Raw genomic sequence first — 46,627 nt, 5'->3', positions numbered from 1 at the left:
GCTTCATCAGCTGCAGGCCGGGCTGGAAGAGTTCGGCCCGCACCGCCAGGATCATCGCGCCGCCGACGAAGAACATCAGCAGCGAGAAGGTCAGGTACATCGTGCCGATGTCCTTGTGGTTGGTGGTGGTGAGCCAGCGCATGAGCCCGGTGGGCTGATGACCGTGGCCGTCGTGGTGATCGAGGGCGTGGGTGGCGGTGTTCATCGTGCGGACTCCTTACCGAAGGGCCTTGATCTGGGCGGGCTGGATCATGTCGCCCCTGGCGTTGCCGAAGGCGTTGCGCTCATAGGTGACGATGGCGGCGATGTCGGTGTCCGACAGGGTCGTCTTGAACGCCTGCATCGCGGTGCCGGCCTTGCCGTTCATCACCCGGTCCACGTGGCTGTCGGGGATCAGCTTGCCCTCCGGCGAGAGCAGCGGGCCATTGACGATCTTGCTGCCGGCCAGCGCCGGGAAGGCCGGCGGCACGCCCTTGCCGTCGGGCTGGTGGCAGGCGGCGCATTGCTTCTCGTAGGCGTCCTTGCCGTGGGCGATGAGCTCGTCCTTGGTCCAGGTCTTGTCGCTGCCGGCGGCTGCGGCGGCGAGCTCGCCTTTCTTCTTGTCGACCCACGCGGCGTATTCGGCTTCGGGCACGGCGTGCACCACCACCGGCATGAAGCCGTGGTCCTTGCCGCACAGCTCGGCGCACTGGCCGCGGTAGATGCCGGGCTCCTCGATGCGCACCCAGGTCTCGCGCAGGAAGCCGGGGATGGCGTCGCGCTTGACGCCGAACTGCGGCACCCACCAGGTGTGGATCACGTCGGTGGAGGTGAGCAGGATGCGTACCTTCTTGCCCACCGGCAGCACCATCGGGTTATCCACTTCGAGCAGGTAGTGCTCGCCCTTGGCTTCCTTGCCCTCGATCTGCTCCCGCGGGGTGGACATGGTGCTTATGAAGCGGATGCCCGAATCCGGGTATTCGTACTGCCATTTCCACTGCATCCCGGTTACCTTCACCACCATGTCGGCCTTGGTGCGGGTGTCTTCCATCTCGATCACCGCGTGGAAGGCCGGGATGCCCATCAGCACGAAGTCGATGAACAGCAGGATGCCGAAGGGCACCAGCACCCAGAACCACTGCAGCGCGCCGGTGGGGCCGGTGAAGCGGGCGGGCTCGGCGCCGACGCTCTTGCGGTGCCTGACCATCGAATAGACCATGATCGCAAACACCACCACGAAGAGCACCGTGATGATCACCATGAACTCGTTGTGGATGTTCAGGGTGTCCCGGGCGATGGGGGTGACCGGGGTGGGGAAGTTCCAGCTGAAGTCGGCGCGGGCAGGGCCGGTGGCGAGGAGGGCGCCCAGTCCGGCGAGAAGGCCGGAGATGCGTGGGGCTGACTGAGTGAGGCGGATGCGGGGGTTGAGTGTCGTCAAGGCTCTACCTCTTCTCGTCGTGGGATGATGTCAGGGCTGCAGCCGCTGCCGGAGATCCATCGCCAGCATCTGGCGCTGGTCGGGTGTCATCAGTGCGCCGACCCGCGCGGTCTTGCCGTGGGAACGGATGCACACCAGCGGATCGTCAGGGCGCTCGCCTTCGAGGCTGACCCGGGCCCAGCCGGCATGAAAGCTGTGGTGCGATTCGCAGCCCGGCAGATGGCGGGTGACGGTCAGGCGGTCGCCTTCGAGGCGGATCGATTCGAACGAGGCATCGCGGCGCGCAAGGGCACGCAGGGCGACGAAGAGAAGAAGGAGTTCAAGACCGGCAAAGGGCAGCACCAGCCACGCGCCGGCCAGCCAGAAACCGAGGCTGATGAGGATGCTCGCCGCCAGGATGAGGCCGATGAGGCCGCGGCGGACTGCTGGGGTGAGTGAGCGGTTCGGGCGCGCGATCCATTCACGCGCGCCCGCCGTCTCTCTTGTTGTTATAGCCATGGCGTCTCCTCCAGGCCCTGTCTGCGACTTTTTGACGCAGATCAAATTCTGGAGCCAGTGTAGCATCGTGCATCGTTTTTGCAGTGCACTTGAAAAACGCGCAAGCAGTTGAAACTTAAAGGGGTTTTAAATGATTTCGATGTTGCGCCGCACCATCGTGACGGGCCTGGCGCTTGGCCTGCTGGCGGCCTGCTCGCCGAAGGGGGATGGCGGGCCCGGCGCGGGCTTTGCAAGCACCGACATCACCGGCGCCCAGTATGGCCAGAGCCTCAAGCTCACCGACCACACCGGCACCGTCCGCACCCTGGCCGACTACAAGGGCAAGGTGGTGACGATCTTCTTCGGCTACACCCAATGTCCCGACGTGTGCCCCACCAATCTGGTGAACATGGCCGAGGTGATGCGCCAGCTCGGGCCGGATTCCGACAAGGTGCAGGTGCTGTTCGTCACCGTCGACCCGGAGCGCGACACGCAGGAACTGCTGGCCCAGTACGTGCCGGCCTTCGATGCGCGTTTCGTCGGCCTGTTCGGCGACGCAGCGACCACCGCCGCGGTGGCCAAGGATTTCAAGGTGTTCTATCAGAAGCAGGGCGACACGAGCGGCAAGGCCTACACCGTCGATCACTCCACCGGCACCTACGTGTTCGACCCCCAGGGCCGGCTGCGGCTCTACGTGAAGCACGGCGAAAAGCCCGAGGTGGTCGCTGGCGACATCCGCAAGCTGCTGGCGGGCAAGTAGCCCGACCCGAAATCTGTGCCTATCGGATTTTCAATCTGATCGATCTGTGCCTATACCGGCTCTTGCTGGGCGCGGCACAAAACAAAAGGGCGACCCGGAAGTCGCCCTTTTTGCTGTTGCCTGCGTCTGGATCAGGCCAGCGCCACCAGTTGGGTGCGCATCTTCTGCATCGCCTTGGCTTCGATCTGGCGGATGCGCTCGGCGGAAACGCCGTACTCGGCGGCCAGTTCGTGCAGGGTGGCGGCGTCGCCTTCGGCCAGCCAGCGGCGCTGGACGATGGTGCGGCTGCGGTCATCCAGCGCGGCCAAGGCCTCGTGTAGCCCGCTATCCTGCAGTCGGGCGTATTCGCGCTGGGCGATCACCTCGGACGGTTCGGCGTGGGGGTCGGCCAGGTAGGCGATGGGCGCGAAGCGCTCCTCTTCGTCTTCGGGGCCGGATTCGAGCGCCACGTCGCCACCGGACAGGCGGGTTTCCATCTCGCGCACTTCTTCGGGCTTGACCCCGAGCTGCTCGGCGATGGTGCGGACTTCCTCGCCCTGCAGGGTGCTGCTGCTCGCCTTCAGGCCGCGCAGGTTGAAGAACAGCTTGCGCTGGGCCTTGGTGGTGGCGATCTTGACCAGCCGCCAGTTCTTGACGATGTATTCGTGGATCTCGGCCTTGATCCAGTGGATCGCGAACGAAACCAGCCGCACGCCGCGGTCCGGGTCGAAGCGCTTCACGGCCTTCATCAGGCCGACGTTGCCTTCCTGGATGAGATCGGCGTGGGGCAGGCCGTAGCCGAGGTAACCCCGGGCAATGGCAACCACCAGCCGCAAGTGGGACATGACCAGCTTGCGCGCCGCATCCAGATCCTCGTTCTCCCGGAAGCTGTGGGCGAGGTCGGATTCTTCCTTCTCGGTCAGCAGCGGGATGCGATTCACGCTCTGGATGTATTGATCCAGGCTGCCAACCGCGGACGGGACGGGAAACGACAAGGTATGGGACATCAGTAACAACCTCCTTCACCCAGATGTTAGCACTCCCTGCCTGTGAGTGCTAAGGGGGCGATTGGTTCCGCGGCAGGGGATTTTCCATACCGCACGGGCGACGCCCGCGCCCGTTGTTTACGGCCGCTGCGGGGCGGACTGCATGCCGCGGTGGTGCTTCGCCCGCTGGCCCGCCGCGGCCCGCGCTGTTATCTTCCCGTCGCTACCGAAGGCGCCGCCCGCGCCAGCCCCGAGGACGAACCGTGCACCCCACCGCCGCACTCATCCAGCTTCACGACGACATCGACCAGCGGGTCGGAATGATCCGCGCCGGGCAACCCGACTGGCTGTGCGCCAAGGGCTGCGACACCTGCTGCCGGCGCCTCGCCAGCGTGCCCACCCTCACCGCCGCCGAATGGACGCTGCTGCGGGACGGGCTGGCCGCGCTGCCGCCCGCCCAGCTGGATGAGATCCGCCGCCGCGTGGCCGCGCTGGCCGATGCCGCGGTGCGTCCGGTGGTCTGCCCGATGCTGGATGAGGCCAGCGGCGCCTGCCCGGTGTATCTCAGCCGCCCGGTGGCCTGCCGCACCTACGGCTTCTACATCGAGCGCGACAAGGGCCTGTACTGCCGCGACATCGAGGCGCAGGAAGCCGCTGGCGAACTGGCCGGAGTGGTGTGGGGCAACCACGAGGCCGTGGACCGCCGGCTCGCCGCCCTGGGCGAAACCCGCCCGCTGACCGACTGGTTTGCCGGCTGGACCGACGATCCACCTGCTCGCGGCGCGCCCTGACGGGATTTGCGCGGGTGGCTGCACGCAGAACTTGAAATCCGGCATTGACTGTATATTATTACAGCTTAAAGAGGGTTTCAAAGGTTTCACCATGCCGCGCTTCATCTGCCCCCATTGCCATAGCCCGGTCGATCCCGCATCGATGGATTTCGCCACCGGCCCCGGCGCCTATTACCGCGTCTGCCCGGTGTGCGACGAAGCCGTGCTGGTGTCCCTCGCTGCCGGCCTCCACGCCGCCGAGCCCGAGCCTGCCGCCAACAGTGCGCCCGAGCCGGAGCTCGCCCGATGAGCGACGCCGCCACGGCCGAGCTGCCCGCCTACCTCGCCAGCCTCAACGATGCCCAGCGCGCAGCGGCCCTCCACGGCGCCGGTGAGGCCGCGCCGGGGCCGCTGCTCATCATCGCCGGGGCGGGCTCGGGCAAGACCAACACCCTGGCCCACCGGGTCGCCCATCTGCTCGCCCAGGGCGCCGACCCGGCGCAGATTCTGCTGCTCACCTTCTCGCGCCGGGCGGCCGACGAGATGATCCGCCGTGTCCAGCGCATCGCCGCCCAGGTCTCACCGCGCCATGCCCGGCTGGCCCAGGGCGGCTTTCCGTGGGCCGGCACCTTCCACAGCGTGGGCGCGCGCCTGCTGCGGGAGTTCGCCGGGCGCATCGGGCTTGACCCCGGCTTCACCATCCACGATCGGGAAGATTCCGGCGACCTGATGAACCTCGTCCGCCACGAGCTGGGCTGCTCGGCCAAGCACAAGCGCTTTCCCCTCAAGGGCACCTGCCTTGCCATCTATTCGGCGGCGGTCAACACCCAGGCGCCCCTGGCCGAGGTGCTGCAGTCGAGCTTTCCGTGGTGTGCCGAATGGGAGACTGAGCTCAAGCCCCTGTTCCTCGCCTACGTCGAGGCCAAGCAGGCCCAGCAGGTGCTCGACTACGACGACCTGCTGCTCTATTGGGCGCAGATGGTGGCGGTGCCCGAGCTGGCCGATGAGGTGGGCGGGCGCTTCAGCCACATCCTGGTGGATGAGTTCCAGGACACCAACCGCCTGCAGGCCGGGCTGCTCCAGGCCATGAAGCCCGACGGCCGCGGCCTTACCGTGGTGGGCGACGACGCCCAGTCGATCTACAGCTTCCGCGGCGCCACGGTGCGCAACATCCTCGAGTTTCCCGATCAGTTCGATCCGCCCGCCCGGCGCGTCACGCTGGATCGCAACTACCGCTCCACCCAGTCCATCCTGGCCGCCGCCAACGACGTGATCGCCCAGGCCAAGGAGCGTTTCAGCAAGGATCTGTGGAGCGATCGCACGTCGGGCGAAAAGCCACGGCTGGTGTCGGTGCGCGACGAGGCCGACCAGGCCGCCTACGTGGTCGAGCAGGTGCTGGCCCGGCGCGAGGCGGGGCTCAAGCTCAAGGCTCAGGCGGTGCTGTTCCGCGCCGCCCACCACAGCGTGCGGCTCGAGATCGAGCTCACCCGGCGCAACATCCTCTTCGTGAAGTTCGGCGGCCTGAAGTTTCTCGAGGCCGCCCACGTCAAGGACGTGCTCGCCATCCTGCGCTGGGCGCAGAACCCGCGGGATCGCGTGTCGGGTTTCCGGGCGGTGCAGCTCCTTCCGGGCATAGGGCCGAAGACGGCCGGGCGAATCCTCGACAACATCCAGGCCGCCCCGTCAGGCTGCCAGCTGCTGCCCGAGCAGCCGGTGCCCGAGGCCGCCCGCGCCGAATGGGAAGTCTTTGCCCGGATGGTCGAAGCCCTCGATACCCCAGGCGCCTGGCCGGCGCCGCTGGAGCGCCTTGCCCAGTGGTACGAAGCCGGGCTCGACCGCCTGTACGAAGACGCCGCCGTGCGTCAGGCCGACATCCAGCAGCTCGTGCGCATCGCCGCCACCTACCCGAGCCGCGAGCGCTTCCTCACCGAGCTCACCCTCGATCCGCCCGACGCCACCAGCGACGAATCCGGCGCCCCGCTGCGCGACGAGGATTACCTCATCCTCTCCACCATCCACTCCGCCAAGGGGCGCGAGTGGCCGGCGGTGTCGGTGCTCAACACGGTGGATGGCTGCATCCCGTCTGATCTCGCCACCGGCAGCGAGCGGGAGATCGAGGAGGAGATGCGTCTGCTCTACGTGGCGATGACCCGCGCCAAGGATCACCTGGACCTCATCGTGCCCCAGCGTTTTTACGTGAGCGGGCAGGCCGCCACGGGCGATCGCCATGTGTATGCCAGCCGCACCCGCTTCATCCCCAACCGGCTGCTGGATCGCTTCGAGAGCACCAGCTGGCCACAGGTTGCGCCGGCAGCAGACGTCGATCCCGAGGCCCGCGAGAAGGCGGTGGATCTGGCGGCGCGGATGCGGGCGATGTGGCGCTGAAGGGGAGGGCGGGTCAGGGCTCGCCCTGGGGGCCGATGCGGAAATCCGCCAGCAGGGTGTCGGCGTCGGGCGTGAGGGGGCGGCCCTTGCTCTTCGTCCGGTTGTCCCGCGATGCATCGCGCCCGCAGGACGGCATGGCCACCACGGGCCGCGACGGATGCTTCTGGCCATAGCCGCTCAGGTCGTACACCTGGCCGTTGATCACCGTCCAGCAGTCGCCGGGCTTGTTGTGGCGGGCGACTTCGGCACGGCTGATGCGCTTTTCCACCGGCGCGGCGGCCACCGGGGCGGGCGCCGGTGCCGGCGGCGGTGTCATTCCGCTGCCCTGCCAGATCGCCGCGACCGCCAGCCAGAAGCCAACCGTGCCCAGATAGAACAGCTTGTGCATCATTTGAAATCGAAGGGTTCGAAATGGATGTGCCTGTCGGGCACTCCGCGGGCGCGCAGCAGCGCCACGGCGGCCTGCAGCATGGCGGGAGGCGCGCACAGGTGGCAGTGCCAGCCGGTCAGATCGGACGCCTGGGGCAGGATGGCTTTCAGGTTCGGCGCCCTCGGGCCGGTTTCCCGGGTCTCGAGGTGCAGGCCGGCGTCGTGGCTGGCCAGTTCTTCGAGTTCGTCAAGGCAGGCCGCGCCGGCGTCGTCGGGGTACAGGTAGATCAGGCGTGTGGGGGACGGCAGCCGGCCCTTGCGCAGCTTTGCGATGAAGGGCGCGATGCCGGCGCCGCCCGCCAGCCAGATGGCCGGCGGCACGTTGTCCTGGGAGACGAAATCGCCGAAAGGCCCCTGGATGCGCACGGCCACGCCGGTGTTGAGGGCCTGCAACTGGCGGGTGCAGCTGCCCAGCGCCTTGATGCCCAGCGAGATCTGCCCGTCCAGGCGCACGCCCGTCAGGGGGTAGGGGTGGAATTCGCCGCAGCCCTTGAAGTCTGGCCCGGCGCCAAAGGCGGCCAGCACGAACTGCCCGGTGTCGGCCTCGATCGGCAGGGTGAGGGGTTTGATGCGCACGTCCACGCTGTCGGCGGCCGGGTGGGCGACGTGGTCCACGATGAAGGGGCGGGCGTTCAGGCCGCCGCCGCGCAAGGCCTGCCACAGCATGAAGGCGAGGGCCAGGATCGGCAGGCCCAGCAGGGGATGGGTGTGGCCCAGCGCCGCCAGGTGGGCGACCGCCAGCATCACCGCCAGCCCGAGCAGCCAGTGGGACGCCCGCCAGATGTCGTAGGGCAGCCGCCGGGCCAGCGACACGCCGACGCCCACCATCAGCCCCAGCAGGGCCGCCCAGCCCAGCCAGCCGGGCCAGCCCTGCTGGAGCGGGTCCAGCGCCGACCAGGCCTGTTGCGGCGATTCTTCCCAGCTGTCGGCGGCCAGGGCCAGGGGGTGGAGCAGCAGCGCCAGATAGGCCAGGATGCCCAGCACGTTGTGCCAGCGGTACAGCCGCTCCAGCCCGCCCAGCCATTCGGTCACCCGTGGGGGGCGGAGCATTGTCAGCAGGCCGGCGAGGATCAGGCCAACGCCAACCCAGCCCGCAACGATCGCGACATTGCGCCCGGGTGTGAGGTTTTCGGGGTAGGCCCAGTAGACCGGAAGGGCGATCAGCAGCCCGGAGATCAGCGGCAGGGAGAGCCGGTTCAGTACGTTCATGTTGCTGGGCGGCTTACGGCTGGTCGGTTCGGGCTTGCAGGTGGGCGCAGAAATCTGGCCCGCCAGCCACCTCGCGCCCCGCGGCCCTGGCGCGCAGGGCGATCAGGCGCAGGTGGTCTTCCCGGTGGCGCAGGCAGTCGTCGTGGGTGCGAAAGCCGCGCACGCGGGCCTGATGTTCGATGCGTTCCGCCGGGCTCATCAGCGGCCAGCCGGGGGTGTTGCCCTCGTTCGCCCGCCACGGGCCGCGGGCAAACGCGCCGCCGGCTGCGCAGCCGAGCGCCAGGACGAACATCGTCCGGTACCCCCGCTTGATCATGACATCTCCCTACCCAAGGCTCACGGGCGTCAGTTTACTCCGCCTCTCCGGTCGCCTTGTGCCTTCCGTGAAACACATTTTCTGCCTTGAAGGCCTTTGGAGCCAGCCGCGGCGCCGCGGATCGGGCTGGCGAGGCGTGGGACGGCGGGGTGATGTGCAATCGGGTGCCTATTTTGTCATGGACAAATGGTTCTGGATTGCCTAAAATTGAGTCAGGTTCAGCCTCGCTAAGGTTTGTGCCTGTTTTGTGTCAAAGACAAAACGGTTTTCTCCTCCTGAGTGGCGTGGCCGGGTGGCCTTTTGAAGGGGTCGAGCATGTCCAGACTGTTCAAGCGGCTTCCCGGCCAAGTGCCAACCCCCGCCGGCGCCGAACGCGTGGTGCTGCGTCGCCTTCCCCGCATCCTGTTGATCGGCACCCTGCTGCTGGCCCTGCCGCCGTTGGTTGTCCGTCTGCTCACCGACATGGCGCCGGGCCTGGCGATGGTGGATATCTACTGCGTGAGCCTGATCGTCCTGCATTGGACGGTGGTCTTTACCGTGGGGATCGGGGCCTTCATCGTGATGGTGATGAAAGGCCCGGCCTACGTGGCCGACGCCTATCCGCTCTCCGACGCCGAGCGGCCCGGCTGAGGGCCGCCGGCGCCGTCAGCCGCCGTCATCCTGCCGACCACTCACCAGCCTGTCCGGATCAAAACCCTTGGCAACCAGCCGGGCGCGGATGCTTGCCTCAATGCGCGCATCGAGCGCCGGCTTGCGCGCGAGCACCCACAGGAAGCGCCGCGATGGCTCGCTGACCACCACCCACTGGTAGTTGTCGTCGAGCTCCACCACCCAGTAGTCACCCCACACCAGCGGCAGGAAGGACAGCCACGCCGGCGCAAAGCGCACCTCCAGCTTGGGTGACGTAGGCCCGCCGAGCTGCCGGGCCTGGCCGATCGCTTCGTTCATGCGGCCGTCGGCCAGCCGGCAGCGGTTGGTCACCCGCACGGTGTTGTCGGCTTGCAGCTGGTAATCGGCCGAGGATTCGCCGACGCATTGCTTCTGGAAGCGGTTGGGGTAACGGGCGATCTCGTGCCAGCGCCCCATGTAGCGGGGCACGTCGAGGGATTCGATGGTGGTGAGCGGGGCGGCGGCATCGTCGGCCACGGCCGCCAGCGGCGCCGCGACGGCCAGCGCAGCGGCGATCAGCAGGCGCTTCATGACGCAGTGGCCCGGGCGGCGCGCCAGGCGGCAAGGGCGGCGAGGGCGTCGTCGAGGGTGGCGAAGAGCTGCACGCCTTCCTGACGGGCCACCCGGGCCACGCCACGGCCGCCGGCCCACAGGTCGATGTTCGCCGGCAGCATCTGGCGCAGCTGCTGGAGCAGGCCGGGGATCTGGCGCTGGGGAAACGCCACCGAGAACGACAGTGCGACGATGTCGGCCCGGTGGGCCTCGGCGGCGCGGCTGATCTCCAGCAGCGGCATCTGGGTGCCCAGCGGCACACAGTCGGCACCCTCCAGGGCCAGCATCGATTCGGCCATCAGCAGACCCAACACGTGGGGCTCGTCGGGCACGCTGGTCAGCAGCACCCGCGGGCCGCGACCGGCCGTGGGCAGGGTGGCGATCACCTGGCGCAGCAGGCGCTTGGTGAGCTCGGTGTACAGGTGTTCCTCGAAGACTTCGAAGCTGCCGTTCTCCCAGGCTTCGCCCACCTTTTCGGTCAGCGGGGCGATGGTGTCCTGGACAAAGTGCTGCAATCCCTGGCGAGCGAGGCGTTGCTGCATGGCCTGCTGATAGCCGGCGGAATTGTGCTGCTTGATGAGGGCAAGCAGCTCGTCCAGCTCGACGGCCTCGGCCGGCGGGGTGGATTCGACCGGCCGCGGGCGGCGCGGGGCCAGGCTGGCGAGCTCGTCGGCCGGTGCGCCGATCAGCTTGCCGGGCCGATGCCCTTGATCCATCAGGCGTTTGATGAGGCGCAGGCGCTCCACCTGATCGGCCGGATAGACCCGCTCGCCGTTGCAGTCTCGTTGTGGCGTCGGAAAGCCGTAGCGCCGCTCCCACATGCGCAGGACGTCCTTGGATAGCCCGGTGTCGCGCTCCACGGCGGCGATGTTGAAGCTGAGGGTGTTCATATTTGTCCTGAACAAATGTTAGACAAACCGTTGACAAATGGGAATCTGATCCCTATCTTACGAACAAAGAGCTATTTTGTCTAGGACAAACAAAAAGTGAGGCTGAACATGCGTATCCAATCTGGCGGTTTTGCCTGGCTTGCGGCGGTGGTGCTGGCCGGTGCTGCGCCCGGCGTGGCATCCGCAGCCTGCCCGCCGCTGCTGGAGCACAGCTTCACCACGCTCCAGGACGGCAAGCCGATGCCCCTGTGCCAGTACGCCGGCAAGGTGATCCTGGTGGTGAACACCGCCAGCTACTGTGGCTTCACCAGCCAGTACGACGGGCTCGAAAAGCTCTACGCCCGCCTGAAGGACAAGGGGCTGGTGGTGGTCGGGTTTCCGTCCAACGACTTTGGCGAGCAGGAGCCCGGCAACGACAAGGAAATCGCCGATTTCTGCCGGCTCACCTACGGGGTGAAGTTTCCGATGGCCAGCAAGACGGTGGTCAGCGGCAAGGGCGCCAACCCCTTCTATCTGAAGCTCGCCGAGATCACCGGCAGCCGCCCCAAGTGGAACTTCCACAAATACCTCATCAACCGGGATGCGACCCAGGTGGTCGCGTACACCAGTTTCACCAAGCCGGACGACAAGGAATTGGTCAACAAGATTGACCAATTCCTCAAATAACCCCAACGTCAGGAGCCTGCCCCGATGAATGCCCCCGAGTCCCTTTTTCTCCCCGACGTGCAGTCCTCCGTCGATCATCGCCGGCTGGCGATCCACCAGGTGGGCGTGAAGGGCCTGCGCTACCCCCTCGCCTGGCGGGCTGCCGGCGGCGAGACGGTGAACTCCGTTGCCACCGTGACCATGAGCGTCGGCCTGCCGCCGGAGGTCAAGGGCACCCACATGTCGCGCTTCGTCGAGCTGCTCGAAGCCCGCGACGGCGCCCTCGACCACGCCGGCCTGCTGGCCATGGCCGACGAGATGCTGCTGCGCCTGGATGCCGCCAGCGGACGCATCGAGATGGCTTTCGCCTACTTCATCAAAAAGGCGGCGCCGGTTTCTGGCGTGGAGAGCCTGCTCGACTACGACGTGACCCTGATCGCCGAACGGCTCGAGAACGAGGCGCCCCGGCTCACCCTGCGGGTCGTCGCGCCCGTCACCAGCCTGTGCCCGTGCTCCAAGAAGATCTCGGCCTACGGCGCCCACAACCAGCGCTCCCACATCACGCTGGAGGCCCGCCTGCGCGCGCCGATGGACATCGAGGAGCTGGTGCGCATCGCCGAGGATGAAGCCTCGTGCGAGGTCTTCGGGCTGCTCAAGCGGCCGGATGAAAAGTGGGTCACCGAGCGCGCCTACGACAACCCCAAGTTCGTCGAGGATCTGGTGCGCGACATCGCCCTGCGCATGGCCGCCGAGCCGCGCATCGCCGAATGGAAGGTGGCCTCCGAGAACTTCGAGTCCATCCACAACCACTCCGCCTACGCCGAGCTGTACGGCTGCAACCCCTGAGGCGCGCCATGCACGCAAAGCAACGCATCGCCGTGGTCGGGGCCGGCATCTCGGGCCTCGCCACCGCCTGGCTGCTGGGCCGCCAGCACGCGGTGACCCTCTTCGAGGCCGGCGACTACCTGGGCGGTCACACCAACACCGTGGATGTGACGCTGGAAGGGCGCACGCATCCGGTGGACACCGGCTTCCTGGTGTTCAACGAGAAGACCTACCCCAACCTCATCGCCCTGTTTGCGCTGCTGGGCGTGGAGAGCGTCGAGACCGAGATGTCCTTCGCGGTCAGCCTCGAATCGCCCAACCTCGAATGGGCCGGCAGCAACCTGGCGACGATCTTCGGCCAGAAGCGCAACCTGGTGCGCCGGCGCTTCTGGGCGATGCTCTCCGACATCCTGCGCTTCAACCGCGAGTGCACCGCCTGGCTCGACGCCAACCCCGACAACGACCGCCGGCTGCGGGATTTCCTCACCGAGGGGCGCTACTCCCGCGCCTTCGCCGACTGGTATCTGCTGCCCATGGCCGCCGCCATCTGGTCCTGCCCCACCGGCCAGATGCTCGACATGCCGCTGGCCACCTTCATCCGCTTCTGCCACAACCACGGCCTGCTGCAGATCTTCGACCGGCCCATGTGGCGCACCGTCAAGGGCGGCGGGCGCGAATACGTGCGGCGCATCGCCGCCCAGCTCGACGACGTGCGGCTCGCCTGCCCGGTGACGTCGGTGCGCCGCAGCGGGGCCGGCCTGCAACTCACCCATCGCCACGGCACCGAGACCTTCGACCAGGTGGTGATGGCCTGCCACAGCGACCAGGCCCTGACGATCCTCGGCGACGCCGCCAGCCCCGCCCAACGCGAGCTGCTGTCGGCGATCCGCTACCAGCCCAACCGCGCCGTACTGCACACCGACAAGGCGCTGCTGCCCCGTGATCCGCGCCTGTGGTCGGCGTGGAACTACCTTGCCGGCCGCGGCGAGCCGGGCCATCAGCCGGTGGGCGTGTCCTACCTCATCAACCGCCTGCAGCCGCTGCCCTTCCGCACGCCGGTGGTGGTCACCCTCAACCCCGCGCGGGAGCCCGACCCCGCGAGCGTGATCGCCGAGTTCGACTACGCCCACCCGATCTTCGACGGCCCGGCCATCGCCGCCCAGCAGCGCTTGCCGGCGGTGCAGGGGGAGGGTGGCGTGTGGCTGGCCGGCGCCTGGGGCAGCTTCGGCTTCCACGAAGACGGCCTGCGCTCGGCGCTGGCGGTGGCCAACCGGCTCGGCGTGATGGCCCCATGGCAGGGCGCAGCGCCGGCTGACGTCCGCCAGGCCGAAATGGCCTGAGCGCCCCATGGACACCGCTCCGTCACTCTTCGTCGGCCACGTGATGCACCGCCGGCTACGCCCGGCGATGCATGCCTTCGTGTATCCGGTGTTCTTCGTGCGGCTGCCCCTGCGCCGGCTCGAATCCGCCCGCCGGGCGATCTTCGGCGTCGAGCGCTGGAACCTCCTCGGCTTTCGCACCGCCGACCACGGCCCCCGCGACGGCAGCCCGCTGCTGCCGTGGATCGAGTCCCTGCTGCGCGCCCGCGGCCTGCCGCCGGATGGCGAGATCGTCCTGCAGACTTTTCCGCGCGTGTTCGGCTACGTGTTCAACCCGGTGAGCTTCTGGTTCTGCCACGACCGCGCCGGCCTGCTGGTGGCGGTGCTGGCCGAGGTGAACAACACGTTCGGCGGCCGCCACGCCTATTTGCTCCACCACCCGGACGGCGCGCCCATCTGCGACGCCGACGAGTTTGGCGCCGACAAGGTCTTCCACGTCTCGCCCTTCAACCGCGTGGAAGGCAGCTACCGCTTCCGCTTCCAGCTCGGCCGCAGCGTGCAGGCCGTGCACATCGACTACGACGACGCCGAAGGCGAGCTCCTCGCCACCGCCATCAGCGGCCGTCCGCGGGCGTGGACGACCCGCGCCCTCGCCGCCGTCCTCGCGCGGATGCCCTTCCTCACCCTGGGCGTGATCGCCCGCATCCACTGGCAGGCCCTGCGCCTGTGGTGGAAGGGCGTGCCCTTCCTCGGCGCCCGCCCCGCCAACCCAGCCCTACGGGAATCGACAAAATGAACAACACGATGATCCTGCGCGGCGTTGCCCGCGATGCCTCGTCCCGCGACACCCGCACCGTCTTCGACCTGCTCGACAAGCTCGAAGGCGGCCCGCTGGAGGTGCGCCTGCCCGACGGCTCCTGCGTGCTCTTCGGCCACGGCGACCGGGGCGTCACGCTGCAGGTGCACGACAAGGCCGTGTTCAGCCAGATCCTCGCCCGGGGCGACATCGGCCTCGCCGAAGCCTACATCGACGGCCTGTGGGATTCGCCCGATCTGCCCGGTCTGCTCACCCTGCTCGCCGCCAATCGCGACGTGCTCAAGAAGGCACTCTACGGCTCGTGGCGCGAGCTGCTGTCGGCGCGCCTGCGCCACTGGCTCAACCGCAACAGCCGGGCCGGCAGCAAGCGCAACATCATGGCCCACTACGACCTGGGCAACGACTTCTACAGCCTGTGGCTCGACCCCAGCATGAGCTACTCGTCGGCCCTGTACCGCGAGGCGCTGGAGCCGACCTTCGAATCCGCCCAGGAGGCCAAGTACCGCCGCATCCTGCGCCGCCTCGACCCCGAACCCGGTCAGCGCATCCTCGAGATCGGCTGCGGCTGGGGCGGTTTTGCCGAGCTCGCCACCCGTCGCGGCGCCCAGGTCACCGGCCTCACCCTGTCGCCGGCCCAGCAGGCCTGGAGCCGCGCCCGGGTGCCCGAGGCCGACATCCGCCTGCAGGACTACCGGGACGTGAAGGAGCGCTTCGACCACATCGTCTCCATCGAGATGTTCGAGGCGGTGGGCGAGCGCTGGTGGCCCAGCTATTTCCGCACCATCGCCCGCAACCTCGCCCCCGGCGGCAAGGCGCTGGTGCAGAGCATCACCATCCACGACGAGCTCTTCTCCCGCTACCGCAAGGGCACCGATTTCATCCAGCAGTACATCTTTCCCGGCGGCATGCTGCCGTCGCGCAAGGCCTTCCGCGCGGTGGCGGCAAAGGCCGGGCTGGCGGTGAAGGATGAGTTCGCCTTCGGCCACGACTACGCGGTGACCCTCGCCCAGTGGCGCGCCAACTTCGACGCCAACTGGCCGCGCATCGAGCGGCTGGGCTTCGACGACACCTTCCGCCGCCTGTGGCGGATGTATCTCGGTTACTGCGAGGCGGGCTTCCGGGCCGGCAGCGTCGATGTGGTCCAGTTTGAACTCGTCCACCGCTAGGCGCCGGCTGCTGCTGGCGCTGGCCATCTGGCCGTGGCTGCCGGCCTTCGCCGCCGAGCCGGCCGCGCCCGTCCGCGGGTTGCGCCGCTGGGGGCAGGGCGAGTTCCGGCGCTTCGGCTTCCTCGTCTATGAGGCCACCCTGTGGGGCAACGACGACCCCGTTCGTCCGCCGCTGGCCCTGCGCCTCGACTACCGGCGCAACATCGCCGGCAGCGCCATCGCCGACGCCAGCGTGAAGGAGATGCGCCAGCTTGGCGCCGACGAAGCCCTGCTGCGCCGCTGGGGCCCGGAGATGGCCCGGCTCTGCCCGGACGTGAAACCCGGCGACCACATCGTCGGCGTGTATCGGCCGGAGGGCGCGAGCTTCCTGTTCAACGGCCGGCCTCTGGGCGAGATCCCGGAGCCGGAATTCGCCCGCCGCTTCTTTGGCATCTGGCTCGACCCCCGCACCAGCGCCCCGGATCTGCGCGCCGCCCTGCTGCGTCGGCCGGAAGGCTGAGATGCCCGCCCGCCGCGCCCTTGCCTACGGCCTGCTGGGCCTGCCGCTGGCCTTTGCCGCGCTGCCGGTTTATGTGCATGTGCCGCGGCTGTATGCCGAAACCGCCGGGCTGCCGCTGGCGCTGCTGGGGGCGATCCTGCTGGGCGCACGCCTCCTCGACGCCGGCATCGACCCCTGGTTGGGCTGGCTGGCCGACCGGCTGCCCCGGCGCGGGATGCTCGCGGTGGCGCTGCTGCCCTTTGCCGCCGGCTTCGCCGCCCTCGTCAATCCGCCCGCCAGCCACGCCGCCGCCTGGCTGCTGGGCGCGCTGGCGCTTACCTATCTCGGCTTCTCGGCGGCCACCGTGGCCTACCAGGCCTGGGGCGCCGACATCGCGCCGGATTCGGCTGAGCGCACCCGCTTCACCGCCGCCCGGGAAGGCTTCGGCCTTGCCGGCGTGGTGCTCGCCGCGGCCCTGCCCGGGCTGTTGGCGGCGGATCACAACACCGGCCTCGGCCGGCTGGGCTGGGTGCTGCCGCCCCTGCTGCTGGTGACCGCGGTGACGACGCTGGTGGGCGTAGGGCCGGCGGCAGGGCGCGTCGCCGCGCTGGCCGAGCCGGTCGGGGCCAGCCTGCGGGGCGCGCTGGGCGATGCCGCCTTCCGGCGCCTGCTGGCGGTGTTCGTCGCCAACGGCCTGGCCGCGGCGCTGCCGGCCACCTTGTTCCCGTTTTTCGTGGCCGACGTGCTTGAGGCCGACGCCGCCGGCGGGCCGCTGCTGGTGGCCTACTTCCTGGCCGGCGCGGCGTCGCTGCCTCTGTGGGTGAGGCTCGCCGCGCGGCACGGCCGGGTGACCGCCTGGCTCGGCGCGATGGGGCTGGCGATGCTCGCCTTCGGCTGGGCGGCCCGGTTGGGGGCCGGCGACGTGGCGGGCTTTGCGCTGGTCTGCGTGGCCTCCGGGCTGGCACTCGGGGCCGATCTGGCGCTGCCCGCCGCCATCGCCGCCGACCTGGGCGAACGTCAGGGCCGGGCCGGCGCCTGCTTCGGGGTGTGGAACCTCGCCGCCAAACTCAACCTGGCCCTCGCCGCCGGGCTGGCCCTGCCGCTGCTGGCGTGGCTGGGCTATCAACCGGGCAGCGGCACCGGGCTGCCCGCCCTCAGCTTCACCTACGCGCTGCTGCCGCTGGCCTTCAAGGCGGTGGCGGCGGCGCTCCTGTGGCGCTGGCGCCACCTGCTGGAGATCACATCATGAAAACCCTGCTTGCCACGGCCCTGTGCCTCGGCCTCACCGCCTGCGCCTCGCCCGGCGTCGAACAGTACAAGGCCGAAACCCCGGTGCTCGATCTGCGCACCTACCTCAACGGCACCGTTGATGGCTGGGGGATGTTCCAGGGGCGCTCCGGTGAGGTGAAGAAGCGCTTCCACGTGGTGATCGACGCCCGCTGGGAGGGCGACACCGGCGTGCTCGACGAGCACTTCCAGTGGTCCGACGGCAGCACCTCGCGCCGCGTGTGGACGCTCACCCGCCAGCCCGACGGCACCTACCGGGGCCGCGCCGACGACGTGGTCGGCGAGGCCACCGGCGAGCTCGCCGGCAACGCCCTGCGCTGGCGCTACGTGCTGGCCCTGCCGGTGGATGGCCGCACCTATCACGTGGATTTTGATGACTGGATGTTCCTGATGGACGGGCAGGTGATGATGAACCGCTCGTACATGTCGAAATGGGGCTTCCGGCTGGGCGAGGTGACCCTCACCTTCGTCCGCCGGCCCGGGTCATGAACCCGAAGATCACTGACTGGCGCGGCCGGCGGGTGTGGCTGGTGGGCGCCTCCAGCGGCATCGGCGCGGCGCTGGCGCAGCATCTGGCCGGGCTGGGGGCGCGGCTGGCCCTCACCGCCCGCAGCGCCGACCGGCTGGCGGGGCTCGATCTGGGCGACGCCGAGGTGCTGATCCTGCCCTGCGACGCCACCGACGCCGCAGCCCTGGCGGCCGCCCGGGACAGCCTCGTTGCCGCGTGGCAGGGGGTCGATCTGGTGATCTACCTCGCCGGCGACTACGTGCCGATGACCGCTGCCAGCTTCGATCTGGCGGTGGCCGAGCGGGTGGTGGCGGTCAACTTCGGCGGGGCGATGCGCCTCGCCGCCTGCGTGCTGGGCGATCTGCAGCCCGGTGGCGGGATCGCCTTCGTGGCCAGCGTGGCCGGCTACCGCGGCCTGCCCCGGGCGCTGTGCTACGGGCCGGGCAAGGCGGCGCTGATCCACTTTGCCGAATGCCTGCATTTCGATCTGGCGCCGAAGGGCGTGGGCGTGTGGGTGGTCAATCCCGGCTTCGTCGCCACCCGGCTCACCGCCCGCAACGACTTTGCCATGCCGGCGCTGATGAGCCCCGATGCCGCCGCCGCGGCGCTGGTGGCGGGGTTCGCCACGGGGCGCTTCGAGATCGATTTCCCGAAACGCTTCACCCGCATCATGAAGCTGCTGGCGCTGCTGCCTTACCGCTGGTATTTCCCGCTGGTGCGCCGGCGGACCGGAGCCTGAGATGAGCCTGAACGCCCTGATCGCCTTTTACGAGAGCCTCACCGAGGAGAGCGTCGTCCGCCTGCCGGCCTTCTACACCGAGGACGCCACCTTCACCGACCCCTTCAACGACGTGCGCGGCGTGCGGGCGATCCAGCGCATCTTCCGGCACATGTTCCGGCAGGTGGAGACGCCGCGCTTCGTGGTGCTCGAAAAGGTGGCCGATGCCGACGGGGCGGTGCTGGTGTGGGCCTTCCACTTCCGTTTCCGGCGCAGCGGGCCGCCGCAGGTGATCCAGGGCGTGTCCCACCTCAAGTTTGACGACGACGGCCGGGTGAATTTCCACCGGGATTACTGGGATGCCGCCGGTGAGCTCTACAGCAAGCTGCCCGGCATCAAGTTGCTGATGACGCTGCTGCGGCGCAAGCTGGCGGCCTGAACCGCGCGCCGTGACGTCCGGGTTAAAGCCCCGGAGCATGCTGCCGATAATGGGAGCGGTGGTACGCTGTGCCACATTGGCGACCCGGCGCACCCCCGGGGCACGGTCGAACCCCCGCATTCCCAATCGAGGCAGGTCATGATCAGCAACGGCAGCTCCCCGCAACCGGTCGAAAACAAGCCGGGCCAGACCATCCTGATCGTGGACGACACGCCTCAGAACCTGACCATCCTCGGCGAGCTTCTCCAGCCTTATTACCGCGTCCGCGCGGCCAACTCCGGCGAGCGTGCCCTGCGGGCCGCCGGGCTGCAGCCACGCCCCGACCTGATCCTGCTCGACGTGATGATGCCGGACATGGACGGCTACGCAGTGATGGAACGCCTGCGCGCCGACCCCGCCACCCGCAACATCCCGGTGATCTTCGTGACCGCCATGCACGGTGTCGAGAGCGAGGAGCACGGCCTCGAGCTGGGGGCCGTCGACTACATCACCAAGCCCATCAACCCGGCCATCGTGCTCGCCCGGGTGCGCACCCACCTGGAGCTCAAGCAGGCCCGCGACCGGCTGTCCGTCGAGAACCAGTGGCTCGAAGGCGAAGTGGCCCGGCGGATGCGTGAGAACCTGCTGATTCAGGATCTCAGCGTGCGCGCGCTGGCTTGTCTTTCTGAGGCCCGCGACAACGAGACCGGCCTGCACATCGTGCGCACCCAGACCTACGTGGAGCTGCTGGCCCGTCGCCTCGCCGACCACGACCGCTTCCGTGACGCGCTGGCCGGTGACCGCCTGGGGATGATCGTCAAGGCCGCGCCGCTCCACGACCTGGGCAAGGTCGGCATCCCCGACGGCATCCTGCTCAAGCCGGGCAAGCTGACCGACGAAGAATTCGAGATCATGAAGCACCACGCCACCATCGGCGCCGACGCCATCGGCAAGGCGATGGAGCAGGCTTCGGCCAGCGCCGGCGCCGATGCGGCCGAAAGAGCTTCGCGGGCCTTCCAGTTTCTGGGCGTGGCGCGGGAGATCGCCCTCGGCCACCACGAGAAGTGGGACGGCTCCGGCTACCCGCAGCGCCTGGCCGGTGATGACATCCCGGTGTCGGCCCGCCTGATGGCCCTGGCCGACGTGTTCGACGCGCTGATGACCCGCCGCGTGTACAAGCCGCCCTTCAGCCTCGAGGAGACCACCCGGATCATCCGCGACGGCCGCGGCAGGCATTTCGACCCGGACGTGGTGGACGCCTTCATGGCGTGTCGCGACGCCTTTGCCGATATCGCCGTGCGCCTTGCTGACCCGATGCCGGAAGACGCGGAGCAGGCGCGATGATCCCGTCTCCGCCCCGTCCGCCTCACTGAAAGCCGCCCCCCATGCGCTGCTCCCGCCGTGTCCGATCCGATTCAGGAAGCGCGGAATGGCGCGTGCGGCAGGGCGGCCTGGCGGGCACCACTGCCTTCCGCCGTCGCCGGCTGACACGGCAGGCCACCGATGCCGCCGACGCCCGCGAGCAGCTTGCCGGCACCCTCGACGCGCTCCCCGACGCCTACCTTGAGCTGGACCGTGACGGCCTTTGCCTCGACGCCCACGTCCGCCACTCCGCCCTTTTCGCCGACCAGCCCGGGCCCCTTGCCGGACACGACATCCGCACCCTTTTGGCGCCCGAGCCCGCTGCCATCCTGACGGCAGCCCTGGCGGCCGCCGACGCCCACGGCAGCGACATGGGCCGCACCCTGCAGATCGAGGCCGGCGGCCAGACCCACTGGTTCGAGCTGGCCGTCACCGCCCGCCCGGGCGCCGGCACCACGCGCTTCATCGTGCTGGCCCGGGACATCACCGCCCGCCGCCAGGCCGATCTGGACCAGAGCAGCCTGCTGGAGGCCGAGGTGGCCCGGCGCACTGCCGATCTCGCCACCGCCATCGAGGAAGAGGCGGCGATCCTCGATTCGGCCAGCGTCGGCATCGTGGTGCTGAAGGAGCGGCGGATCGTCCGCACCAACCGGCGGATGGACGAGATGTTCGGCTACGCCCCGGGGGAGCAGGTCGGTCAGTTCACCCGCATCTGGTATTGCAGCGAAGAAGACTGGGCCGAGACCGGGCAGGAGGTGCGCAGCCAGGTGTGGCGCGGCCAGACCCACCAGCGCGTGCAGGAAGTCCAGCGCCGCGACGGCAGCCGTTTCTGGGTCCGCATGTCGGGCCGGGCGATCGACGCGGCCGACCCGACCAAGGGCATGGTCGGGATCATCGAGGACATCACCGCCGAGCGCGCCGCGGCCGAGGAGATGCAGCGCGCCCGGGCCCTGGCCGAAGAAGCCGTGCGGGTGAAGTCGGATTTCCTCGCCAACATGAGCCACGAGATCCGCACTCCGATGAACGCCATCGTCGGCATGGCCTACCTCACGCTCCAGACCAGCCTCTCCGGGCGCCAGCGGGATTACCTCACCAAGATCCAGGCCGCCAGCCAGCACCTGCTGGGCATCATCAACGACATCCTCGACATCTCGAAGATCGAGGCCGGCAAGCTGGTGATCGAGCACGTGGGCTTCTCCCTCGACCGGGTGCTCGACAACGTCACCGGCCTGATCGCCGAGAAGACCGCCGAGAAGGGGCTGGAGCTGATCGTCGATGTGGCCGACAACGTGCCCGGCGAGCTGGTCGGCGACCCGCTGCGGCTCGGACAGATCCTCATCAACTTTGCCAACAACGCGGTGAAGTTCACCGAGCGCGGCGAGGTGACGATCCGCGTACGGCTCGCCGAGATGCGGGACGACGGGCCGTGCCTGCGCCTGTCGGTCACCGACACAGGCATCGGCATCACCGACGACCAGCGCGGCCGGCTGTTCCGCAGCTTCGAGCAGGCCGATTCGTCCACCACCCGCAAGTTTGGCGGCACCGGCCTCGGGCTCGCGATCAGCAAGCGGCTGGCCGAGCTGATGGGCGGAGAGGTGGGCGTGGACAGCATTCCGGGCGTCGGCTCCACCTTCTGGTTCACCGCCTGTTTCGGCCGGGGGGCGGCTCAGCCGCGCCGGCTGGTGCCGCGGGCCGATCTGGCCGGGCGCCCGGTGCTGGTGGTGGATGACAACCCCAACGCCCGCGACGTGCTCGCCGACATGCTCCGGCGCATGGGTTTTGCGGTCACCGCCGTGGATTCGGGGCGCGCGGCGCTGCATGCGGTGCGCGACGCCGAAACCCGCGGCGCGCCCTTCGCGGTGGTCTTCCTCGACTGGCAGATGCCCGACCGGGACGGCATCGCCACCGCCGGCGACATCCGCGACCTGAAGCTCGCCGAGCCGCCGCGGCTGGTGATCGTCACCGCCTACGGGCGGGAGGAGCTGATCCGCTCGGCGGGCAGCGTGGATATCCACGACGTGCTCATCAAGCCCGTCACCGCGTCGCTGCTGTTCGACACCGTGCTGCGCCTCCTGGCCGGCGAGGACGCCGGCGAGCGCGCGGCGGCTGTGGGCACGGCCCCGCCGCCCCTGCCGGCGGCCGAGCTGGGCGCCATCGCCGGTGCGCGCATCCTGCTGGTGGAAGACAACGACCTCAACCAGCAGGTGGCCACCGAGATGCTGGCTCACGCCGGCTTTGAGGTGGATGTGGCCGACAACGGGGCGGTGGCGGTCGAGAAGGTCTCGGCCGGCGCCTACGACCTGGTGCTGATGGACATGCAGATGCCGGTGATGGATGGGCTCACGGCCACCCGGGCGATCCGCGAGCAGCCCGATCTGGCCTGGCTGCCCATCGTGGCGATGACCGCCAACGCGATGTCCGGCGACCGGGAGCGCTGCCTCGCGGCCGGCATGCAGGATCACGTGGCCAAGCCCATCGACCCGGCCACGCTGTGGGCCACGCTGCTGCGCTGGATCAAGCCCCGCAGCGGCATGGCCGCGCCAGTGGCGGGCGCCCGGGCTGAAGCCGAAGCGCCGGCGACCGGAACCGGCGCGGTGATCGCCCGGCTTGCGGCAATCGCCGAACTGGACGTGCCGGCCGGGGTGCGCAATGCCCTCGGGCGGGAATCCCTCTACATCGCCCTGCTGGGCAAGTTCGTCAGCGGGCAGGGGGATTTTCCGGCCCATGTGACGTCGGCGCTGCAGGATGTGGACTGGCTCTCCGCCGAGCGGCTGGCCCACACCCTGAAGGGCGTGGCGGCGCAGATCGGCGCCTACGGGCTGAGCGAGCTGGTGGCCCGTTTCGAGCTGGCCGTGCGCAAGCGCGAGCGGCTGGTGGTGATGGTGCCGCTGCAGGCCGAGATCAGCCGGCGGCTGACTGCGCTGGTGGCGGCCATCGTGGCGGCGCTGCCCGGCGAGCGCCGCCTGCCGGCGCCGGTGGCCGTGGATCCGGACGAGCTGCAGGCCGCCTGCGCGCGTCTGGCGCGGGAGCTGGCCGACGATGACTTCTCCGCCAACCAGACCCTCGATGCCCACGAGGCGATGCTGCGGGCGGGGCTGGGGCACCGCTTTCCGGTGCTCGCCGAGGCGGTGCGTTCGTTTGATTTCGGCCTGGCCCTGAGCTGCCTGACCGAAGCCGCGGCGAGCCTCGACATCCCGATCTGACGCGCGCCCTCAGCCGGCTTCAGTGCTCCTGGGGCGCGTGCCGGGCGATCAGCTCGTCCAGCATCTGGTGGGCGGATTCGAACTCGAAGTTCTCGATGGCGTCGCCGATCTGGCGGGCGGTGTCCGGCTGCAGGCTTGCCAGCAGGTCGCCGTGGGTGCGCCACAGGGTGGCGGACTGCATGTCGTCATCGGACAGCAGGCGGGACAGTTCGCTGCCGACGCGGCGCACTTCCTGCAGATCGGCCGGCCTGACCTGGGGGGCGGGTGCCGGGGCACCGGATTGCAGCGTGGCCTCGATGGCCGGCACAAGCTGGGCAAGCTCGGTGGCGAGGGTGGCGATGCCGGCTTCCAGCTGGTCGGTCGGGGCCTTGTCGCGGATGGCCTTTTCGAGGGCGGCGGCGGTGCTGGCCACCCGCATGGCGCCGATCGAGCCGGCGCTGCCCTTGAGGCTGTGGGCGGCCCGTTCGGCCTCGGGCAGCTGGCCGTCGTTGAGCATCTGGCGCAGCGTCGTGGCATCGGCCCGGTGGGAGCGGGCGAACACGCCGAGGATGCGCCGATAGCGTTCTTCATGGCCGCGCATGGTGCGCAGGCCGATCGCCACGTCGAGGCCGTCGATGTCGCCCAGGCTGGGCTGGGTTTCGGGTTTTGGTGCTGGCGTGGGGCCCGCCAGCGCGCCGGTGGGGAGCCAGCGCAGCAGGGTCTGGTAGAGCACGTCCGGGTCGACGGGCTTGGGCACGTGGTCGTTCATGCCGGCGGCGAGGCACAGGTTGCGGTCTTCGTCGAAGGCGTTGGCGGTCATCGCGACGATGGGCACGGTGGCGCCGCCGGGCAGGGCGCGGATGGCGGCCGTGGCTTCGAGTCCGCCCATCACGGGCATGCTGAGGTCCATCAGGATCAGGTCGAAGCTGCCGCTGTCGCGCACCTTGTCCACAGCCTGCTGGCCGTCCTCGGCGAGCTCCACGTTGATGCCGGCGTCGCTGAGCAGCTCGCAGGCGATCTCCTGGTTGAGGGGGTTGTCCTCGGCCAGCAGGATGCGGCGGCCGGCGTAGTGCTCGCGCAGGCGGCGCAGGGGGTCGGAGAACTCGCCGGGCAGCGGGTCGGCGGGGCCTTCGCTGCGCTGGATGGCCTGGCCTGCTTCGAGGTGCAGGCGCAGCCAGAAGGTGCTGCCGGCGCCCTCGGCGCTGCGCACGCCGATCTCGCCGCCCATCAGCTCGGCCAGCCGTTTGCTGATCGCCAGCCCGAGGCCGGTGCCGCCGTACTTGCGGGTGGTGGAGTTGTCGGCCTGCTCGAAGGCGCGGAAGACGGCAATCTGCTGGGCTTCGCTGAGGCCGATGCCGTGGTCCTCGACCTCCAGCCGCAGATCGACGCCGCTGCCGGTGCCGGGCAGGCGGATGGCGCGCAGGGTGATTGCGCCATGGCCCGAGAACTTCACCGCGTTGGACAGGAAATTGACGAGGATCTGCTCGATGCGCACCGGGTCGCCGCGCAGCAAAGCCGGCAGCTCGGGGTCGATATCCACCACTACCGGCAGCTGCTTCTGGTTGGCGCTTTCGCGAATGAGGTTGGTGGCCTTCTCGAGGGTGTTGCGCAGGGGGAAGTCGATGGCTTCGAGGGTGATCTTGTCGGCCTCGATCTTCGACAGGTCGAGAATGTCGTTGATGATGCGCAGCAGGTGCTGGGCGGCGGAGCCGATCTTCTCGACCCGGTCGAGCTGCACCGGCTCGCGGATCTCGCGCTGGAGCAGGTGTGACAGCCCGATGATGGCGTTCATCGGAGTGCGGATCTCGTGGCTCATGTTGGCCAGGAAGGCGCTCTTGGCCCGGTTGGCGCTTTCGGCCTCGTCCCTCGCGGCGGCGAGTTCGCGGGTGCGCTGCTCGACGAGGTCGGTGAGGTGGTGGCGGTGGGCTTCGAGTTCGCTGGCGATCTGCTGGCGTTCGGTGATGTCGCGCACCGAGCACATCACGTAGGTCTTGCCGCCCCATTCGACGCGGCTCGACTTGACCTCGGCCACATAGACGCTGCCGTCCTTGCGTTTCTGGATGGTCTCGAAGGTTTCGCCGTCGGCGCGCACGTTGCGGATCATCGGCAGCAGCTCGCTCTTGGAGAAGCGGGCTTCCCAGTCCCACACGTGAAGGCGGGCGAGCTCTTCGGGGCGATAGCCGAGCATCGCCGCGAACTGCAGGTTGGCCTCGAAGACGCTGCAGTCCTCGTTGAGCACCACCATGCCGTCCCGGGCCATCTCGAACAGGGCGCGGCGGCGCGAGGCCTCCTCGGCAACGCCCCGCTGGGCCTGCTGGTGGGCAAGCCGCTGGCAGTCGAGGGAGTCGAGCAGGTTGTTGAAGTGGGTCGCCAGCTGGGCGATCTCATCCACCTCGTCGTCCCGGGGGACGCGGGCGCTGTGCTCGCCCTGGTGGATCGCGGTCATGGTGTCGGAGATCGCGCTCAGGCGGCGGGTGATGTTGCGGGCGCCGTACAGGAAGGACACCGACAGCCCGAGCATCGCCAGGGCCAGCAGGCCGCCGATGCTGCCGGTGAGCAGCCAGCGCTCCCGGGAATAGCGGTGTTCGGGAAAGCCGGTGCCGAGCATCCCGATGTGGCGCCCCTCGCCGTCGTGGAGCGCCTCGTAGCCTGCAATGTGCCACTGGTCGCCGATGAGCGTGCGCTGGGCCCAGGTTTTCTCGCCCTCCAGCACCGTGGTGCGGACGGCCTCCGGCGCATGGGTGCCGATGGCGCGCATGTCGCTGCCGAGGGCGGCGGTGGTGGCCACGCGCAGATCGTCGAGGAAGAACGTGGTGACGCCGTCGTTCGAGGTGGCGTTGGCGGCGACCGGGAAGACCACATCGCGGATGCGGTCGATCATCGGCACGTTGTTGTTGAGCAGCATCCCGCCCACCAGGATCGCGTCGGCGTAGCTGTTGCTGAGCGGCAGGTGGGCGGCGGCCTCGATCATCAGGCCGCGGGTCTCGGCTTGGGCGCCCTCGCGGTCGGTGACCTCGACCCGCGCGCGGGCCGGCAGATCAGGCGAGAGGGCGCCAAGCTCGGCCGCCTCGAAGCGCGCGTAGCGGGCGGTGGCGACCCCGGCGGCCGCCTGGCGCAGCGCAAAGCTGCCCGGCAGACGACTGCCCGGCGCGAGGCCGGTGCTGGAGGCGATCACCCGGCCATCCGGGGAAGCGATGATCAGGTAGTCCAGCCGGGCAACTTCGGCCCGGGACGCGAGGTACTGGTCGAGGAGGGGGATCGGGTCCCGCGTCACATGCTCGCCGTGGGCGGACAGGAAGTGGGCGATCCGCTCCACCTGAACCACTTCTTCCACGTGCCGGAGCGTTTGTGCCCGTACCTGATCCATGTAGTTGCGAGCGCTGGCGAGGTTGCCGCGGGAGCTGCTTTCCAGTAGGTCGGTGAAGCGCGCGTCCCCCACCAGCAGCAGGGTGGCGAGGATCAGCGGAAAGGCGATCAGCAGCGGCGCCAGCCCCAGGGCGACGAGCCGCAGGCGCAGGGATGCACGCCAGCGATGCTGACGGTTAGCGAGCAGGGAACGGGGAGACATTGTGTAGATCCGTTCGGCGGCCTGGGTCGATGAGGCTTGGTGTCTGGATGGGCGTGCGCAGCGCGGAATCAGCCGGCGGAGGGTGGCGTTGCCGAGCCCGCGGGCGTCCGATACGCGCACCCTTTGTAGACGGCCCGTCCTGGGCGGACTTGAGTGAGGCGGTCGCACGGCCCATCGTGAGATTTCAACTCGTTAAAAACAATAATTTTGTTATTATCGCAAAAATATGAAAAAACTTTATCGGATTTGTCTTCAGGGTCTTGATCGTGCTGTGCGCGGGGCAGGTCTGGTGCGTGTTTGAGTCGAGGCTTCCGCCGCCACCTGTGGATGCCGTTGCGGGATGGCCGGTGTTTCCATGGGCATATTCTGATGTAATGTATGCGAGTATCCTTGCGCTTGTGCGCGAGTGCAGAGAGGTTGGTATGTCGTTGCTGAAATGTGTGCTGGTTGCAGCGGTCGGGTTGCTGCTGTCGGGATGCGGGCCGGAGGCGCCGCTGAGCATCGGATTCATCGGCGGATTGTCTGACCAGAACTCGGATGTGGGGCAGTCGGGCTACAACGGGGTGGTGCTGGCGGTCGAGCAGATCAACCGGGCGGGCGGCGTGCAGGGCCGCAAGATCGAGCTCGTGGTCCGGGACGATGCCCAGAACCGGGAGACGGCGACCAAAGCCGCATCCGAACTGGTCGCTGCAAAGGTCGAGGCGGTGATCGGCCCGTTCACCAGCGGCATGGCCGAGGTGGTGGTGCCGGTGCTCGCTGGCAACGATACGCTGGCGATCAGCCCGACCGTCACCTCGATGGATTTCGTCGGCAAGAATGACAACCTGGTGCGGATCAACCGCGCCTCCCGTGACAACGCCCGGGATTACGCCCGCGTGATGTTCCGGCGTGGCGAGCGCAAGGTGGCCGTGGCCTGCGATGAGCGCAACCGCTTCTTCACCCTGTCGTGGCTCAATGAGTTCCGCACCGCCTTTGCCAAACAGGGCGGCGAGGTGGTGGCCGAGGTGGCCTACGAATCGCGCCCGGATACCGATTTCGGCGCGGTGGTCGGGGCGATGCTGAAGAAGGGCCCGGACAGCCTGCTCTTCGTGGCCGGTGCCATCGACGTGGCGCGGCTTGCCCAGCAGGCCCGCCGTCAGGCGCCGACGCTGCCCATCGGTGCCTCGGAATGGGCCGCCAGCGAACAGCTGATCGAGCTGGGCGGCAAGGTCGTGGAAGGGCTGCTGATCGTCCAGAACTACGACCGGGACGACGATTCGCCCCGCTTCAACGAGTTCCGCGAGGCCTACTTCAAGCGCTTCCAGAAGAATCCGGGCTATAGCGCGGTGGCGGCCTACGATGCGGCGATGGTGCTGTTCGAGGCCCTCTCCAGGCGCGCCGGGGGCGAGAGCGTGAAGGCGGCGGTGCTGCGCAACGGGCCTTATCAGGGGCTGCAGCAGCGCATCGTCTTCGACGCCAATGGCGACACCCAGCGCAAGGTGTTCTTCACCGAGATTCGCGACGGCGCCTACCGGAAGCTGGACGAAACCCTCTCCCGGTAAGCCGGGCACGGGTCAGCGGTCGATCGGCAGGTTGCGACGCAACACGACCGGCACGCCGCCGAGTTTCTTCTTGGCCAGCCACTGGGCCAGCGCCGAATCCAGGTAGTCCGCGTGGCTGGGAAACCAGCGGGCCAGCTCGGCAGCAAACTCGCGGCCCACTTCCACATCGCCGGAGCGCACCAGGTCTTCCACCTGATAGGCCGATTCCATCACCGCGTTGTGGTCATCCACGTGGCAGTCCCGGGGCGGGAAGTCGGTCTCTTCCATCCACGCCTTCTCCTGCCCGAAATGGGCTTCGGCGTGTTCGATGAAGGCGCGCATCGCGGCGGCGAGATCGTCATCGGGGCAGGTCAGCAGCCGGTCGACGACCTCGACGAACTCCCGATGCGTGTCGTCCATGGCCTCGAACCCGAGCAGGAAGGCGTCGGTCCACGGCAAACCCTGTTGATCGGTCATTTTCTGTGTTCTCCTGGCGTGTCATTCTTCGACCCTGGGCGGGCGAGGTGCCAAGGATAACCCGAGGCTCGGCCCGTGTTACCCCTCGGGATGAAAAAATCTCGAGAATTTTTATCCCTCGCCCGCATCCAGGAGACCGCCCATGCTCCCTTCCGGAAGCCCCCCCACCGCCAGCACCCGTCCCCGACTGCCGGCGGGCATCTGGGCGCTCGGGCTGGTGTCGATGCTGATGGACATCTCGTCGGAGATGATCCATGCGCTGCTGCCCGTGTATCTGGTGGGCGCGCTCGGGGCCTCGACGCTGGCGGTCGGGGTGATCGAGGGGATCGCCGAGGCCACTGCGGCAATCACCAAGGTGTTCTCCGGCGCGCTGTCGGACTGGCTGGGCCGGCGCAAGCTGCTGGCGGCCATCGGCTACGGGCTGGCGGCCTTCACCAAGCCGGTGTTTCCGCTGGCCGACACGGTGGGCTGGGTGGTCGCGGCGCGTTTTGTTGACCGCATCGGAAAGGGCATCCGCGGAGCACCGCGGGACGCCCTGATCGCCGATCTGGCCCCGCCGGGCCTGCGCGGCGCCGCCTTCGGGTTGCGCCAGTCCCTCGACACCACCGGGGCGTTTCTCGGGCCGCTGGTGGCGATCGGGCTGATGGCGCTCACCGGCGGCGACATCCGGCTGGTGTTCTGGGTGGCGGTGCTGCCGGCCTTCGGGGCCTTCGCGCTGATCAGCCTGGCGGTGCACGACGTGCCCCGGCCGGGCGTGGAGCGGGTGCGCGCGCCCCTGTCCCGCGCCGAGCTGGCCCGGCTGCCGGCGGCCTACTGGTGGGTGGTGGGGATTTCGGCGGTGTTCACCGTGGCGCGCTTCAGCGAGGCCTTTCTGGTGCTGCGGGCCCAGGAGCTGGGCGTGGCGCTGGCCTGGATTCCGGCGGTGCTGGTGGTGATGAACGTGGTGTATTCCCTGTCGTCCTACCCGGTGGGTGTGCTGGCCGACCGGATGCATCGGGGCAGCCTGCTGGGCCTGGGTTTTGCGATGCTGGTCGCGGCCGATCTGGCCCTGGCGCTGATCGATGGCCTGCCCGGCCTGGCCATCGGCGTCGCCCTGTGGGGCCTGCACATGGGCATGACCCAGGGCCTGCTGGCCGCGTTGGTGGCCGACGCAGCGCCGGCCGAGCTGCGTGGCACCGCCTTCGGGGTGTTCAACCTGGCTGGCGGGCTGGCCTTGCTGGTGGCCAGCGTGGTGGCCGGCGGGCTGTGGGACGTGTTCGGATCCCGTGCGACCTTCCTGTGCGGCGCGGCCTTTGCGGCGCTGGCCCTGGTGGGGCTGGCGTGGCGCCGGCCGGATTCGGCGCGCGGCTGAAAAATATTTCGCCTACCCTGTAAGAAAGCCGGGCGCCGCAGCGACTAATCGGCAGCCCGTGCATGTTGTGCGAGGCAGCCCCACCCCCGACAGGAGATTCACCATGAAAAAGACATCCGCGATCACCGCCGTGCTGGCCACTTCCGCGCTCCTTGGCGCCACCGCCGCCCAGGCCGGCGATAACCCCTTCTCCGCCACGCCCCTGGCGGGCGGCTATCAGCTGGCCCAGGCCGACACCAAGCCGATGGACGGAAAGATGATGGACGGCAAGATGATGGACAAGCCCATGGACGGCAAGGCGGCCGACGCCAAGTGCGGCGCCGAGCGCAAGGCCGGCAAGAAGGCCGACGGCAGCTGTGGCGGCAAGAAATCCGACGCCAGCTGCGGTGCCGCCAAGAAGAAGGCCGACGCCTCGTGCGGCGCCAGCAAGAAATAAGCGCCCCGTCCGGCGCCTGGCCCACGGGCGCCGGCCTGGGGTTCCGACGCGAGCTGCTCGCCGAGCTGGAAGCCGGCGTGCCGGACGCGATCGGCTTCTTCGAGCTCGCGCCCGAAAACTGGGCCGGCGTCGGCGGCGAATCGGCCCGCCGGCTGCGCGCCTTCACCGAGCGGCATCCCTTCGTCTGCCACGGCTTGTCGCTCTCGCTGGGCGGCGGGTTGCCGCTGGATGTGGGTCTGCTCCGGCGCATCCGCGCGTTCATGGGCGCCCACGGCATCGGCCTGTACACCGAGCACCTGTCGTGGAGCAGCGACGCCGCCGGCCAGCTGTACGACCTGCTGCCGCTGCCCTTCACCGCCGAGGCGGTGCGGTGGACGGCCGCCCGCATCCGCCAGGCCCAGGACGTGCTCGGCATGCGCATCGGCATCGAGAACGCGTCCCGCTACCTCACCCCGCCGGGGGCCGAGATGAGCGAGGCGCAGTTTGTCCGGGCGGTGGTCGAGGAGGCCGACTGCCTGCTCCACCTGGACGTGAACAACCTCTTCGTGAATGCCCGCAACTTCGGCTTCGACCCGCTCGCCTTCCTCGACGCGCTGCCGCTGGATAGGGTGTGCTACCTGCACATCGCCGGCCATCACCAGGAGGCCGACGGGCTCCTGATCGACACCCATGGCGCGCCGGTGATCGGCGACGTGTGGGCGCTGCTTGATGCCACCTACCGCCGCGTGGGGCCGCTGCCCACCTGCCTGGAGCGGGATTTCGACTTTCCGCCGCTCGCCGAGCTGGGGGCTGAAGTGGCGCGGATCGCCGCCCTCCAGCAGCGTGCCCTGCAGGCGGAGGCCGCATGACCGGCCTGCAGGCTTTCCAGTCGGCCTTCGGCGCGCGCCTGCGGGGCGGGCGTAGCGTGCCATGCCCACCCGGCGTGTCGGCACCTCGGATGGCGGTGTACGAGACGCTGCTCTTCAACAACCTGCGGGGCTTTGTGGATCGCTGCTTCCCGGTCGCCCGCGCCTGCCTGGGCGAAGCCCGCTGGAAACGCCTGTGCCGCAGCTTCTACCGGGACTGGCCGTGCCGTAGCGCGTGGTTCCGCGACATCCCGCGGGCCTTTGTCGACTACCTGGAATCCGCCGCGCCTGCCGGGCTGCCCCGCTGGCTGGCGGATCTCGCCCGCTACGAGTGGGCCGAGCTGGCGGTCGATCTGATGGACGTGGCGCTGCCGCCCGTGGAGGCGGGCGCCAGCCTGCTGGACGACTTTCCCCAGCCCAATCCCGCGGCGCTGTCGCTGGCCTTTGCATGGCCGGTGCAGCGCATCGGGCCGGATTTTCGGCCGCGCAGACCGGCGCCGGTGTGCATCGTGGTGTATCGCGATGGGAGCGAGGCCGTGCGCTTCATCGAGCTCAGCCCGGCCTCGGCGCGTCTGCTGGCCCTGTGCGATGGCGCCACCCGCGGGCGGGCAGCCATCGAGACCCTGGCCGCCGAGCTGGGCCGCGCGGCCGACCCGGCCTTTGTGGCCTTCGGCGCGCACAACCTCGCCGCGCTGGCCGATGCCGGGGTAATCCTGGGGGCGCGTAGGTGAGTGCCGCCGAGCTGATCGCCGATTTCCGCCCGCAGATGATCAAGTTTGCGCGCCTGCAACTGCACGACGACGCGGCGGGGGAGGACGTGGTGCAGGAGGCCATCGAAGCGGCGCTGGCGGGCATAGACCGCTTTGCCGGGCGGTCGGCCCTCAAGACCTGGCTGTTCACCATCCTGCGCCACAAGATCATCGACAGCCTGCGGGAGCGCGGGCGCACGGTGCAGATCTCGAGCCTGGAGCGGGACGAGGAAGCGCTGGACGAAACCCTCGACGGGCTCTTCAACGCCAGCGAGCACTGGCGCCCGGACACCCGCCCGCGGCCCTGGGCCGACCCCCACGCGGCGCTGGAGCGGCGCCAGTTCTGGCTGGTGTTCGAGACCTGCCTGGAAGTGCTGCCCGCCCGCACGGCGCGGGTGTTCATGATGCGCGAATTCCTCGGGCTGGAAACCGACGAGATCTGCGCAACCCTTTCCCTCACGACGAGCCACTGCCACGTCATCCTTCACCGGGCCCGGGCCGGGTTGAGGCAATGCCTCACCAACGGTTGGTTCGGTGCGGAGCCCGCATCATGCTGACCTGCAAGAAGGCAACCCATCTGATGTCGGCCGGCCTCGACCGGCCGCTGGGCCCGGGCGAACGCCTCAGCCTGCGCCTGCACCTCATCTTCTGCCGCGGCTGCCGGGCCTTCCGGAACCAGATCGGCTGGCTGCGGAACATCAGCCGCGGTTTCGTTGGCCGCGACGACGGGCCGGATTAGCGGCGCTCAGGCGCTCCAGCGCGCCCGGCCGGCGTTCTTGGCCCGGTACATGGCGTGATCGGCGGCGATCAGCAGGCGCTCGGCGGTGTCGCCGTCGTTGGGGAAGCGGGCCACGCCCACGCTGCAGGCGATGCGCAGTACGTGCCCATCCACCTCGAAGGGCTGCGACAGCGCCTCCACCACCTTGGCGGCGGTGGGTTCGATGGCGGCTTGGCCGGCGTCGCTGGGCATCGCCACCACGAACTCGTCGCCGCCAAGGCGCGCCACGGTGTCCTCGTCGCGGAACAGGCGCTGGAGGCGCTGGGCCACCTGCTGCAGCAGCAGATCGCCCACGTCGTGGCCGAAGCGGTCGTTCACCGGCTTGAAGCGGTCCAGGTCGATGAACAGCACCACGACCTCGCACTGATGGCGGCGGGCGTGATGGACCATGCTCTCGAGCCGGTCGGAGATCAGCGAGCGGTTGGGCAGGCCGGTGAGGCGGTCGAAGTTGGCCTGGTGCCAGATCTCGCCGTCACGGCGGCGCAGTTCGGTCACGTCGGCCACCAGGGCCACCCGGTGTACCACGCTGCCGTCGGCGGCCAGCACGGCCGAGATCACCGCGTGGCCGGTGTAGGCCTCGCCGTCGCGCCGGCGTCCCTCGAAATCGCCGCGCTGGTGGTGCAGGTCGGCGGGGCCGAATAGCTCGCCCAGGCTCTTGCCGCCCACCCGGCCGGCGGGAAGCGTCGAGATGTGCTGGCCACGCAGCTCGTCAACGCCGAAGCCGGTGATGGCGCTGAACGCCGGGTTGATGTCGACGATGCGGTTTCCGGTATCGACGATGACGATGCCTTCAGCCATGTAGTCGAGCACTTCGGACAGGTGCTCTTCCCGGTCGGCGAGGGCGGCCACCGCCCGCTCGTAGCGCCTGAGGGCGACCAGCAGCGCGCCGATCACGAGGAGCAGCAGCCCGCTGAAGATGCCCGCCTGCTGGATCGCCCAGGTGTTCTGGGCGCGCACCGGGGCGAGGGCGTCGTCGAGGGCGATGCCGCTCATCATCACCAGCCCCGAGGGCAGGCGGGTCCAGGCGTAGTGACGCAGGACGCCGTCCACCGAGGCGTGGGCGACGTAGTGGCCTTCCTTGAGGCTGGGGCGGGTGATGTACTCGCGCTGCTGGGGCGCCTGCTTGCCGTAGTGGGCCGTGGGGTCGAGGCTGCGCAGCAGGACGTGGCCTTGGGCGGAGACCAGGGTCAGGGTGTCGCGGGGGCCGCTCTCGAAGCGGGCGAGCTGTTCGGCCCAGGCTTCGGGCGAGACGGCGATGGACACCACGCCGTCGAATTGGCCGTCCCGGCGGATGGCGCGTGCCACCTGGATGCTCCACTTGCCGGTCAGGCGGCCCAGCACGGGTGGCGAGACCACCAGCCGGTCTTCCTGTTCGGTGGAGAGCTGGCGGAAGTAATCCCGGTCGCCCAGAAAATTGCGCGGCGATGGGCCTAGCGACGAGTAGGCCAGATAGCCCTCGGCGTCGATGCGGAACTGCTGGAGCACCAGCCCCGGCGGCATCGTCTCGGTGATCAGCTGCCCCTGCAGGGCCATCGCGGCGGGGCTGTCGAGGGTGGCGATGCGGGCCGTCCGGAGGGCGAAGTCGAAACGCTCGATGCCCGCCTGCACCGTTGCGCCGGCGGCGCGGGCCTGGATCAGCGCCTGGGCGCGCAACCGGTCGTTGGCTTCCCGTTCGTTCTGCCCGGTGGACGTGAGCGTGTCGTACCAGATGATGCCCAGCGCCAGCAACGTGACGCCGATGATCGCGGCACGGACGAACTGCAACGGCCTGGCCGATCGCTGGGGTAAGAGCCGGGAAATCATGGGAGTGGGCCGAATCCTCGCCGTGTCTGCGTCATGCCGAGGTACGCAGGTCTGTGCAGGCCTCAGTGTGCATCAAGTCGCGTGCGTGGTGGATGTCGGGATGCGTCGCGGGCCCTCGATGACGCAAAAAGGCGCAGGCAGGCGTGACGTCATCATGGCAGCGGGTGCGTCCGGAGGGCGAAGAAGACGGAGAACAGGCAAGGGGGTGTGTGGTGCTCATGGGCAGGATTGAACTGCCGACCTCTCCCTTACCAAGGGAGTGCTCTACCACTGAGCTACATGAGCACTGCACGTGCGCTGCAGAATGCGGCGCCGTCGGGTTGGTGGCTCACACCGCGGCCTGACGGCCTGAAGTGCGACAACCCTTGAAAAGCGGGGCGGATAGTATCAAGAGCGGCGGCCCCCCGCAAGGATGTCCGACGCATGATTGCCTGAAATCCGGCCGTTTTTCACGATTGTTGAGGCTTCGTGGGTGCCCGGCCGGCTTCAGGGTGTTCAGTAGCGCCGGGAGGGAGCCGGAGCGCCGCCGCTGCGCGGGGGCAGGTGACGGAAGGTGATGCGGCCCTTGGAGAGGTCGTAGGGCGACATTTCGAGGGTGACTTCGTCGCCGGCGATGATGCGGATGTGGTTCTTCTTGAGCTTGCCGCCGGCGTAGGCGATCAGCAGGTGCTCGTTGTCGAGGGTGACGCGGTAGCGACCGTCCGGCAGGACTTCGGTGACCTTGCCGTGCATTTCGATGAGTTCTTCTTTGGCCATGTTCGGGCTCCTTGTGGCGGGCCGCGCATCCGGAAAAGGGTGGATGGGCCCGGGTTTCGCCTGGCCCGGTTGGGGCCGGGGAGGGCGGGTGCCGGCCACCGGGTGGGCGATCGGCACGAGTTGCCTGCGAGAAATATCGCGGGCGCAGGTGATTGGCGTGGTGGACAGCGAGGCTGGCGCGCCAGCTGAAAGCATCGGGCCGGCGGAGGGCAGGCCGTTGCGGATGTGAATTCGATGGGGTGAGAGCACCGTCTGCGCAAGACGCGCGGACGACAATACGAATGCACGATTCAGATCGACATGATAGCACGGCCAGCGGCACCCACGTTGGGCCGTCTTGCCGGGAACCGGTGATGTTGCCGCTATGTCCGACTCTGGACCGCGGCAGATGCCGCCCGTTCAACGCACATCAAGGGGTAATCGATCATGTCGCTCAAGTTTCTGGGTATTGCCGGCAGTCTTCGCCAGAAGTCCACCAACAAGGGACTGCTGCGCGCGGCCCAGGCCAGCCTGCCGTCCGGGGTGAGCATGGAGTTTGCCGATCTGTCGGATGTGCCCTTCTACAACGCCGACCTCACCGCCAAGCCGGCGCCCGTCGAGCGCGTGCTGGCGCAGCTGGCCCAGGCCGACGCGCTGGTGCTGGCCGCCACCGAGTACAACTACTCGATGGCTCCGGCCCTCAAGAACATCCTCGACTGGGCTTCCCGCGAGCCGGACAACGCGCTCCTGGCTGGCAAGCCGGCGGCGATCATGGGCGCCGGCGGCGGGATGGGCACTTCGCGCGCCCAGTATCACCTGCGCCAGGTTTGCGTGTTCCTCGACCTGCATCCCCTCAACAAGCCGGAAGTCTTCGCCAACGCCTTTGCGGGCGCCTTCGACGGGGACGGAAACCTGACCGACGAGCGGCTGCAGAAGCTGGTCGCCGATCAGATGAAGGCCCTGGCCGACCAGACCCTGCGCAGCAAGGCCTGATCCGCGTCGGCCGGGCCGGCCGTCAGTCGATGCGCTTGATGAGCTCCGCGGCCGGCTCGACCAGCCCGGCCAGGGTTTCGTCGTCCAGGTCGAGCAGGCGCAGGCACGACGGGCCGAGCTTGTCCCATTCGCGGGTCTGGCTGCCGCCGGTGGCCGTCTGCACCAGCCGTTCGGCGGTCTGGGCGATGGCGATGAGGCGCCGCGAGGCCAGCGGCAGGCCAGAATCGAAGCGGTCGAGCATCTCCGGGTCGTGGTGGCTGCGGATCGCCTGGGAGATGATCTCGGGCAGCCACCAGTTCTGGGCCAGCAGGCTGCCGACCACCGCGTGGTGGGTGGGCAGGGCGTCGAGTTCGTGGGCGGTGAACAGCCGCTCGCCGTCGCGGTTGGCCCGCATCAGGATGTCCCGATAGGTGCCGAAGCGGCGCAGCAGGATCACGATCCCGCAATCCCGGAACAGCCCGAATGTGTAGGCGTCGTCGGCGCGCACGCAGGGCACCGCCAGGTGCTGGGCGAGCCAGCCCGACAGCGCGGCGATCTCGGCCGAGGTGTGCCAGAAGCGTTCGTAGTGGGCGCTGTTCGGAAAGGCCTTGTGCAGGCTGATCGCCGCGATGGCCCGGCTGGCGGCGTCGAGGCCGAGCATCATCAGCGCCTCGTTCACCGAGCGCACCCGCAGCGAGAAGCCGAAGTAGGGCGAGTTGGCGGTCTTGATGAGGCCGGCGGCGAGGCTCACGTCGCGGCTGATGAGCCGGCCGACCATGAACATGTCGGGTTCGTCCCGGTGCATCTCGTGGCGGATCCGGTCGATGATCTGCGGCCGCGGCGGGATGTCGATGTCGCGGATCGAGCGCTCCAGCAGTTCATCGACCACCGGATGGGCAGGTTTCAGTTGGTTCGTCATGGTGTGTTCCTTTGCTCAAGCCAGCCCAGCAAGGCTTCTTCGTTCATCGGCCGGGCCCAGATGAAGCCCTGGATGGCCTCGACCTCCGCGTCGTGGAGCGCGGCGAGCTGCTCCGGCGTCTCGACGCCTTCGGCCACCATCACCATGCCCAGCTCCCGGGCCAGCCGCGACATGGCACGCACCACCGCGTAGGCGCGCCGGTCGTCGGGCAGCACCTGCACGAAGGAGCGGTCGAGCTTGAGTTTGGTGGCCGGCAGGTCCTTCAGGCACGACAGGCTCGAGTAGCCCGTCCCGAAGTCGTCGATGGCCAGCCCGACCCCGGTCTCCCGGGCGCGGCGGAGGTTCTGCTGGACGATCTCGGACTCGTCCATCACCAGCGATTCGGTCAGCTCCAGCTCGATCAGGGCCGGATCGACGTTGGCGCAGATCAGCGCCCCGTGCAGCGCCGGCAGGAAGGTTGGCGAGGTGAGCTGGGCCCGGGACACGTTGATCGCCACCTTGGTGGGCCGCCCGGCGTGGCACAGGCGGGCGGCGAAGCGGGTGCCCTGGAGCAGGCTCCATTCGCCCAGGCGCACGATCAGGCCGGTCTTCTCGGCCACCGGGATGAAGCGCCCCGGCGCCAGCAGGCGGTCGTGCACCCGGCAGCGCATCAGCCCTTCGACGGCTTCGATGCGGCCGTCGAAGGTGAGCACCGGCTGGAAGTCGAGGGACAGCCCGCCGGTCTCCAGCGCCAGATGCAGGTCGGATTCCACCGCCAGCTCCTCGCGGGCGAGCTGCACGCCGTGGCGGCCGCGGAAAGTCTCGCTGCCCGAGACCACCAGCCGGTTGCCGCCCTGGCGCTTGGCGTCGAGCATCGCCCGGTCGGCGCGCTCGAAGAAGGCGTGCAGGCTCTCTCCGGCAGCATGCTGGGCGAGCCCGATGCTGGCGGTGGGGTGGATCATCATCCCGTCCAGTTCGAGCGGCTGTTCGAGGGCCTGGGCGAGCTGCTGCCCGAGGGCCCGGGCCTCGCCCAGGCTGGTGCCCGGCAGGAGGATCACGAATTCGTCGCTCCCCATCCGCATGCAGTGGGCCGTCACCGGCACGAGCCCCCGGATGAGGGTGGCGACATGGGCAATGATGCGGTCTCCACCGCGATGCCCGAACGAGGCATTGACTTTGTGAAAACGGTCGAGATCCAGCCACAGCAAGGCCAGCGGCTGGTCCTTTGCGTTGACTGCGCCAATGACCCGACGGGCGAGGGACAGGCTCCCACCTCGGTTGAGGAAACCGGTGATGGGATCTACGGCGAACTTGTGGTTCGACATGCTGGCTCCATCGTCAGGATTGCAGGCGCGATTGCTCGCGGGGTCCGGCGTGTGCGGAAAGCGTGACGCCTTACCTGCAATCGTATGAAAACAGCCCGTTATGGGCTTGACGATCCGCGCCTTTCGATTGACGATCTGCGCCACAAGAAAATTGGGGCGAGGACGCATGGCAACGACCAGTTCGCTGGCCACGGTGTGGCTGATGATGATCCGGATGTTCGAGCGGGAAGGGCTCGATCCGGCCGAGCTGCTGGCCGGGCTGGGCATTTCGGCCGAGCAGCTGGCGGAGCCCGGCAAACGCTTTCCGAGCCGCATCGCCGACATCGTCTTCGAGCGCGCCTGCCCGCGGCTGTCCGACCCGGCCTTCGCCCTGCACGCGGCGCGCTGCTGGCATCCGTCCAACCTGGGCACGATGGGCTACGCTTGGCTCTCCAGCAGCACCCTGCGCACCGGGCTCAAGCGCCTGGAGCGCTACGCCCGCATCCTCGGCGAGCGCTTCCGCTACACGGTGCAGGAGTCGTCCGAGGGCCTGCGTTTTGTGTACGACCACGGGCGTGGCGACAAGGCGATCGGGCCGTTCATGACCGACTTCTCGCTGTCGATCATCATCGACATGTGCCGCACCAACTTCGGCGACACCTTCACCCCGCTGCAGGTGCGTCTGCGTCGGGCGCTCCCCGCGCGGCGCGAGGCCTGGGACGCGTTCTTCGGCTGCCGCGTCGATTTCGGCGCTCCGGAAGACAGCTTTCTCCTCGCCCCCGCCGATGCCGACCGGCGCCTGCCCACCGCCTACCGGGACATGGCGGCCACCTTCGACCAGATCCTCACCGGGCAGCTGACCGAGCTCACCCGGGACGACCTCGTCACCCGTTGCAAGGCCCATCTGCTCGAACACCTGACCTCCGGCGAGCCCACCGAGCGGGGCCTCGCCGAAGCCGTGGGCCTCAGCCGCCGCACCCTGCAGCGCCGGCTGGCGGAGCAGGGCATCACCTACAAGCGGCTGGTGGACGAGACCCGCGAGGCGCTGGCCCGGCGCTACCTGGAGAACCCCCAGCGCAGCCTCACCGAGATCACCTTCCTGCTCGGCTTTTCAGAGCAGAGCGCCTTCACCCGCGCCTTCCGCCGCTGGCACGGCGAATCCCCCAGCGACTACCGCCGCCGCTGCGCTGCCGCGCCAGCCTGACCCGTTACAGGGCGTCCAGGTCGGCGCGCAAGGCCTCCGCCCGCTGGCGGATCGCCGTGCGGGCGGGCTCGTCGAAGCGTTCCAGCTGGCGGTACACCATGCCCAGCCGGTGGTTGGTGCCCAGCCGCTCGCGGTTGCGGTCGAAGAAATCCCAGTACAGCGCGTTGAACGGGCAGGCGTCGTCGCCCGTGCGGGCCTTGGCCTTGTAAGCGCAGCCCTTGCAGTAGTCGCCCATGCGGTCGATGTAGGCGGCGCTCGACACGTAGGGCTTGGTGGCCAGCAGGCCGCCATCGGCAAACTGGCTCATCCCCAGGGTGTTGGGCAGCTCGACCCACTCGAAGGCGTCGATGTAGATGCCCAGATACCAGCGGTGCACCTCGGCCGGGTCTAGCCCGGCGAGGAGCGCGAAATTGCCGATCACCATCAGGCGCTGGATGTGGTGGGCGTAGGCGTGCTCCAGCGACTGGCCGATGCTGTGGGCGAGGCAGCGCATCTTCGTCTTGCCCGTCCAGAACCACGCCGGCAGCGGCGCGTGGTGGCCGAAGACGTTGTGGTCCACGTAGCCCGGCATGTGCGCCCAATACACGCCGCGAACGTATTCGCGCCAGCCGATGATCTGGCGGATGAAACCCTCGGCCGCCGCCAGCGGCACCTGGCCGTCGGCGTGGGCCGCCTCGACCCGCCGGACGACCTCCCGCGGATTAATCATCTTGGTGTTGAGCGCGAAGGACAGCAGCGAGTGGAACAAGCGCCACGCCCGCGTGCTCATGGCGTCCTGAAAGTCGCCGAAACGGGGCAGCGCTTCGGTGACGAAATCCTCCAGCTGCGCCAGCGCCTCGCCGCGGTTGAGCGGCCAGGCGAGGCGATCCGCCGCCGGGTTGCCGAAGTGCTTCACCCCCGCCGCCTCGATGCGCAGCCACAGGGCCGAGTGGTCGTGGCGGATGCGCGGGTCGGCGGGCTCGCGGGGCAGGCCGGGCCAGGGCTTGCGGTTGTCGTGGTCGAAGTTCCAGCGCCCGCCCATCGGCTTGCCGCCGGCCATCAGCACGTCGTGGTGGGTGCGCATTTGGCGGTAGAAGTGTTCCATCAGCCACTGCTTGCGGCCCTCGAAGAGCCGCGCTGCGTCGAGCCTGGCGGTGAAGAAGTGCTCGCTGCCGACCATCGTGGCGGGGATGTCCAGCTGCTGCGCCCAGGCGGCGAGCTGCCGGTCGAGCCGCCATTCGTCCGGCGCCTGGTATTCGACGCGGGCGGCGCCGTGGCGGGCGATCAGGGCGTCCAGGTTGGCGGTGAGGGATTGGTGGTTGGCCGGGTCGTCGATGGCGAGGTATTCGACCCGGTGGCCGGCCTCGCCCAGCTGCCGGGCGAAGTCGCGCATCGCCGCGAAGATGGCGAGGATCTTCTGGGCGTGGTGGAGGACGTAGTCGGTCTCCTGGCGGATCTCCATCAGCACGTGGATCACGTCCGGGCGGGGTTCGGCAAACCAGCTGTGCAGCGGGTTGAGCTGGTCGCCGAGGATCAGGCGCAGGGTGGTCATGGGGCACTCCAGCGGGTCTGGTAGGCGTCGTCCGGGTCGTGCTCGGCGGCCTGTTTGTCGGGGTTGAAGCGGCGTCCGCCGCGCGGGTCGGTGCCCCGGCCGGAAATGTAGAGCCAGTTGCCCTGGTTGCTGCACACGTCGAAATCCACCAACTGGGCCTCGAACCACGCCGCGCCGGCACGCCAGTCGCAGGCGAGGTCATGGATGAGGTAGCTGGCGACGATCTGGCGCATGCGGTTGGAGAGATAGCCGGTGGCGGCGAGCTCGCGCATGCCGGCGTCGATCAGGCTGTGGCCGGTGCGGCCGGCCTGCCAGCGGGCGAAGGCGGTGGCGTCGTGGGGCGGCGGCGGGCTGTCCGACAGGCCGCCCGCCCGGTACAGGCGCCGGCCGTGCTTGCGGTGGAGCAGACGGAAGTGATCGCGCCACAGCAGCTCGAACCACAGCCAGTACGTGCCGTCGCTGGCGCCGCGGCGGACCTCGAAATCCTTGAGGCCGACGTGGATCTGCCGGGCCGACAGGGCGCCGATGGCGAGCCACGGCGAGAACTTGCTGGAGTCGTCGACGCCGGCGAGGCGGTTGCGGGTGGCTTTGTAGCTATGGGGCAGGCCGCGCGCCAGATACTGGGCGAGGTGGGCGCGCCCGGCGCTGGCGCCGCCGTGGAAGGCGGGCAGGGCGTAGGGGAAGGCCGAGCGCGGGTCGGCGGGCGGGGGCGGAGCGGGCGTCCGGGTGTCGCCCGGAGAATGGCCGTCGGGCAGTGGCGGCAGGCGTGTCGGCGCGGGGATCGGCGCCGGTGGCTGGATCCCGGCGCCTTCGACTCTCTGGCGGAAGGCGGTGAAGACATCCGGCAGGTTTGCGTCGGAGAACGGCAGTGTGGAAGGATCGAGCAGTGTTGATTGCCAGTGGGTTTCGACGCTGATGCCGGCGGCGCGAAGCTGGGCGAGCTGGGTTTCCTCCTCGGGCGCCGGGATCGCCTCGCAGACGATGCCCGTGGCGCCGGAGTGGCGGACGAGATCGGCAAGGCGTTCGACCGGGTCGCCGTGCAGTTCGACCAGCCCGCTACCGGCGGCCCGCAGCTGCGCATCCAGATCGGCGAGGGCCGTGGCGAGGAAATACCTGCGATGGGGCCCGACGCGCTCGAAACCCCACGCGGTGCGCTGGGCGGGCGGGTGGATGAAGACGGGGATGAGCCGGTCGGTGGCGTGGGCGGCGCGGGTGAGGGCAGCGTTGTCGGTGAGCCGCAGGTCGGCGCGGAACCAGTGGATGACAGTGTTCATGGCGTGGCTTTGGTCGGCCGCGTGCGGCGGCAGCGCTCGGAGCAGTACTTCACTTCGTCCCACACCCGCGCCCACTTCTTGCGCCACGCGAAGGGGCGGCCGCAGCAGGGGCAGGTCTTGGTGGGGAGGTGGGGCTTGGCGTGGGCCATCACAGGTCCAGTTTCAGTTGAGCCTTGTCGGCGGCTTGCCGGGCACGCGGGCTGGCGCTGGGGCTGCGCTTGCGCGAGCCGTGGCGGGCCACGATGGCGGCCTTGGCGGCGCGGACCTCGGGCTGGGCGCGCAGGGCAAACAGGCGGGCCTTGGCGCTGCGGGTGGCGGCGTCCAGATCCACGCAGGGTTCGGGAATGTCGCCAGGGCCCAGCCCGTGGGCGGCCTGCAGTGCGGCGGGCATTCGCCAGGGCTCGAACAGCCAGCTGTCGGGCACCTTGCGCAGGGCGGGCAGCCAGCGCCGCACGAAGTGGCCTTTCGGGTCGTGGTCGCGGGCCTGCTTGATGGGGTTATAGACGCGCGGCAGGTTGATGCCGGTGGTGCCGGACTGCATCTGCATCTGACTCCAGTGGATGCCCGGCTCGTAGTCGAGGAACTGCCGCGCCAGCCACAGCCCGACCGGCCGCCAGTGCAGCCACAGTGGGTAGGCCGCCACCGAGACCAGCATCGCGCGCATCCGGAAGTTGATCCAGCCGGTCTCGCGCAGCATGGCCACGCAGGCATCCACCAGCGGCCAGCCGGTGCGCCCGGCGGTGAGGGCGGCAAAGTGCACCGGGTTCCAGTCGGCCTCGCGCAGGCCGTCGTAGCCCCGGTGGAGATTGCGGAACTCCAGCGCGGGCTCACTCTCGAGCTTCTGGATGAAGTGGCAGTGCCAGTAGAGCCGGCTGATGAACGCGGTAAGGCCGTTGCGCTGGGCGCCGGCGGGCAGGTTGGCGACGGCGTGCCGGGTGGCATGGACGATCTCACGCAGGCTGAGGCAACCGAAGGCGAGGTAGGGCGACAGGCGCGAGCAGGCGGTGGGGGCGGAGAGCGGCGACGAGATGCCGCCCCGGTACTGCCGGCTGCGCTCGGTGAGGAAGTCGTCCAGCACCGCGAGGCCGGCCGTACGACCACCTCGCTGGCGTCCCGGCGGATCGTCGTCACCGAGGCCCAGCGCGGTGGCGTCGGGCGGCGGGACGTCGGGCCAGGGCAGTGGGGCGAAGCGTAGCGTCGGCGGTACGGGCAGGCAGGGCTGGCTGACGAAGGCTTCCCAGCGGGCCTGCCAGGTGTCCCGGTCGGCGAGGCGGCGCACCACGCCGAACTGGGGAAACTCCTGCCAGCGCACGCCGTGTTCGCGGCACCAGCGGGCCACCGCGATGTCGCGCTGGTAGGTGAGGCCGTTGCCGGTCTCCTCGTGGGAATACAACGCGCCGAAGGGCGCCGCGGCGTGGAGGCGGCCCAGCACCTCGGCCACTTCGCCGGTGACGAGGTGGATGCAGCCGCCGTGCTCCCGCAGCGCCCGGTACAGGTCGCGCAGGCTTTCGAGGATGAAGGCGTAGTGCTGGCGGGCGGCGTCGGGCTCGGCCCACAGGGAGGGCTCGACCACGTACAGGCACAGCACCGGGCCCCGCAGCGCGGCGGCGTGCAGCGCTGCGTGGTCGTGGAGCCGCAGGTCGCGCTTGAACCAGACGACGCTATAGTCCATCGCCGCGGCCGTTCAGGGCCTACCGAAGTGCTGCAGCACGTCCTGCGCCAGGCTGCGGCCGCTGAGCCACGCGCCTTCCACCTTGCCGCCGTTCAGCCAGTCGCCGCACAGGCCGATGCGGCGGTCCACGTCCCACACGTGGCAGGCGTCGAGGGGCGGCTCGGTGTCGGCGTAGCGCCAGCGGTGGGCGGTCCAGGCCTCGGGCGGCGGGGCGCCCAGTTCGGCGAAGGCGCGGAGCAGGGTGTCGGCGACGGCTTCGGGCGTGGCCTCGATGTGGGCCTCGCTCCATTCGGCGGTGGCGTGGAGCAGCCAGGTCTCGCCGCTGGGGCGGCCGGGCTTGCTGCTGTCCCGGGCGATCCAGCGCAGCGGGCCGCTATTCACGAAGGCGGCGTCGAAGGGAAGCGCGACGGGGGCGTCGTAGCGCAGCATCAGCGCCCAGCTGCCGCGCATGTTGGCGCGGGCGGAGAGGTTCGCCAGCCCCGGCGCGGTCGTGCGCAGCAGGGGCACGGCCTGGGGCGCGGGCACGGCCAGCAGGACCGCGTCGAAGCGCTTGGGGTGCAGGCCGTGCTCTGCCGAAACGAGCCACCAGCCGTCGGGGCTGGGGCGGATCTCGGTGACCGTGGTCTGCACCGTGAGGGGCAGCGCGTCGGCCAGAAAGCGGGCGGGGGCGGTCATGCGCGGCACGCCGACGAAGCGTTCGAGGGCGAAGTCGGCGCCGTGCTCGCCGGCTTCGCCCAGTACGGCAATGCGGGCGCGCCACAGATCGGCGACACCGGCGTGCTGCCAGCGGGCGACTTCGGCGCGGAAGGCTGGATCGCGGGCGGTGAAGTACTGGGCGCCGTGGTCGCACTGCCAGTCGTCGCCGCGGCGGGTGCTCATCCGCCCCGCGGGGCCGCGGCTCTTGTCGAGGAGGGTGAGGTCGATACCCGCTGCCTTGAGGGATGTTGCGCAGGACAAACCGGCGATGCCTGCACCGATGACGGCGACTTTTGGGTTTGATTTCAATTTTTGTCCTAGACAAAAAAGGAGGGTGCCCCATAATACAGCGCATCAGGAGCCGTTCAAAGCCGATTACGAGCGGCCACGTACCGAGGGAGTTGTCATGGACAGGATTGCACTTGTCACCGGTGCCGCCGGTGGGTTGGGGCGGGCAGTGGCCGCCGGGCTGGCTGCCGATGGCTGGCGGCTGATCGTCGTGAGCCGCGACGCCGCTCGGCTGGCCGCAGCCTTTGGCGACCAGCACCTGCAGATCGAGGCCGACTGCAGCACCGTTGCCGGGGTGCGGCAGATCTTCGAGCGGGCGGCTGCGGCTGGCCTGCTCCCCACCGCGCTGGCCCACTGCGTCGGCAACATCCGGCTGGGTTCGGTGCATCGCATGTCCGAGGCGGATTTCGACGACTGCCTGCGCGCCAATCTTGTGAGCGCCTTTCACACCCTGGGTGGTTTCATCGGCGCCCTGCGCGAAGCGCGCAGCCCGGGCGCGGCGGTGCTGGTGTCGTCAGCCGCGGCGCAGATTGGCACGCCCAACCACGAAGCGGTGGCGGCGGCCAAGGCGGGGGTGGAAGGGCTCGTCCGCGGTGCCGCGGCGAGCCACGCGGCAGCGGGCATCCGGGTGAATGGCGTGGCGCCGGGCATCATGGATACGCCAGCCGCCTCGGCCATCCTCGGCAGCGCCGCCGGGCGGGATGCGGCCGCGCGGCAATATCCGCTGCCGGGCATAGGGTCGGCGGAGGAACTGGCGCAGCTGATGGTCTGGCTGCTGTCGGAGCACGCAGCGCGGGTGACGGGGCAGGTGTGGGCGATGGACGCCGGCTTCACGCGGATTCGCCCGCTGGTGAAGTGATCGCGCGCGGATTGGCGGCAGGATGCCTTCGGGCGTGACGCGAGCTCATGTCCCGTCCTGCTATAGCTTGACAGCCTTCGGCGTGCCGTTTCGCCGATCAGCT

47 protein-coding genes, 1 tRNA gene and 1 pseudogene are annotated in these 46,627 nt (G+C 69.2%); 27 read left to right on the top strand and 22 right to left on the bottom strand.

The window, feature by feature from the left end:
* From Q0672_RS02235 to Q0672_RS02225, 3 genes and pseudogenes are all read right to left on the bottom strand, one after another.
* Nucleotides 1-205: pseudogene (locus Q0672_RS02235) on the bottom strand (cytochrome c oxidase subunit I); the annotation flags it as partial.
* 12 nt (nt 206-217) lie between these two features.
* A complete protein-coding gene (gene coxB, locus Q0672_RS02230) occupies nt 218-1,417 on the bottom strand; it encodes a cytochrome c oxidase subunit II (RefSeq protein ID WP_298619265.1) in 1,200 nt (399 codons plus the stop codon).
* Nucleotides 1,418-1,447: 30 nt separating this feature from the next.
* On the bottom strand, nt 1,448-1,915 hold the full coding sequence (locus Q0672_RS02225) for a DUF2244 domain-containing protein (RefSeq protein WP_298619263.1): 468 nt from the start codon (nt 1,913-1,915) through the stop codon (nt 1,448-1,450).
* A gap of 139 nt (nt 1,916-2,054) precedes the next feature.
* Here Q0672_RS02225 and Q0672_RS02220 point away from each other — a divergent pair, with 139 nt between their 5' ends.
* On the top strand, nt 2,055-2,654 hold the full coding sequence (locus Q0672_RS02220) for an SCO family protein (protein ID WP_298619267.1): 600 nt from the start codon (nt 2,055-2,057) through the stop codon (nt 2,652-2,654).
* A gap of 131 nt (nt 2,655-2,785) precedes the next feature.
* On the opposite strand, the gene rpoH is transcribed toward Q0672_RS02220, so the two are convergent.
* Nucleotides 2,786-3,640, bottom strand: a complete 855-nt coding sequence (gene rpoH / locus Q0672_RS02215; protein ID WP_284189182.1) for an RNA polymerase sigma factor RpoH — start codon at nt 3,638-3,640, stop codon at nt 2,786-2,788.
* Between the two features lie 242 nt (nt 3,641-3,882).
* On the opposite strand from rpoH, the gene Q0672_RS02210 reads away from it, so the two are divergent.
* The 3 genes from Q0672_RS02210 (at nt 3,883) to Q0672_RS02200 (ending at nt 6,774) form a co-directional block, all read left to right on the top strand.
* On the top strand, nt 3,883-4,410 hold the full coding sequence (locus Q0672_RS02210) for a YkgJ family cysteine cluster protein (protein ID WP_298619257.1): 528 nt from the start codon (nt 3,883-3,885) through the stop codon (nt 4,408-4,410).
* A gap of 91 nt (nt 4,411-4,501) precedes the next feature.
* Nucleotides 4,502-4,699: a hypothetical protein gene (locus tag Q0672_RS02205; RefSeq protein ID WP_153163095.1), complete on the top strand. Its 198-nt coding sequence runs from the start codon at nt 4,502-4,504 to the stop codon at nt 4,697-4,699.
* Nucleotides 4,696-6,774, top strand: a complete 2,079-nt coding sequence (locus tag Q0672_RS02200) for an ATP-dependent helicase (RefSeq protein WP_298619254.1) — start codon at nt 4,696-4,698, stop codon at nt 6,772-6,774. The genes Q0672_RS02205 and Q0672_RS02200 overlap by 4 nt, the downstream gene beginning before the upstream one ends.
* Before the next feature lie 13 nt (nt 6,775-6,787).
* Here the strand turns inward: Q0672_RS02200 and Q0672_RS02195 are convergent, their stop codons facing one another.
* The 3 genes from Q0672_RS02195 to Q0672_RS02185 are packed head-to-tail and all read right to left on the bottom strand — an operon-like array spanning nt 6,788 to nt 8,728.
* Nucleotides 6,788-7,165: a cytochrome b5-like heme/steroid binding domain-containing protein gene (locus tag Q0672_RS02195; RefSeq protein ID WP_298619252.1), complete on the bottom strand. Its 378-nt coding sequence runs from the start codon at nt 7,163-7,165 to the stop codon at nt 6,788-6,790.
* Complete coding sequence (locus tag Q0672_RS02190) at nt 7,162-8,412, bottom strand: ferredoxin reductase family protein (RefSeq protein ID WP_298619250.1); 1,251 nt, start codon at nt 8,410-8,412, stop codon at nt 7,162-7,164. Before Q0672_RS02190 ends, Q0672_RS02195 begins: the two co-directional genes overlap by 4 nt.
* A 13-nt stretch (nt 8,413-8,425) precedes the next feature.
* Nucleotides 8,426-8,728 (bottom strand): hypothetical protein, encoded by a 303-nt coding sequence (locus Q0672_RS02185; protein WP_298619248.1) that lies wholly within the window; start codon nt 8,726-8,728, stop codon nt 8,426-8,428.
* Nucleotides 8,729-9,043: 315 nt separating this feature from the next.
* Here Q0672_RS02185 and Q0672_RS02180 point away from each other — a divergent pair, with 315 nt between their 5' ends.
* Complete coding sequence (locus Q0672_RS02180) at nt 9,044-9,358, top strand: hypothetical protein (RefSeq protein ID WP_298619246.1); 315 nt, start codon at nt 9,044-9,046, stop codon at nt 9,356-9,358.
* 15 nt (nt 9,359-9,373) lie between these two features.
* Here Q0672_RS02180 and Q0672_RS02175 read toward each other — a convergent pair whose 3' ends face one another.
* Nucleotides 9,374-9,928, bottom strand: coding sequence for a lipocalin family protein (locus Q0672_RS02175; protein WP_298619244.1), 555 nt, complete (start codon nt 9,926-9,928; stop codon nt 9,374-9,376).
* Complete coding sequence (locus Q0672_RS02170) at nt 9,925-10,839, bottom strand: MerR family transcriptional regulator (RefSeq protein ID WP_153163102.1); 915 nt, start codon at nt 10,837-10,839, stop codon at nt 9,925-9,927. Before Q0672_RS02170 ends, Q0672_RS02175 begins: the two co-directional genes overlap by 4 nt.
* 108 nt (nt 10,840-10,947) lie before the next feature.
* On the opposite strand from Q0672_RS02170, the gene Q0672_RS02165 reads away from it, so the two are divergent.
* The 12 genes from Q0672_RS02165 to Q0672_RS02110 all read left to right on the top strand — a co-directional run bounded on the left by Q0672_RS02165 (nt 10,948) and on the right by Q0672_RS02110 (nt 23,585).
* Nucleotides 10,948-11,505 (top strand): glutathione peroxidase, encoded by a 558-nt coding sequence (locus Q0672_RS02165; protein ID WP_298619242.1) that lies wholly within the window; start codon nt 10,948-10,950, stop codon nt 11,503-11,505.
* Between the two features lie 24 nt (nt 11,506-11,529).
* Entirely contained in the window at nt 11,530-12,330 is an 801-nt protein-coding gene (folE2, locus tag Q0672_RS02160) for a GTP cyclohydrolase FolE2 (RefSeq protein WP_298619240.1), read from the top strand.
* Nucleotides 12,331-12,338: 8 nt separating this feature from the next.
* Complete coding sequence (locus Q0672_RS02155; protein WP_298619238.1) at nt 12,339-13,649, top strand: NAD(P)/FAD-dependent oxidoreductase; 1,311 nt, start codon at nt 12,339-12,341, stop codon at nt 13,647-13,649.
* Nucleotides 13,650-13,656: 7 nt separating this feature from the next.
* Nucleotides 13,657-14,424, top strand: coding sequence for a DUF1365 domain-containing protein (locus Q0672_RS02150; RefSeq protein ID WP_298619236.1), 768 nt, complete (start codon nt 13,657-13,659; stop codon nt 14,422-14,424).
* Nucleotides 14,421-15,611 carry a cyclopropane-fatty-acyl-phospholipid synthase family protein gene (locus tag Q0672_RS02145; protein ID WP_298619234.1) on the top strand — a complete coding sequence of 397 codons (1,191 nt, stop codon included), beginning with the start codon at nt 14,421-14,423 and terminating at the stop codon, nt 15,609-15,611. Before Q0672_RS02150 ends, Q0672_RS02145 begins: the two co-directional genes overlap by 4 nt.
* Nucleotides 15,580-16,110, top strand: a complete 531-nt coding sequence (locus Q0672_RS02140; protein WP_298619232.1) for a chalcone isomerase family protein — start codon at nt 15,580-15,582, stop codon at nt 16,108-16,110. The genes Q0672_RS02145 and Q0672_RS02140 overlap by 32 nt, the downstream gene beginning before the upstream one ends.
* Before the next feature lies 1 nt (nt 16,111).
* Nucleotides 16,112-17,338 carry an MFS transporter gene (locus tag Q0672_RS02135; RefSeq protein WP_298619230.1) on the top strand — a complete coding sequence of 409 codons (1,227 nt, stop codon included), beginning with the start codon at nt 16,112-16,114 and terminating at the stop codon, nt 17,336-17,338.
* A complete protein-coding gene (locus tag Q0672_RS02130) occupies nt 17,335-17,865 on the top strand; it encodes a DUF3833 domain-containing protein (protein ID WP_298619228.1) in 531 nt (176 codons plus the stop codon). Before Q0672_RS02135 ends, Q0672_RS02130 begins: the two co-directional genes overlap by 4 nt.
* A complete protein-coding gene (locus tag Q0672_RS02125; protein ID WP_298619227.1) occupies nt 17,862-18,623 on the top strand; it encodes an SDR family oxidoreductase in 762 nt (253 codons plus the stop codon). Before Q0672_RS02130 ends, Q0672_RS02125 begins: the two co-directional genes overlap by 4 nt.
* Nucleotide 18,624: 1 nt before the next feature.
* Nucleotides 18,625-19,041: a nuclear transport factor 2 family protein gene (locus tag Q0672_RS02120; RefSeq protein WP_298619226.1), complete on the top strand. Its 417-nt coding sequence runs from the start codon at nt 18,625-18,627 to the stop codon at nt 19,039-19,041.
* Nucleotides 19,042-19,179: 138 nt separating this feature from the next.
* Nucleotides 19,180-20,364, top strand: a complete 1,185-nt coding sequence (locus tag Q0672_RS02115) for a two-component system response regulator (RefSeq protein WP_298619224.1) — start codon at nt 19,180-19,182, stop codon at nt 20,362-20,364.
* 92 nt (nt 20,365-20,456) lie between these two features.
* Nucleotides 20,457-23,585, top strand: a complete 3,129-nt coding sequence (locus tag Q0672_RS02110) for a response regulator (protein WP_298619222.1) — start codon at nt 20,457-20,459, stop codon at nt 23,583-23,585.
* 19 nt (nt 23,586-23,604) lie between these two features.
* Here the strand turns inward: Q0672_RS02110 and Q0672_RS02105 are convergent, their stop codons facing one another.
* Complete coding sequence (locus Q0672_RS02105) at nt 23,605-27,132, bottom strand: ATP-binding protein (RefSeq protein ID WP_298619220.1); 3,528 nt, start codon at nt 27,130-27,132, stop codon at nt 23,605-23,607.
* A 184-nt stretch (nt 27,133-27,316) separates the two neighbouring features.
* Complete coding sequence (locus tag Q0672_RS02100) at nt 27,317-27,643, bottom strand: hypothetical protein (RefSeq protein WP_298619218.1); 327 nt, start codon at nt 27,641-27,643, stop codon at nt 27,317-27,319.
* Between the two features lie 7 nt (nt 27,644-27,650).
* On the opposite strand from Q0672_RS02100, the gene Q0672_RS02095 reads away from it, so the two are divergent.
* Entirely contained in the window at nt 27,651-28,673 is a 1,023-nt protein-coding gene (locus Q0672_RS02095) for an ABC transporter substrate-binding protein (RefSeq protein WP_298619216.1), read from the top strand.
* A gap of 12 nt (nt 28,674-28,685) precedes the next feature.
* Here the strand turns inward: Q0672_RS02095 and Q0672_RS02090 are convergent, their stop codons facing one another.
* The gene (locus Q0672_RS02090; RefSeq protein WP_284187652.1) at nt 28,686-29,129 is read right to left on the bottom strand and encodes a hemerythrin domain-containing protein; all 444 of its coding nucleotides are present in this window, start codon (nt 29,127-29,129) and stop codon (nt 28,686-28,688) included.
* A gap of 142 nt (nt 29,130-29,271) precedes the next feature.
* On the opposite strand from Q0672_RS02090, the gene Q0672_RS02085 reads away from it, so the two are divergent.
* The 6 genes from Q0672_RS02085 to Q0672_RS02060 all read left to right on the top strand — a co-directional run bounded on the left by Q0672_RS02085 (nt 29,272) and on the right by Q0672_RS02060 (nt 33,249).
* Nucleotides 29,272-30,480 (top strand): MFS transporter, encoded by a 1,209-nt coding sequence (locus Q0672_RS02085; RefSeq protein ID WP_298619211.1) that lies wholly within the window; start codon nt 29,272-29,274, stop codon nt 30,478-30,480.
* 103 nt (nt 30,481-30,583) lie between these two features.
* Complete coding sequence (locus Q0672_RS02080; protein WP_298619208.1) at nt 30,584-30,916, top strand: hypothetical protein; 333 nt, start codon at nt 30,584-30,586, stop codon at nt 30,914-30,916.
* Nucleotides 30,895-31,764 (top strand): DUF692 domain-containing protein, encoded by an 870-nt coding sequence (locus tag Q0672_RS02075; protein WP_298619207.1) that lies wholly within the window; start codon nt 30,895-30,897, stop codon nt 31,762-31,764. Before Q0672_RS02080 ends, Q0672_RS02075 begins: the two co-directional genes overlap by 22 nt.
* The gene (locus Q0672_RS02070; RefSeq protein ID WP_298619205.1) at nt 31,761-32,492 is read left to right on the top strand and encodes a putative DNA-binding domain-containing protein; all 732 of its coding nucleotides are present in this window, start codon (nt 31,761-31,763) and stop codon (nt 32,490-32,492) included. Before Q0672_RS02075 ends, Q0672_RS02070 begins: the two co-directional genes overlap by 4 nt.
* Nucleotides 32,489-33,067: a sigma-70 family RNA polymerase sigma factor gene (locus Q0672_RS02065; RefSeq protein WP_298619203.1), complete on the top strand. Its 579-nt coding sequence runs from the start codon at nt 32,489-32,491 to the stop codon at nt 33,065-33,067. Before Q0672_RS02070 ends, Q0672_RS02065 begins: the two co-directional genes overlap by 4 nt.
* The gene (locus Q0672_RS02060) at nt 33,061-33,249 is read left to right on the top strand and encodes a zf-HC2 domain-containing protein (protein ID WP_298619201.1); all 189 of its coding nucleotides are present in this window, start codon (nt 33,061-33,063) and stop codon (nt 33,247-33,249) included. Before Q0672_RS02065 ends, Q0672_RS02060 begins: the two co-directional genes overlap by 7 nt.
* A gap of 6 nt (nt 33,250-33,255) precedes the next feature.
* Here the strand turns inward: Q0672_RS02060 and Q0672_RS02055 are convergent, their stop codons facing one another.
* The 3 genes from Q0672_RS02055 to infA form a co-directional block, all read right to left on the bottom strand.
* Nucleotides 33,256-35,052 (bottom strand): diguanylate cyclase, encoded by a 1,797-nt coding sequence (locus Q0672_RS02055; RefSeq protein ID WP_298619199.1) that lies wholly within the window; start codon nt 35,050-35,052, stop codon nt 33,256-33,258.
* 249 nt (nt 35,053-35,301) lie between these two features.
* A tRNA-Thr gene (locus Q0672_RS02050) sits at nt 35,302-35,376 on the bottom strand.
* A 210-nt stretch (nt 35,377-35,586) separates the two neighbouring features.
* On the bottom strand, nt 35,587-35,847 hold the full coding sequence (gene infA, locus Q0672_RS02045) for a translation initiation factor IF-1 (RefSeq protein WP_153163123.1): 261 nt from the start codon (nt 35,845-35,847) through the stop codon (nt 35,587-35,589).
* Between the two features lie 426 nt (nt 35,848-36,273).
* Here infA and Q0672_RS02040 point away from each other — a divergent pair, with 426 nt between their 5' ends.
* A complete protein-coding gene (locus Q0672_RS02040; protein ID WP_298619195.1) occupies nt 36,274-36,819 on the top strand; it encodes an NADPH-dependent FMN reductase in 546 nt (181 codons plus the stop codon).
* Nucleotides 36,820-36,841: 22 nt separating this feature from the next.
* Here the strand turns inward: Q0672_RS02040 and Q0672_RS02035 are convergent, their stop codons facing one another.
* Together Q0672_RS02035 and Q0672_RS02030 are read right to left on the bottom strand one after the other, a co-directional pair.
* On the bottom strand, nt 36,842-37,717 hold the full coding sequence (locus Q0672_RS02035; protein ID WP_298619193.1) for an HDOD domain-containing protein: 876 nt from the start codon (nt 37,715-37,717) through the stop codon (nt 36,842-36,844).
* Nucleotides 37,714-39,021: an EAL domain-containing protein gene (locus tag Q0672_RS02030; protein WP_153161904.1), complete on the bottom strand. Its 1,308-nt coding sequence runs from the start codon at nt 39,019-39,021 to the stop codon at nt 37,714-37,716. Before Q0672_RS02030 ends, Q0672_RS02035 begins: the two co-directional genes overlap by 4 nt.
* A 166-nt stretch (nt 39,022-39,187) precedes the next feature.
* Between Q0672_RS02030 and Q0672_RS02025 the strand changes: the two genes are divergently transcribed.
* Nucleotides 39,188-40,204, top strand: coding sequence for an AraC family transcriptional regulator (locus Q0672_RS02025; protein ID WP_298619189.1), 1,017 nt, complete (start codon nt 39,188-39,190; stop codon nt 40,202-40,204).
* A 4-nt stretch (nt 40,205-40,208) separates the two neighbouring features.
* On the opposite strand, the gene Q0672_RS02020 is transcribed toward Q0672_RS02025, so the two are convergent.
* The 5 genes from Q0672_RS02020 to Q0672_RS02000 are packed head-to-tail and all read right to left on the bottom strand — an operon-like array spanning nt 40,209 to nt 45,686.
* Nucleotides 40,209-41,735 carry a cryptochrome/photolyase family protein gene (locus Q0672_RS02020; protein ID WP_298619187.1) on the bottom strand — a complete coding sequence of 509 codons (1,527 nt, stop codon included), beginning with the start codon at nt 41,733-41,735 and terminating at the stop codon, nt 40,209-40,211.
* Nucleotides 41,732-43,009 carry a DASH family cryptochrome gene (locus tag Q0672_RS02015; protein ID WP_298619185.1) on the bottom strand — a complete coding sequence of 426 codons (1,278 nt, stop codon included), beginning with the start codon at nt 43,007-43,009 and terminating at the stop codon, nt 41,732-41,734. Before Q0672_RS02015 ends, Q0672_RS02020 begins: the two co-directional genes overlap by 4 nt.
* On the bottom strand, nt 43,006-43,158 hold the full coding sequence (locus Q0672_RS02010) for a DUF2256 domain-containing protein (RefSeq protein ID WP_153161908.1): 153 nt from the start codon (nt 43,156-43,158) through the stop codon (nt 43,006-43,008). The genes Q0672_RS02015 and Q0672_RS02010 overlap by 4 nt, the downstream gene beginning before the upstream one ends.
* Nucleotides 43,158-44,681 carry a cryptochrome/deoxyribodipyrimidine photo-lyase family protein gene (locus Q0672_RS02005; RefSeq protein WP_298619181.1) on the bottom strand — a complete coding sequence of 508 codons (1,524 nt, stop codon included), beginning with the start codon at nt 44,679-44,681 and terminating at the stop codon, nt 43,158-43,160. Before Q0672_RS02005 ends, Q0672_RS02010 begins: the two co-directional genes overlap by 1 nt.
* Before the next feature lie 12 nt (nt 44,682-44,693).
* Entirely contained in the window at nt 44,694-45,686 is a 993-nt protein-coding gene (locus Q0672_RS02000; protein WP_298619179.1) for an NAD(P)/FAD-dependent oxidoreductase, read from the bottom strand.
* A 97-nt stretch (nt 45,687-45,783) separates the two neighbouring features.
* Between Q0672_RS02000 and Q0672_RS01995 the strand changes: the two genes are divergently transcribed.
* Nucleotides 45,784-46,524 carry an SDR family oxidoreductase gene (locus Q0672_RS01995; RefSeq protein WP_298619177.1) on the top strand — a complete coding sequence of 247 codons (741 nt, stop codon included), beginning with the start codon at nt 45,784-45,786 and terminating at the stop codon, nt 46,522-46,524.
* The last annotated feature ends 103 nt before the right edge of the window (nt 46,525-46,627 follow it).

It is taken from the genome of uncultured Zoogloea sp., from assembly GCF_937894855.1.
GTDB classification, from domain to species: Bacteria; Pseudomonadota; Gammaproteobacteria; order Burkholderiales; family Rhodocyclaceae; genus Zoogloea; species Zoogloea oryzae.
This window is presented reverse-complemented; position numbering and strand designations above follow the sequence as displayed.

Excerpts from the sequence above, each read along its gene's own strand:
- rpoH (WP_284189182.1), bottom strand. The coding sequence starts at position 3,640 with ATGTCCCATACCTTGTCGTTTCCCGTCCCGTCCGCGGTTGGCAGCCTG.
- Q0672_RS02120 (WP_298619226.1), top strand. The coding sequence starts at position 18,625 with ATGAGCCTGAACGCCCTGATCGCCTTTTACGAGAGCCTCACCGAGGAG.
- Q0672_RS02080 (WP_298619208.1), top strand. The coding sequence starts at position 30,584 with ATGAAAAAGACATCCGCGATCACCGCCGTGCTGGCCACTTCCGCGCTC.
- folE2 (WP_298619240.1), top strand. The coding sequence starts at position 11,530 with ATGAATGCCCCCGAGTCCCTTTTTCTCCCCGACGTGCAGTCCTCCGTC.
- Q0672_RS02165 (WP_298619242.1), top strand. The coding sequence starts at position 10,948 with ATGCGTATCCAATCTGGCGGTTTTGCCTGGCTTGCGGCGGTGGTGCTG.
- Q0672_RS02025 (WP_298619189.1), top strand. The coding sequence starts at position 39,188 with ATGGCAACGACCAGTTCGCTGGCCACGGTGTGGCTGATGATGATCCGG.
- Q0672_RS02220 (WP_298619267.1), top strand. The coding sequence starts at position 2,055 with ATGTTGCGCCGCACCATCGTGACGGGCCTGGCGCTTGGCCTGCTGGCG.
- Q0672_RS02010 (WP_153161908.1), bottom strand. The coding sequence starts at position 43,158 with ATGGCCCACGCCAAGCCCCACCTCCCCACCAAGACCTGCCCCTGCTGC.
- Q0672_RS02155 (WP_298619238.1), top strand. The coding sequence starts at position 12,339 with ATGCACGCAAAGCAACGCATCGCCGTGGTCGGGGCCGGCATCTCGGGC.
- Q0672_RS02180 (WP_298619246.1), top strand. The coding sequence starts at position 9,044 with ATGTCCAGACTGTTCAAGCGGCTTCCCGGCCAAGTGCCAACCCCCGCC.
- Q0672_RS02205 (WP_153163095.1), top strand. The coding sequence starts at position 4,502 with ATGCCGCGCTTCATCTGCCCCCATTGCCATAGCCCGGTCGATCCCGCA.
- Q0672_RS02175 (WP_298619244.1), bottom strand. The coding sequence starts at position 9,928 with ATGAAGCGCCTGCTGATCGCCGCTGCGCTGGCCGTCGCGGCGCCGCTG.
- Q0672_RS02185 (WP_298619248.1), bottom strand. The coding sequence starts at position 8,728 with ATGATCAAGCGGGGGTACCGGACGATGTTCGTCCTGGCGCTCGGCTGC.
- infA (WP_153163123.1), bottom strand. The coding sequence starts at position 35,847 with ATGGCCAAAGAAGAACTCATCGAAATGCACGGCAAGGTCACCGAAGTC.
- Q0672_RS02145 (WP_298619234.1), top strand. The coding sequence starts at position 14,421 with ATGAACAACACGATGATCCTGCGCGGCGTTGCCCGCGATGCCTCGTCC.
- Q0672_RS02150 (WP_298619236.1), top strand. The coding sequence starts at position 13,657 with ATGGACACCGCTCCGTCACTCTTCGTCGGCCACGTGATGCACCGCCGG.
- Q0672_RS02115 (WP_298619224.1), top strand. The coding sequence starts at position 19,180 with ATGATCAGCAACGGCAGCTCCCCGCAACCGGTCGAAAACAAGCCGGGC.
- Q0672_RS02170 (WP_153163102.1), bottom strand. The coding sequence starts at position 10,839 with ATGAACACCCTCAGCTTCAACATCGCCGCCGTGGAGCGCGACACCGGG.
- Q0672_RS02020 (WP_298619187.1), bottom strand. The coding sequence starts at position 41,735 with ATGACCACCCTGCGCCTGATCCTCGGCGACCAGCTCAACCCGCTGCAC.
- Q0672_RS01995 (WP_298619177.1), top strand. The coding sequence starts at position 45,784 with ATGGACAGGATTGCACTTGTCACCGGTGCCGCCGGTGGGTTGGGGCGG.
- Q0672_RS02085 (WP_298619211.1), top strand. The coding sequence starts at position 29,272 with ATGCTCCCTTCCGGAAGCCCCCCCACCGCCAGCACCCGTCCCCGACTG.
- Q0672_RS02040 (WP_298619195.1), top strand. The coding sequence starts at position 36,274 with ATGTCGCTCAAGTTTCTGGGTATTGCCGGCAGTCTTCGCCAGAAGTCC.
- Q0672_RS02200 (WP_298619254.1), top strand. The coding sequence starts at position 4,696 with ATGAGCGACGCCGCCACGGCCGAGCTGCCCGCCTACCTCGCCAGCCTC.
- Q0672_RS02190 (WP_298619250.1), bottom strand. The coding sequence starts at position 8,412 with ATGAACGTACTGAACCGGCTCTCCCTGCCGCTGATCTCCGGGCTGCTG.
- Q0672_RS02130 (WP_298619228.1), top strand. The coding sequence starts at position 17,335 with ATGAAAACCCTGCTTGCCACGGCCCTGTGCCTCGGCCTCACCGCCTGC.
- Q0672_RS02135 (WP_298619230.1), top strand. The coding sequence starts at position 16,112 with ATGCCCGCCCGCCGCGCCCTTGCCTACGGCCTGCTGGGCCTGCCGCTG.
- Q0672_RS02070 (WP_298619205.1), top strand. The coding sequence starts at position 31,761 with ATGACCGGCCTGCAGGCTTTCCAGTCGGCCTTCGGCGCGCGCCTGCGG.
- Q0672_RS02100 (WP_298619218.1), bottom strand. The coding sequence starts at position 27,643 with ATGAATCCGATGCTCAGCGGCGCCTCCGGCCCGCATCCCGACAGCAGC.
- Q0672_RS02195 (WP_298619252.1), bottom strand. The coding sequence starts at position 7,165 with ATGATGCACAAGCTGTTCTATCTGGGCACGGTTGGCTTCTGGCTGGCG.
- Q0672_RS02060 (WP_298619201.1), top strand. The coding sequence starts at position 33,061 with ATGCTGACCTGCAAGAAGGCAACCCATCTGATGTCGGCCGGCCTCGAC.
- Q0672_RS02125 (WP_298619227.1), top strand. The coding sequence starts at position 17,862 with ATGAACCCGAAGATCACTGACTGGCGCGGCCGGCGGGTGTGGCTGGTG.
- Q0672_RS02030 (WP_153161904.1), bottom strand. The coding sequence starts at position 39,021 with ATGTCGAACCACAAGTTCGCCGTAGATCCCATCACCGGTTTCCTCAAC.
- Q0672_RS02140 (WP_298619232.1), top strand. The coding sequence starts at position 15,580 with ATGTGGTCCAGTTTGAACTCGTCCACCGCTAGGCGCCGGCTGCTGCTG.
- Q0672_RS02035 (WP_298619193.1), bottom strand. The coding sequence starts at position 37,717 with ATGACGAACCAACTGAAACCTGCCCATCCGGTGGTCGATGAACTGCTG.
- Q0672_RS02090 (WP_284187652.1), bottom strand. The coding sequence starts at position 29,129 with ATGACCGATCAACAGGGTTTGCCGTGGACCGACGCCTTCCTGCTCGGG.
- Q0672_RS02225 (WP_298619263.1), bottom strand. The coding sequence starts at position 1,915 with ATGGCTATAACAACAAGAGAGACGGCGGGCGCGCGTGAATGGATCGCG.
- Q0672_RS02105 (WP_298619220.1), bottom strand. The coding sequence starts at position 27,132 with ATGTCTCCCCGTTCCCTGCTCGCTAACCGTCAGCATCGCTGGCGTGCA.
- Q0672_RS02015 (WP_298619185.1), bottom strand. The coding sequence starts at position 43,009 with ATGAACACTGTCATCCACTGGTTCCGCGCCGACCTGCGGCTCACCGAC.
- Q0672_RS02005 (WP_298619181.1), bottom strand. The coding sequence starts at position 44,681 with ATGGACTATAGCGTCGTCTGGTTCAAGCGCGACCTGCGGCTCCACGAC.